Source organism: Cronobacter sp. EKM101R, assembly GCF_963888145.1.
Taxonomy (GTDB): domain Bacteria; phylum Pseudomonadota; class Gammaproteobacteria; order Enterobacterales; family Enterobacteriaceae; genus Cronobacter; species Cronobacter turicensis.
This window is the reverse complement of the sequence record NZ_CAWPHW010000001.1, coordinates 494,384-550,176: the sequence shown is the minus strand read 5'-3', so window position 1 is coordinate 550,176 and position 55,793 is coordinate 494,384. Positions and strand designations below refer to the sequence as shown.

Genomic DNA, 55,793 nt, shown 5'->3' with positions numbered 1-55,793 from the left:
TCGATTCGCTGATACATCGCCTGCTCCTCTGGTTATCAGGCAAGTATAGCGCTGCGCGCCATGCCGTATGGCACTTTACCCGGCGATCCTCTCGCTGACGTGTTGTCCCTGCGCCCATCGCACCAACCAAAAGTATGTTGTAACTAAATACCGCATGTAAAATAGCCGTTGTCTCATTAATTCGTGGCAGAACGCTTACCCGGCTACGGATGTTCTATGCTTAAGAGAAGCAACGTCGGGAGGTGTCCTGTGAACATTTTTACTCACGAAGCTATCGTCAGTTTTATCGGATGCGTGGTGGCGGCGATTTTTATGCTCTGGCTGTTTAGCTGCAAGCACGATAAATAGCCCTGCACGCGTCAGGCCGGTTTACCACAGCCCCATAACGGATGAGGCGCCGGCCAGTTCACGCAGCGCGTCGAGTGTCAGAAGCAGGCCAAAAACGTAGATAAACGGATTCATGGGATTAACTCCTTGTTTTCCTTCTCCCACTATACTCCATCCCTTAGCGTGCTACCGGTTCGCTCTCACAAATCCACCAGATTTGGTGGGCAAAAATTCTGCGCACTTAAGAAAGGATGGTCGCTTCCTTCACGAAAGAGCGGGATGACCTTATTCAACATGAATTCATGATTTAGAGATAGTTCTGGCTGATATTGAGAAGGGAGCAGAAAGTAACAAGCACAACCAGAGCGTGAATAAACGTTATGCTGAAGACTTGACGCGAAGTCATTAACTGGCGACATCCCGTTATATGATGTCGCCTCAGAAACGCAGGCGAATAATACTATGCGAGTACGCTCATTCAGAGATCGTACTTAGCAAGAATTTGTTCTACCTGATGATTTCCCTTATATTTTTTCTTTAGTTGCTCTTGTTGCTGACGCGCCGCTGTACAATATTTATCTACGCCTGCCTCAATTTCCTTTTGCCGGCTTTTAGATAACGTGCTGTCCCATTCACCAGCAAAGTGCTGGCATTCATCAGCGTTATCCTGAAAAGCTTTCACATCCGCTTGTACGGGTTCAGCCTGTACTGCGGTACATCCTTCTATCAACAAAAAAGCCATTACCATCATCATTATTTTTTTCATGTTATCTCCCATCAGATGACCAGTGAGGCTTGTCCCGAGCACCACCATGATATTTTATCACGTTATAATTTCTGCCTACCTGATGGAGTTCTGTATTCATTCCATCTCGCGGCGGTGTTCTGATAATGACAGCGTTATTATCTTTGTCGATGATATGCAGATCGCCTGACCACGAAATGTTCATATCAATCGCATTCCCCTCAGTATGACGGCTTTGTAACGCTGGAGCCACATGCAGCCCGCTCATACCATAGGCCGCCACCATCGCATTCGCTTCACGCAAACTCTTGGCGTCATTGCCATGATCCCATTCAATATCATCAAAACTTTCTTTTAAATCCATTTAAGCTCAAAACATTGTCATCTATTTGTTTCCCAGTATTCTGTGTAAGTTGAGATAGCAACCTCACCTCTCCCACATTAATATGTCATATCACTTGGTGAAAGAATCAATTTTTTTTGTAATATTCTTACCAGCCTTTATAAAAGGGCTTTCAACATACTTATATAACATTTTCGATATAAAGTATGCAGCAAAAACCGTTATCAAATACATAACACAAAAAGAAATAGCACCATTTACGTAACCTTCAATTTCCCTGGAAAGGACAGGAACAAAGAACCAGACCAGGACAAAATGAGAAATATACATGGAGTATGATACAACTCCAATATTCTCAATAAGTGAAACCCTAAGATTTAATTTACTCACTACCAGAATAATCATGAAGAAGGCCGATGAAGCTATGGAAATATTCAGCCAAATCAGTGCGCCATTTTTTTGAGCATTAAAAATACAAATAGACACAACAACTAATAAAGCCATCGCACAATATAATTTGCTGTTAATTTTAAAGTTTATTTTATACAATGTGATATACAACAGCATACCAAACGCAAACGCTGGCAGTTGAGAAAGAACGTTATAGTACCAATAACTATTTAATATATAACTCCCATGTCTGGTGCTGACATACAAAAACCAACCCAAACTTATTATGAACATACACAGTGATATTTTTAAAAGACCATTCCGCTTAAAAACTACAGTTGATGCCATCATGATAATTGGGAAAGAAAAATAGAACAAAAACTCGGCCCCAATAGACCACCCACCAGGAACAATATTATTGTTAGAGCGCTGAGATAATCCATGCAGGAAAAACATATTATCCATCACTCTTGATGGCGTATAGTTAAAGTTCCTGGCAAAATAACCTTCCATATACCTGGAATCCACCCATGACAGAGCAAAATAAAAAACGATTCCCAAATAATATAAAGGGGCAATCCTAAAAAACCTTCTTATAAAGAATTTCAACCCTTTCCTTCTCTCATTCCCCCTTGAATGCCAGCTTATGCAAAGAGTAAGAGCAGAAGCCACAAAAAATAACTGCACTCCCATTTGCCCCCATGAGGTTATTTTTTTTAAAAACCCATCGAAACCGCTAACATGCTGACCTGTATGTACCATGATAACAAGCAGGATTGCCACGCCTCGTGAAAAATCTATATAATTATAATGACCAAGCTTAATCATACCCCCTCCATTTTTGAAGAGGAATATAAACCAATAGCAGTAATTAATCTATCGCTACGAAAAGATTATTCCTCACCATTTTTATGTCCAAAAAATGTCATCCGCACTATCATGTGGCGGTTAACTAAAACTTACACCGCTTTTGAGTTCTTCCGGTATCTTTTTTCCGATGCGTTTGGCGGTATCCCCTCTATTCGTGTGGCTTCAGGATGCTGTAATACACAATGATGTAATCCGCTATTGCGTGGGCTGCATCACTGACGCTTATGCACCATATTACCGGCACCCACGCATTCTTCAGTGAGTCTTCCAATAAGCCAGAGCCCTATCTGATAGCCTCGCCAGGTTGCATGGTGGCAACGCGCCTTCTGCCGGCTGTACTCATGGCTAATGCCATGCAGCTCAGTCATCTGGCTTCGTAATACGGTCCGTCGGGTTTTCAGATCAGTTTTTTCATTGCTTGTAGCTGCCGGATGAACCCCGAAGACATAGCAGAGAATGGCTACAGGATTATACGCCTGGGTATCCCGATTAATGGGAGCTGTTCAGAGAAGCCGATAACAAGGATGCGGTAGTTTTTTTAATATTGCTTTCCGTTTCAGCACATTGCAACTTTTCCCGAAGTGCACATATTTCAGTTCGTTCCGGAGTAACAAGGAGAGGCTTAAAGTGTTTTCCCTCCCGCTCATCACTTAATTGCTTCACCTATTCCGTTATTATGGAAAGGCCTGCGGCCATAGCGCAGATTGCATCTGTATCGTTCTGAGGTGAGCCTAATACCTCTGTTCAGGCGGCCAAGCTGAGTGTGCCACCAAGGAGTCTCGCAGGCAGGCGAGATGAAGTTGAGTATGGGAAGGAATTTGCACAGAGGTTGCTCGGCCATAAGAATTTAACAATGACCAAAAAATACCTGGACGCGCGCGGTGCTGAGTATGTTATGGTTTAGACAGGATATGGAATGTTCGAGTAATTTTCGGGAGTTTTCGTGTTAATCGCGAAAAACACCTTTTAAAATAAGCATATAAAAAAAGACCGAATACGATTCCTGTATTCGGTCCAGGGAAATGGCTCTTGGGAGAGAGCCGTGCGCTAAAAGTTGGCATTAATGCAGGCTCAGTCGCCTTGCCTTTTAAGAATAGATGACGACACCAGCTTTTCCAGTCTGCGACCAAACTCGCAGCAAAAAGCGGTAAGAACGTCATAAAAAAGAAAAACCGCAACGCGCCTTGCTGCGCTGTTGCGGTTTTTTTATGCGTGGCAGGAAATTAGCAGAGTTTCTGCGCGCGCTCGATAAACGGCGCCAGGCTCATCTTCTGCCCAGGATGCGCCGGATCGTCAATCTGAATGACTGAAATCGGCTGGCCGGTCACTTTCCCCTGCGCCATCTGCTTTTCAGCGATGTCGTTCAGCGGATACTGCATCAGCGTGCTGGGATTGATAGCAAACAGCGCATCGCCCGGACGGCACGCGAGCATCACCTCTTCACGGTTGAACGCCCATTTGTCTTTGCCTATCTCATAGCGGCTGATCGTAATAATCTGCGGCGCGGCGAGAGCCATGCCGGAACAGGAGAGCATCAGCAGCGCAAGCAGCGATTTCTTCATTTCTTTCTCACCAGTTAAAAAGGTTCCCAGGTGGCGAACAGGCTGACGCTTAGCAGCACCAGCGCACCGAGCGCCACCTCCAGTTTTGTCATCAGGATAAACCGGCGCTGCGCCGTCGCCTGACGTGAAAATTTCGGCACCAGAACATAGCGGTTAATTAGCGCGATAGCCACCATCACCGCCACCAGCGCAATCTTAAGTGCCAGCATCCGGACATAGCCGCTCTCAAAGGGCCAGACCATGCCGAGGATCAGTATGCTGTTGATGATACCTGTCGCGATAACCCCCGCCACCGCTACGTGCCCGTAGCGTGAAAAACGCATCATGGCGGTGATGGCGTCCGCGCGCCACGGCGCATCTTTCGCAACGCGCATCAGCATCAGGAGCGGCACGAGCCCGCCAAACCACCAGGCGGCGCACAGCACATGCAGCGCATAACAGAGCCGCTGGAGCGCGCCGGTCAGCCCCTCGTACATCGCGCCATGCCCGACGCCCGCAAGCAACACGAGCTGCGCGCAAAATAAGACAAGCAGCAGTCCACTGCGCCGCGCCGCCAGCCAGACGCAAGGCAGCGTCACGATCGCCAGCAGGATTTGCCACAGCCACACCGCGCCAAAGCGCGTCGATAGCATCGCCAGCCAGATAGCCGGGCGCAGACTGTCCGCCGCGCCGTCGCCCATCAGTCCCGCCTGAACCGCGAAAATCGCTACGGCGCTGATTACCGCCGCCAGCGCGGCACTGCGCCAGAGCGCGCGCAGGCGCTGCGCGAGATGCCGTCCGAGCGCGTCAGGCGCCAGCCACGCGCAGAACAGCGCTCCGCCCGCGCCGAGCATCAGCGCGGCAACATGGACGAAACGCAGCGCGACATAAACGCTTTCCAGCACGGCGTTACTTCACGCTAAACCGGTAGCTGCCTTTGGTTTTATGACCGTCCACCGACACCACGTGCCACTGCACCTGGTACTCGCCGCTCGCGAGCGGCGCGGCAAGCGGCGCGACCAGCTGTTTATCATCATTCGGCGCGCGTTTGACCGCGCCGGTATCCGTTTTTTTGCCATCCGGTCCGGTCAGCGTCACGCCGCTGAACGCAGGCTCGATGCCTTCGGAAAAGGTTAAGGTCAGCGCCTCGGGCGATGCCTCAACCGTCGCGTTCGCGGCGGGCTGTTGCGTTTTAAGGTGCGCATGCGCCAGTACGGCGGGCGTGGTCATGACGGCGGCGACAAGCGCCAGCGCACGGCAAAAACGTGCGGCAAAAGGTGCCATATTATTCATTCCTTTTTATTATAAATCAGTCGCAAGAATACCCTCGCGCTAATGGCAAGTCGAGCCGGGAAGGCACATCCCGCCACATAAGGCTTGTCATCCGGCGCGCGGCGCAGTACCTTCACGGCGATTAAGAGGAGCACACCATGAACCAGAACCTTGCCCTACTTCCGCAGGAAGAGATGGATAAAGTGAACGTCGATCTGGCGGCTTCCGGCGTGGCGTTTAAAGAGCGCTACAATATGCCGGTCATCGCCGAAGCCGTAGAGCGCGAACAGCCTGAGCATTTGCGCGACTGGTTTCGCGAGCGTCTTATCGCGCATCGCCTGGCGTCGGTGAACCTCTCCCGCCTGCCTTACGAGCCTAAAATGAAATAATGGCTTTCTGCCTCGCCCGCGGTCATCACTGATGACGGCGGGCGTCTGTTTTCCCTTCCGGCGGAGCGCATATGCTACGGATTATTGATACCGAAACCTGCGGACTGCAGGGCGGCGTTGTCGAAGTGGCGTCGGTGGACATCATCGACGGCGCGATAGTCAACCCGATGAGCGATCTGGTGCGCCCGGACCGCCCTATCAGCCATCAGGCGATGGCGATACATAAGATTACCGAGGCGATGGTCGCGGATAAGCCGTATATCGAAGACGTTATCCCGCGCTACCACGGCAGCCCGTGGTATGTGGCGCATAACGCCAACTTTGACCGTAAAGTTCTGCCCGAAATGCCGGGCGAGTGGATTTGTACCGTCAAGCTGGCGCGCCGCCTGTGGCCAGGCATTCGCTACAGCAATATGGGGCTGTATAAATCCCTCAAGCTACAGGTTGAAACGCCTGCGGACCTGCATCATCACCGCGCGCTGTTTGACTGCTACATTACGGCGGCGCTGCTGCTGGAAATCATGAAAGTCTCCGGCTGGACGCCGGAAGAGATGGTCAATATTACCGGGCGTCCGCAGCTTATCGCCACGCTGCCATTTGGCAAATACCGCGGCGAGCCGGTAGCCGACATCGCCGGGCGCGATCCGGGGTATCTGCGCTGGATGCTAAATAACGTCAAACAGCTCAACCCGGATTTACGTCTGACGTTAAAGCACTACCTCGATAACGATTAATCCGCGAGCGGGTCCGGCGGCAACGTGCCCTGGGCCAGCCCAATCAGAAACGCATATTCCATCGCCACGCCCTCGTAAGATTTAAATCGCCCCGATTTCCCGCCGTGCCCGGAATCCATATCGGTACACAGCAGCAGCAGATTGTCATCGGTTTTCAGTTCACGCAGCTTCGCCACCCATTTTGCCGGCTCCCAGTACTGCACCTGCGAATCGTGCAGGCCGGTCGTCACCAGCAAATGCGGATAGCGCTGCGCGCTCACGCAGTCATAAGGGCTGTAACTCTTCATGTAGAAGTAATATTCCTTATCCGCCGGATTGCCCCACTCTTCAAATTCACCGGTGGTCAGCGGAATGGATTCGTCGAGCATAGTGGTGACGACATCGACGAACGGCACCTGCGCAATCACGCCACGGAAGAGTTCCGGGCGCTCGTTAATCGCCGTGCCCATCAGCATACCGCCCGCGCTGCCGCCCATGCCGAAGAGATAATCCGGGTCGCCATAGCCCTGCGCCAGCAGCGCGTCGCACACGTCGAGATAATCGTTGAAGGTATTTTTCTTCTTCAGAAATTTCCCTTCTTCATACCACTGCTGGCCGAGCTCGCCGCCGCCGCGCACATGGGCGATAGCGTAGACGAAGCCGCGATCCAGCAGGCTCAACCGGCTGGCGCTGAAATCGGCGTCGATACAGGTGCCGTAAGAGCCGTAGCCGTAGACCAGCAGCGGGTTTTTCCCTTCGCGGAAATGGTCTTTATGCCAGACGAGCGACACCGGCACCTCGACGCCGTCGCGTGCGGTGATCCAGAGGTGCTCGCTCTGGTAGTTGGCGGCGTCAAACCCTGCCACTTCGGTCTGTTTCAGCACGCGGCGCTCGCCGGTTTCCATGTTCAGCTCAAAGAGCGTGTCCGGCATGGTCATCGACGAGTAGCCATAACGCAGCTTGCAGGTTTCCGGCTCCGGGTTAAAGGCAACCCAGGTGACATACGCCGGATCGTCAAAGGCGATGCCTGTTGATTCATGCGTTTTGCGGTTGATTTGCCGCAGGCTGGTGAGGCCGCGCTGGCGCTCCTCTACAACCAGCCAGTCGGCAAACAGCGTAAAGCCCTCCAGCATCACGTGCTCGCGCGCCGGGATTATCTCTTCCCAGCGCGCTTCATCACGCACGCGGCTGCGGTACAGCCCGAAGTTTTTCCCGGCGCGGTTAGAGCGGATATAAAACATATGCTGGAAGTGATCGACGCTATATTCGTGATCTTTACGGCGCGGCAGGAAGCTTAACGGCGGCGCGTCCGGGAGATCGGCGTTCACCAGCAGCACTTCCGTCGTGGTGGCGCTGCCGAGGAAAATCAGAATGAAATTCTGCGACGTGGTTTTATAGAGGCTGACGTAAAACGTCTCGTCTTTTTCTTCATAGACCAGCTCATCCTGATCGGCGGCGGTATCGAGGGTATGACGCCAGATCTGGTACGGCAGCAGCGTCACCGGATGTTTACGCACGTAATAGAGCGTGCGCGAGTCGTTGACCCAGACAAAGCTCGCCGAAACATTTTCCAGCACCTCCGGGTACCACTGCCCGGTGTCCAGATTACGAAAGCGCAGCCCATACTGTCGGCGCGAAAGAAAATCTTCCGCCACCGCCATCACGGTGTTATCCGGCGCGATATCCATACCGCCGAGCGTATAAAATTCGCTGCGCGCGGCGCGCTTATTGCCATCCAGCAGAACGTCCCACTCTTCCCACTCGCTGTGTATCACCGACTGGCGCTGATAAATCGCATATTCGCAGCCGGTTTCGTAAATCTGCCGGTAGCGATAGCCGTTTTTGACGTAGGGCGCCGAGACATCGCGCGGCGGAATACGGCTGACCATTTCAGAGAGCAACCGCTCTTCCAGCGCGCTTTGCGTGGACATCACGCGTCGCCCGTAGTCGTTCTCCTGATGCAGGTAATCCAGCACATCCGGCTGCGCGCGCGTGTCGTCCCGCAGCCAGTAGTAGTTGTCGATGCGGGTGTCGCCATGCTGTGTAATGGCGTAGGGGATCTGTTTCGCTTTCGGTGGCATGTCGCTGTTCTTTTTGTTTAACACACTGTAAGGGTGGCAAAACCCACGCGCGTTGCAAGCGAAACATGCCTGTTTATGGCATTATCTGCTTATCCAGGCAGCGCTTTTTTCTCCTGCTGGATGTCGCGTTCAATCTCGTCACGCACGTCCTGCGGGATTTTCAGAGCGTCGCCGAGCGCCTGCAGATAGCTGCGCTCCATAAAGTGGTCGATGTCGATTGCCGCACAGCTCAGGAAGTAAAGCTCCAGCGCCTCTTCTTCGTTTTTCACGTCGGCGGCAAGACGCATCGGGTCGAGCGGCTGATTAATCGCCTGCTCCACCAGCACGCGCCCCTGCGCTTCAATACCGGCTTCGCGCAGCTGACGCTCAATGGCCGCGCGCTCGCTGTCATCAATGTGCCCGTCGCTTTTAGCGGCGAACACCAGCGCCAGCACGAGACGCTCTGCGCGGCGATCCAGCGGCGTCTGCTGCTGGCCGTACTGCGGCTCGTCCTGATGCGCGGCGCGAATTCTGTCTTTGTACTTGTTCCACAACACCGTCCCGGCGACAGCACCGCCGCCCACCAGCAATGCGCCGCCGCCATATTTCGCCAGCAGTTTGCGCGACGATTTGCTGGCCACCAATAAACCCGCGAGACCGCCGAGCGCGCCGGGGGCGATCAGATTACTGAGTCCTTTGGAGCGCAATGCGTCCTGAATGCCGGACTTGCCGGATGCGGCTGCGCCGCTTTGCCCCAGCATTGACTGAAGCTGTGTTAACCAGTTGCTCATTATGTTCCTCTGCGCTGATGAGTGATAACCCAAGCGTAAGCGAGCGGACGTCAAGATGTGTCGGGGAACCGCAAGGAAGGGAAAAGACGCGGCCCCGGTAAGGGCCGCTGAGGATCAGTGCTGATAGTGCGCCTGGCCTGCGGCGCAGTCGACCATTACCTGGTAGTGAATATCGGTGTTTTTACCGCGCACAGTCAGCGGCACTTTCCATTTATCGTTTTTGCCCACGATCTCTTTGCTGTTGATCCAGGCGACCGGATCGGCCTGCCCCAGCGTTTTCTGATCGTCAGCCCATTTCACAATACGGTTTTGCAGATAGTCGCGCTTGACGCTCGCCGCGATACCTTCCGCCGTCATGCCTTCGCATTTCGGGAAATGCACCTGGCGCGGGTCATCCGCGTGCGCGGCGCTTGCCGCGGTGAGTAATGCAAAAGAAATCAGGGCTCCTGCGATTTTTTTCATCGTACTTCTCCGAAGACGGGTGATGAAAAAAGCCTGGTACAAAAACAGCGAAGCGCAAGGGAACCCCACAAAATGAGGGGATAAAACTGAGGGGGGAACTTGAGAGGGGATAGCGGATAGCGAACAATGAACAGCAGACAGCAGACAGCAGACAGCAGACAATGTAACCGTAGTCACACCCGCCACACCCGCTAACGTGAAAATGGTGCTCACGTTGAGCTAACGCGAACGATCAGCCGCAAGAACCCGGCGCGCGAGAAACCGCGCCGCTGACGCGATAATGCCGCCAGCGGCACAGGGAGAAGACGATCAGGCCGCTTTGGTGCGTTTACGCGCGCTGTGCAGCGCGACGGCGCCCTCTTCACCTTCAGCCGTCTCTTCCGGGGCAGCTTCTGCCGCGCCGTCAGTGTGCTCGCTGGTTTCCTGCGGCAGACGACCGGTGCGCACGATAGTGCTGAGGTTGTCTTTCTGCTCGGCCATCCACAGCGCCAGCTGCTCGACCTGACCTTCCGCGAAACCGACAGGCGCCTGTCCCAGCCAGCCTTCCAGGGCTTCGGCTAAGTCCAGCATTTTGTCCCAGGCGTCGGCTTCCTTCTTACTGGCAAATGACATTTTTTCCACACCCTCACGGATAACGACGTATTTAATTTCTACCGCCATGATGCAACTCCCGTTACTGTATTTATATACAGTATAAGCCTGTAAAAACCGAAATGCAACCTGCGCGCAATGCGCAAGGCAAACGTTTTCGTTATACTGCCGCCAGAATTTCACACAGCAGGAATACCGCTATGGCTATGTTAGGAACCGCACTGCGCCCGTCAGCAACCCGCGTGATGCTGCTTGGCTCAGGAGAACTCGGAAAAGAAGTGGCGCTTGAATGCCAGCGTCTGGGCATTGAGGTGATCGCCGTCGATCGCTACGCCGATGCGCCCGCCATGCAGGTGGCGCACCGCAGTCACGTTATCAATATGCTCGACGGCGCGGCGCTGAAAAAACTGGTGGCGCAGGAGATGCCGGATTTTATCGTGCCGGAAATCGAAGCTATCGCCACCGACGCGCTCGTTGAGCTTGAACAGCAGGGCCAGCGCGTGGTGCCCACCGCCCGCGCCGCGCGTCTGACCATGAACCGCGAAGGCATCCGTCGCCTCGCCGCCGAAGAGCTTGGCCTGCCAACCTCAATTTATCGCTTCGCCGAAAACGAGGCGGAATTTCGCGAGGCGGTGGCGGAAATCGGCCTGCCGTGCATCGTCAAACCGGTCATGAGCTCCTCCGGCAAGGGCCAGAGCTTTGTTCGTAGCAGCGATGCGCTGGACGGTGCCTGGCAGTATGCGCAGCAGGGCGGACGCGCCGGTGCGGGGAAAGTCATCGTCGAAGGCGTGGTGCAGTTCGATTTTGAAATCACGCTACTCACTGTCAGCGCCGTGGACGGCGTGCATTTCTGCGCGCCTGTCGGTCATCGTCAGGAAGATGGCGATTACCGCGAGTCCTGGCAGCCACAGCAGATGAGCGAGGCGGCGCTGGCGCGGGCCCAGGAGATTGCACAGAAGGTGGTGCAGGCGCTAGGCGGGTACGGCCTGTTTGGCGTCGAGCTGTTTGTCTGCGGCGACGAGGTGATATTCAGCGAAGTGTCGCCGCGCCCGCACGACACCGGGATGGTGACGCTTATCTCTCAGGATCTCTCAGAGTTCGCGCTGCACGTGCGCGCGTTTCTCGGTCTGCCGATCGGCGGTATTTGCCAGTACGGCCCGGCCGCCTCAGCGGTGATCCTGCCGACGCTGAAAAGTGATGATGTGAAGTTTGGCGAGCTCTCCGGAGCGCTGGGCGCGGGTCTGCAACTGCGCCTCTTCGGCAAGCCGGAAATCGACGGTTCACGCCGCCTCGGCGTGGCGCTCGCCACCGGCGAGACGGTCGATGACGCCATCGTGCGCGCGAAGACCTCCGCCGCCGCCGTGACCGTAAAAGGCTAAAAAAAACGCGCCGCCCGTGAAGGCGGCGCGCTGCATTTCAGGTCGCGTAAAAAGTTACTGCGCGCCTTCCACCGCTTCGCGGGCAAGTTTCGTAATGCGATCCCAGTCGCCCGCTTCCATCGCATCCGCCGGCACCAGCCAGGAGCCGCCGATGCACAGCACGCTTTTCAGCGCCAGGTAGTCACGGTAGTTGGCAGGCGAGATGCCGCCCGTCGGGCAGAAACGCACCTGGGAGAACGGGCCTGCGATAGCCTGCAGCGCTTTGGTGCCGCCGTTGGCTTCCGCCGGGAAGAATTTAAACTCTTTCAGGCCGTAATCCATGCCCAGCATCAGTTCGGAAACGGTGCTGATGCCAGGGATCAGCGGGATGGTGCCTTCGGTCGCGGCTTTCAGCAGCGGCTCGGTGAGGCCCGGGCTGATGGCGAACTGCGCGCCAGCCTCAGTCACTTCTTTGAGCTGCTGCGCGTTCAGCACGGTGCCCGCGCCGATGATGGCGTCCGGCACTTCTTTGGCGATAGCGCGGATAGCGTCCATCGCGCACGCGGTGCGCAGGGTCACTTCCAGCACGCGCACGCCGCCTGCCAGCAGCGCCTTCGCCATCGGGACCGCGTGCTCCAGCTTGTTAATCACAATCACCGGCACGACCGGACCGCTTTTCAGGATCTGTTCGGCACTCGTTTTCCAGTTTTTCATCTGTGGATCTCTCCCGCCATTTTTAAAGAATGTGGCGCGCGCCTGCGCACCTGATAGTTAAAAGTCGATGCAGGTCGCGCCCTGCTCCGCCCCGGACAGTTTTTCACGCAGCGCACCGAACAGCTCGCGCCCCGTTCCCACCCGCTGGGCGCTGAGATCCGGGTGGTAAGGCTCACGCCGCGCCAGCTCGTCTTCATCCACCAGCAGCGTCAGTTCGCCGGTCTGTCCGTTGACGCGGATGATATCGCCGTCGCGCACTTTCGCGAGCAGCCCGCCGTCGTAAGCTTCGGGCGTCACGTGGATGGCCGAAGGCACTTTCCCCGACGCGCCGGAGAGGCGACCGTCCGTGACCAATGCAATTTTGAAACAGCGGTCCAATAATACACCAAGCGGCGGCATAAGTTTATGTAATTCTGGCATCCCGTTCGCTTTTGGCCCCTGATGACGCACCACCACGACGCAGTCGCGGTCCAGCAGGCCGGCCTCAAAGGCAGGCAAAACGTCGTGCTGGCTTTCGAACACCACGGCGGGCGCTTCGACGACCTGGTTTTCCACCGGCACGGCAGACGTTTTCATCACCGCGCGGCCAAGATTGCCGCTCAGCACTTTGGTGCCGCCATGCTTCGAGAACGGGTTGTCGAGGGTCGCGATAGTGGCGTTATCCAGCGAGGCTGGCGCCCCGTCGCGCCAGGAAAGTTCGCCGTTGTCGAGCCACGGCTCCTGGGTATAGCGCGCAAGACCAAAGCCCGCCACCGTGTTGACATCTTCATGCAGCAACCCGCCTTTCAGCAGCTCGCGCATCAGCACCGGTACGCCGCCCGCGGCCTGGAAGTGGTTGATATCCGCCGGGCCGTTCGGGTAGAGACGCGCCAGCAGCGGCACAATGTCGGAGATCGCGGAGAAATCATCCCAGTTAATGATGATGCCCGCTGCACGCGCCATCGCCACCAGATGCATGGTGTGGTTGGTGGAGCCGCCGGTGGCGAGCAGCGCCACAATGCCGTTCACCACCACTTTTTCATCCACCAGTTTGCCAAGCGGCATCCAGTCGTTGCCGTTGCCGGTAAGGCGCGTGACCTGACGCGCGGCGGCGGCGGTCAGCGCGTGGCGCAGCGGCGCGTCCGGGTGAACAAAGGAGGAGCCTGGCAGTTGCATCCCCATAAATTCAATGACCATCTGGTTGGTGTTGGCGGTGCCGTAGAAGGTGCAGGTGCCGGGCTCGTGATAAGACGCGGCTTCGGATTCCAGCAGCGCCGCGCGATCCACTTTGCCTTCGGCGTAGAGCTGGCGAATGCGTACTTTTTCTTTGTTCGGCAGGCCGCTCGACATCGGGCCGGATGGGATAAATACGGCGGGCAGATGCCCGAAAGAGAGCGCCGCCATCACCAACCCCGGCACGATTTTGTCGCACACGCCGAGGTAGAGCGCGCCGTCAAACATGTTGTGCGACAGCCCCACCGCCGCCGACATGGCTATCACTTCGCGGCTCAGCAGCGACAGTTCCATACCGTCCTGCCCCTGCGTCACGCCGTCGCACATGGCAGGCACGCCGCCGGCGACCTGCGCCACCGCGCCGACGCTGTGCAGCGCCTCGCGGATCTGCTGCGGATAGTTTTCGTAAGGCTGGTGCGCGGAGAGCATGTCGTTATAGGAAGTAATGATGCCGATATTGTTACGCAGCATACTTTTCAGCGCCGCTTTGTCATCCGGCTGGCAGGCGGCGAAGCCGTGGGCCAGATTGCCGCAGGCGAGGCTGGCGCGATGCACGGTCTGGCTTTTCGCCTCTTCGATGCGGGCCAGGTAAGCGTCACGCGTGGCGCGGGAGCGTTCGGTAATACGTTTTGTTACCCGTAACAATTCAGGATGCATAAAAAGTCCTCTCTGGTTTTCTGCCTGAGGCCGCCTTTCCAGACGTTGCGCAACATACCGGAGTTGTCACGTATACGCGCCAGCCGCGCCTCGCAAGAGCAAAATCGCTTCAGCCAGTGTAATGAAAAAAGCCCCGCTGGTGAATCCAGTCGGGGCTTTAAAACAGAATTTTTTACACAACCACTGTTCCGGATCATGTTACCGGTAAAGTAACACACTTCCGTGACGGTCGATTATTCGAACTCGTTCCAGGAGCGACCATCGCGTGTGATCATCGCTACCGAGGCGACAGGGCCCCAGGTACCGGCCTGATACGGTTTCGGCGCATCGTTGTCCGCCGCCCAGGCTTCGGTGATGGAATCGACCCACTTCCAGGCCTCTTCCACTTCATCACGACGCACGAACAGCGCCTGGATGCCGCGCATGGTTTCCAGCAGCAGACGCTCGTAGGCATCGGCCAGATGGCTTTCATTGAAGGTTTCGGAATAGCTCAGATCGAGTTTGGTGATTTGCAGGTTGTGCTTGTGATCCAGCCCCGGCACTTTGTTCAGCACCTGGATATCCACGCCTTCGTCCGGCTGCAGACGAATTGTCAGCTTGTTCTGCGGCAGATCCTGCCAGGAATCTTTAAACAGGTTCAGCTCCGGCGTTTTGAAATAGACCACGACTTCAGAGCATTTGGTCGGCAGACGCTTACCGGTACGCAGGTAGAACGGCACGCCCGCCCAGCGCCAGTTGTCGATATCCACACGGATAGCCACAAAGGTTTCCGTATGGCTGGTCTTGTTGGCGCCCTCTTCTTCCAGGTAGCCCGGCACTTTTTTGCCCTGGGCAAAACCGGCGGTGTACTGGCCGCGCACGGTTTTCTCACGCACGTTGGAGCGGTCGATACGGCGCAGCGAGCGCAGCACTTTCACTTTTTCGTCGCGAATGCTGTCGGCGGTCAGATCAGACGGCGGCGACATCGCAATCATGCAGAGAATTTGCAGCAGGTGGTTCTGGATCATGTCGCGCATCTGGCCCGCCTGATCGAAATAGCCCCAGCGGCCTTCGATGCCCACTTCTTCGGCCACGGTGATTTCCACGTGATCGATAGTGCGGTTGTCCCAGTTATTGACGAACAGCGAGTTCGCAAAACGCAGCGCCAGCAGGTTCAGCACCGTCTCTTTACCGAGGTAGTGGTCGATACGGTAGACCTGGCACTCTTCGAAGAATTTACCCACCTGATCGTTGATCTCGCGGGAGGTTTCAAGCGAGGTGCCGAGCGGTTTTTCCATGACCACGCGCGCTGGTTTAGCGTTAAGCTTCGCCGCGCCGAGGCCTTCGCAAATCGCGCCAAAGGTGCTTGGCGGCATCGCGAAATAGTTAATGGTGACGCGGTTTTTCTGATCCAGCATTTTGCCGAGACGAGTAAACGCGGCGGTGTCATTGACGTCCAGATTACAGAAATCGAGACGGCCGCTGAGGGTATCCCACAGGGCTTCGTCGATTTTCTCTTTCATGAAGGTTTCAAGCGCTTCACGGACGACTTTGGTATAGGCTTCTTTATCCCAGTCCGCGCGGCCTACCCCCAGAATGCGGGTATCCGGATGGATTTGGCCCGCTTTTTCCAGCTGATACAGGGAAGGCAACAGTTTTCGGCGCGCCAGATCGCCTTTGGCGCCGAAAATCACTAAGTCGCACGCCTGCGCTGTTTGCGTTACCGCCATGTCTTTCTCCTCGTTTCGGAATACCTGTCGGGACAGGTCATCATTGTAATTTTCTTACACTGCACTCTACTGCTTTTAGGTCTTTCAGGATACTCCTAAGCGTCCGGCGTCGGTCACTAAAGCGCCACGCGCCGCGGTGATCGCTGAGAAATTGGGCCGTCGCGCCCGGCTGGCGCTTTTTACGCCATGGCCGCCATAACAAAATCAGACAGCGATCATGTTATGAAAAAAAACAACAACATTGTCTTTCGACGCCAGCCCGCACCTGTACTATCAGGAGTATATTCTTGATAAAACTAATCGTCGTTTCCCAATCGTGTGAAATGACTCTTTCTGCGGGTCTCATGTTAGCAATGAACATGCTGGAAAAGATCCAGTCGCAACTGGAACATCTGAGTAAATCTGAACGTAAAGTCGCCGAAGTGATACTGGAATCGCCTTCACAGGCCATTCATTCGAGCATCGCGACGCTGGCAAGCGAGGCGGGCGTCAGCGAGCCGACCGTTAACCGCTTCTGCCGGAGCCTTGAGACCAAAGGCTTTCCCGATTTCAAACTGCATCTCGCCCAGAGCCTCGCCAACGGCACGCCGTATGTGAATCGCAACGTCGATGAAGATGACAGCGTCGAAGCCTACACCACCAAAATTTTCGAATCGGCGATGGCGAGCCTCGATCACGTGCGCCAGTCGCTTGATATGGCGACGGTGAACCGGGCCGTGGATATGCTCACTCAGGCGAAGAAAATCGCGTTTTTCGGCCTGGGCTCCTCCGCGGCCGTGGCGCATGACGCCATGAATAAATTCTTTCGCTTTAACGTCCCGGTCGTCTACTCCGACGATATCGTGGTGCAGCGCATGAGCTGCATGAACGGCGGCCCCGATGACGTCGTGGTCCTGATTTCGCACACCGGGCGCACCAAAAGCCTGGTGGAGCTGGCGCGACTCGCCCGCGACAACGACGCGCTGGTGCTGGCGATCACCTCGCGCGGTTCGCCGCTCGCCCGCGAAGCAAGCCTCGCCCTGCTGCTGGACGTGCCGGAAGATACCGACATCTATATGCCCATGGTATCGCGGCTTGCGCAACTGACGGTTATTGATGTGCTGGCGACCGGGTTTACGCTGCGCCGCGGGGCAAAATTCCGGGATAACTTGAAGCGAGTCAAAGAAGCGCTCAAGGAATCGCGTTTTGATAAGAGCTTACTGGTTTCTGACGACCAGTAAGCATTTCTATAACAAAGTTGTAACTTATAAAGCCATTCGGTTATGGTTTGTGTCTCTATTCGAAACAGGCCACCGTGCCGAATTTATGTTCACGCAACACCAAAGTTGTTTCAGTCAACGGAGTAATACATGTCCAGACGGCTTCGCAGAACCAAAATCGTTACCACGTTAGGCCCGGCTACCGACCGCGATAATAACCTGGAAAAAATTATCGCCGCCGGCGCGAACGTTGTACGTATGAACTTCTCGCACGGGACGCCGGAAGATCATCAGCTTCGCGCTGATAAAGTCCGCGAGATCGCGGCCAAACTGGGACGTCACGTCGCTATTCTTGGCGACCTTCAGGGACCGAAAATTCGCGTCTCCACCTTTAAAGAAGGCAAAGTTTTCCTCAACATTGGCGATAAATTCCTGCTCGACGCCAACCTCGGCAAAGGCGAAGGCGATAAAGAAAAAGTCGGTATCGACTACAAAGGCCTGCCGGCGGACGTGGTGCCTGGCGACATCCTGCTGCTGGATGATGGCCGTGTGCAGCTGAAAGTGCTGGAAGTCCAGGGCATGAAGGTCTTCACCGAAGTGACCGTGGGCGGCCCGCTGTCGAATAACAAAGGCATTAACAAGCTGGGCGGCGGTCTTTCCGCTGAAGCGCTGACCGAAAAAGACAAAGCTGACATCATCACCGCGGCGAAAATCGGCGTGGATTACCTGGCCGTTTCATTCCCGCGCTGCGGCGAAGATCTGAACTATGCCCGCCGCCTGGCGCGCGATGCAGGTTGCGACGCGAAAATTTGCGCCAAAGTCGAGCGCGCCGAAGCGGTGTGCAGCAACGAAGCGATGGATGACATCATTCTGGCGTCTGACGTGGTGATGGTCGCGCGCGGCGATCTGGGCGTTGAAATCGGCGACCCGGAGCTGGTCGGCATCCAGAAAACCCTCATTCGTCGTGCCCGTAAGCTGAATCGTGCCGTCATTACCGCGACGCAGATGATGGAGTCGATGATAACCAACCCGATGCCGACCCGTGCGGAAGTGATGGACGTGGCGAACGCCGTGCTGGACGGCACCGACGCCGTCATGCTGTCGGCTGAAACCGCCGCGGGCCAGTACCCGGCAGAAACCGTTTCCGCTATGGCGCGCGTCTGCCTGGGCGCGGAGAAAATCCCGAGCATCAACGTGTCCAAACACCGTCTGGACGTGGAGTTTGATAACGTCGAAGAAGCAATTGCAATGTCGGCCATGTACGCCGCCAACCACCTGAAAGGCGTGAGCGCGATTATCACCATGACCGAATCGGGCCGTACGGCGCTGATGACGTCCCGTATCAGCTCCGGCCTGCCGATTTTCGCGATGTCCCGCCATGAGCGCACCCTGAACCTCACCGCGCTCTATCGCGGCGTGACGCCGGTCTATTTCGACAGCGCCAACGACGGCGTGGCGGCGGCGCAGGATGCCGTTAATCTGCTGCGTGACAAAGGCTATCTGGTGACCGGCGATCTGGTTATCGTAACCCAGGGCGATATGATGGGCACCACCGGCAGCACCAACACCACGCGCGTGCTGACCGTCGAGTAAACCTCATAAAAAAGGGGCCTGCGCCCCTTTTCGTAATGCATAAGCCGCTCGCCTTGAGCGGCTTTTTTATTTCGGATAGAGATCCTTGCGGCGGTACGGCTCAGTCTCGCCCTCTTTACGCGTTTTCAGAAGCTTGAGGATCCAGGCGTACTGCTCCGGATGCGGGCCGACGAAATGCTCCACCTCTTCGTTCATGCGGCGAGCCAGCGTCACGTCATCGGCGTCCATCAGGTCATCCATCGGCGGGCGCACCAGCACGTCCAGACGGTGTGTTGTGCCGTTATAGACCGGGAAAAGCGGGATCACGCGCGCGCGGCAGACTTTCATCAGGCGGCCCACCGCAGGCAGCGTCGCTTTGTAGGTCGCGAAGAAATCGACAAATTCGCTCTGCTCCGGCCCGTGGTCTTCATCCGGCAGGTAGTAGCCCCAGAAACCGTCTCGTACCGATTTGATAAACGGCTTAATGCCGTCCTGGCGGGCATGCAGACGACCGCCAAAACGCAGGCGGACTTTATTCCAGACATAATCCAGCAGCCGGTTGCCCTGATGATGGAACATCGCCGCGACGTGTACGCCGCGCGAGGCCAGCAGCATCGCCGGAATATCCACGCCCCAGCCGTGCGGGACAAGCAGGATAACGCTCTCTTTGCTTTCCAGCATCTCGTTGAGAATGGCTTCGCCGTGCCAGTCGACGCGGCTGAGCACTTTTTCCGGGCCGCGCAGCGCCAGCTCGGCCATGAAGACCATCGACTGCGGCGCCGTGGCGAACATATCGTCGATAATCGCTTCGCGCTGCGCCTCGGAGAGCGCCGGGAAGCAATAAAACAGGTTGATGCGCGCGCGGCGGCGAGCGCTCTTGCCAAACTTCCCTGCCAGCCGCCCGACTTTACCGAGCAGCGGATCGCGAAACGACGGCGGCATCAGAGCCAGCGCCGCGCAGGCGCCAATCCCAAGCCAGGAGCCCCAGTAGCGCGGATGCAGGAACGCGCGCTCAAAGGTGGGTATGTATTCACTTTTTGTTTTTTTTGTGTCCATGACGGTTCTCAGGCCAGAGCCAGGTAATCAAAAGAGAAAATAATGAAGGAGTTTAGCGGCGCGAAGGCCGTCAGACAAAATAAAAAGCCGGCGCGCGAAGGCACCGGCTGTTAATTGCCGCGCTTTTAATCAAGCGTCAGTTGCGGCACCACTTGTTTAACCTGCGCCAGATAATCGCTGCGATCCGAACCGGTAAGCCCTTCAGAGCGCGGCAGTTTGGCGGTTAGCGGGTTAACGGCCTGCTGGTTGATCCACATTTCATAGTGCAGGTGCGGGCCGGTAGAGCGGCCGGTGTTGCCGGAAAGCGCGATGCGATCGCCGCGTTTCACTTTCTGGCCCGGTTTCACCAGCAGCTTCTTCAGGTGCATATAGCGTGTGGTATAGGTGCGACCATGACGGATAGCGACATAATAGCCTGCCGCCCCGCTACGCTTCGCCATGACCACCTCGCCATCGCCCACGGCCAGTACCGGCGTACCTTGCGGCATCGCGAAATCGACGCCTCTATGCGGCGCAACACGCCCGGTCACCGGATTCAGACGGCGCGGGTTGAAGTTAGAGGAGACGCGGAACTGGCGCGACGTCGGGAAACGCATAAAGCCTTTGGCAAGGCCGGAGCCGTTGCGGTCATAGAATTTGCCGTCTTCCGCGCGGATCGCATAGTAATCTTTACCGGACGAACGCAGACGCACGCCAAGCAGCTGGCTCTGTTCGCGTTTGCCGTCGAGCATTTCACGCGACATCAGCACTGAGAACTCGTCGCCCTTTTTCAGCTTGCGGAAGTCCATCTGCCACTGCATCGCTTTGATAACCGCGCTGATCTCCGCGCTGGTGAGCCCCGCCTCTTTGGCGCTGGCGACAAAGCTGCCGCCGACGGTGCCTTTCATAACGTTATTGACCCAGTCGCCCTGCTGCACTTCGCTGCTCATTTTAAAGCCGCCGGCAGGCGTGCGGTCATAGGTGCGGGTTTCGCGGCGCGACATCTCCCAGGTCAGGCGCTGTAACTCGCCGCTGTCGGTGAGCGTCCAGGAGATCTGCTGGCCGATTTTAAGGTTACGCAGGTCTTTATCGACCGACGCGAGCTGGCTGATATCCCCCATGTCGATACCGTACTGGTTCAGCACGCTGCTTAAGGTATCGCCGGTGGAGACTACATATTCATGCACCCCGGCTTCGCCGGCGGTTTTATCGTCAAGCTCATCCTGCGGGATAGCTTCGTCATCTTCTGGTGCTGCCTGATCGATAGGCTCGCTCGCCTCCGGCAGCAGAGAGCGGATCTCGCTCTTACGCAGCTCGATGGTTTTAACGACAGGCGCCGATTCAGATTCGGGGTGGTAAATGTACGGCCGCCAGACGGCGACCGCGAGTGTGAGAACTGTAAGAGACCCCAGCATAACGCGATGGGGTCGTGGCAGGTTGTTAAATGCCAGGGCGACAGAGCGGGCTATCTGTTGCACGTATCCACTTCCTCGTTAATCTCCTTTCAGGCAGCTGGCATATTGGTTAGATAACTGAGTCAGGAACTGCATGTAGCTGTCCTTACCCAGGCTGACAGACGTTCCCAGCGGGTCGAGCGTTCCCATTCGAACTTTCGTGCCCCTGGCAACGGCTTCAATCACCGCTGGCCTGAACTGTGGCTCAGCAAAAACGCATTGCGCTTTTTGCTCAACCAACTGTGTTCTTATTTCATGTAAACGCTGCGCACCAGGCTGGATTTCGGGATTCACGGTAAAATGGCCGAGCGATGTCAGGCCGTAATGTTTTTCGTAATAGCCATAAGCGTCATGAAAAACGAAGTATCCTTTCCCTTTCAGCGGTGCCAGCTCGTTCGCCACCTGTTTGTCTGTTCGGGCCAGTTCGGCCTCGAAGCGCTGGAGGTTGGCGTCCAGTTTGGCTTTGCTTTGCGGCATAAGTTCCACTAATTTTTCGTGGATTGCAACCGCCGACGCCCGGGCGATTTCCGGCGACAGCCAGATGTGCATGTTATAATCGCCATGATGGTGATGTTCGTCACTTTCTGCGCCATGATGAGCGTGATCTTCATGCTCGTCATCGTCATCATCAACGCCTTTCATCAGCAGCGGTTTCACAGAAGCGAGCTCGGCCAGCGCCAGATTTTTTTGTGCGGGTAGCGCCTTCACGGATTTATCCATAAAGGCTTCCATGTCAGGACCGATCCAGACCACTAAATCCGCTTTCTGTAAGCGTTTAACATCGGAAGGGCGCAGCGCATAGTCATGCTCTGACGCGCCGTCTGGCAGGAGAACTTCGGTGGGGGTAACGCCATCGGCGATAGCCGCGGCGATAAAGCCTACCGGCTTAAGCGAAGCGACCACGGCGGCCTGAGCACTGGTGGCTGCGCCACCCAGGATTGCTGCACTGAGTGCAGCGCAAAGAAGCGTATTTTTATGTAACATAATGCGACTTATCATCGTTATGAATGTTGGAAGTGTGATATTATAACATTCGAAAACTTCTGCAATCACTAAATTGCCATGACTAATCTTGTATCGCTTCAGAATGTTAGCGTCTCCTTCGGGCAACGCCGCGTTTTATCTGACATTTCTTTAACACTGACGGGGGGCCGCATCCTGACATTGCTGGGCCCCAACGGCGCCGGAAAATCGACGCTGGTAAAAGTGGTTCTTGGGCTGGTAGCACCCGATGAAGGGGTTATCAAGCGTGAACCGCAGTTGCGCATCGGCTATGTGCCGCAAAAGTTGCACCTCGACGCCACCCTGCCGCTCACGGTCAGTCGTTTTTTACGTCTGCGCCCCGGCACCCGCAAAGCGGATATCCTGCCTGCGCTCAAGCGCGTCCAGGCCGGGCACCTCATCGACGCCCCGATGCAGAAACTCTCGGGCGGCGAAACCCAGCGCGTGCTGCTGGCGCGCGCCCTGCTCAACCAACCGCAGCTGCTGGTGCTCGACGAACCGACTCAGGGCGTGGACGTCAACGGCCAGGTGGCGCTGTATGATTTAATCAACCAGTTGCGTAATGAACTCAACTGCGGCGTGCTGATGGTGTCGCACGACTTGCATCTGGTGATGGCTAAAACCGACGAAGTGCTGTGTCTGAACCATCATATTTGCTGCTCCGGCGCGCCGGAAGTTATCTCCACTCACCCCGAATTTATCTCTATGTTTGGCCCGCGCGGCGCAGAGCAGCTGGGGATTTATCGTCATCACCATAACCACCGTCACGATTTGCAGGGACGGATTATTCTGCGCAAGGGAAATGGCTCGTTATGATTGAACTTCTGCTTCCCGGCTGGATGGCCGGTATGCTGCTGGCCTGCGCCGCAGGCCCGCTGGGCTCATTCGTGGTCTGGCGCCGGATGTCTTATTTTGGCGATACGCTGGCGCACGCTTCGCTCCTCGGTGTGGCGTTCGGGCTGCTGTTTGACGTCAATCCGTTTTATGCGGTGATTGTCGTCACGCTGATGCTGGCGGGCGGGCTGGTGTGGCTTGAGAAGCGCCCGCATCTGGCGATCGACACGCTGCTTGGCATTATGGCGCACAGCGCGCTGTCGCTGGGCCTGGTGGTAGTGAGCCTAATGGGCAATATCCGTGTCGATTTAATGGCCTACCTGTTTGGCGATCTGCTGGCGGTGACGCCTGCCGATCTGATCTCCGTGGGGCTCGGCGTCGCGGTTGTCCTCGGCGTGCTGTGCTGGCAGTGGCGCAATTTGCTCTCCATGACCATTAGCCCCGATCTGGCGTTTGTGGATGGCGTACCCTTACAGCGCGTTAAAATTTTGCTGATGATGGTGACGGCCCTGACGATTGGCGTGGCAATGAAATTTGTCGGCGCGCTGATTATTACGTCGCTGCTGATTATCCCTGCGGCAACGGCACGTCGTTTTGCCCGCACGCCGGAGCAGATGGCTGGTATTGCCGTCGTGCTTGGCATGGTGGCGGTGACCGGCGGCCTGACATTCTCCGCGTTCTACGACACGCCCGCCGGCCCGTCGGTGGTGCTGTGCGCGGCGCTGCTGTTTATTCTCAGCATGACGAAGCGCCCGCCTGCCTGACGCGGGTTGCCCGGTGAACGGGTTAACAAAAAAGCGCCCTGAGGGCGCTTTTTTTATGCATGGCTTTCACTCGCACCAGTGATGTCACGGCATCTGCGGCGGCGTGATGCCAAAATGGTTCCAGGCGCGGTTCGTCGCCATTCTTCCGCGCGGCGTGCGCTGCAAAAAACCCTGCTGGATGAGGAACGGCTCCAGCACATCTTCGATGGTTTCACGCTCTTCGCCGATGGCCGCCGCCAGGTTGTCGAGCCCGACCGGGCCGCCGAAGAATTTATCGATCACCGCCAGCAGCAGTTTGCGGTCCATATAGTCAAAACCTTCGGCATCGACATTGAGCATATCCAGCGCCAGAGATGCCACATGCTGGTTGATAACGCCATCGTGACGTACCTCGGCGAAATCGCGCACGCGACGCAGCAGGCGGTTGGCGATACGCGGCGTGCCGCGCGAGCGTTTCGCCACTTCGAAAGACGCCTCGTCATTCATCTCAAGCCCCATATGGCGCGCGCTTCGGCTGACGATATGTTGCAAATCGGCGACCTGATAGAACTCCAGACGCTGCACGATGCCGAAGCGGTCACGCAGCGGCGAAGTGAGCGACCCGGCGCGGGTCGTGGCGCCAATCAGGGTAAACGGCGGCAAATCGATTTTGATCGAGCGCGCCGCCGGGCCTTCGCCAATCATGATATCGAGCTGGTAATCTTCCATCGCCGGATAGAGCACCTCTTCCACGACGGGCGAGAGGCGATGGATTTCATCGATAAACAGGACGTCGTGCGGCTCAAGGTTGGTAAGCATTGCCGCCAGATCGCCCGCCTTTTCCAGTACCGGACCGGAGGTGGTGCGCAGATTGACGCCCATTTCGTTGGCGACAATATTGGCGAGCGTGGTTTTCCCAAGCCCCGGCGGGCCGAAAATCAGCAGATGATCGAGCGCATCGCCGCGCAGCTTCGCCGCCTGGATAAAAATCTCCATCTGGGAACGCACCTGCGGCTGGCCGATGTACTCGTCGAGTAATTTGGGGCGCATGGCGCGATCGGCCACCTCTTCCGCCACGATGCTGCCCGGCGCCACCAGGCGGTCTGCTTCAATCATCCTCTACCTCACAATGCCGCGCGCAGCGCTTCGCGAATCAGCGTTTCGCTGCTCGCATCCGGCTGGGCGACTTTACTGACCATACGACTGGCTTCCTGAGGTTTATAACCCAGTGACACCAGCGCGGCAACGGCTTCCGCCTCGGCATCATCCACCGCTGGGCTTGCAGGCGACGTCAGTACCAGATCCGCCGCTGGCGTGAAGAGATCGCCATGCAGGCCCTTGAAGCGGTCTTTCATCTCCACCACCAGACGCTCGGCGGTTTTCTTGCCGATGCCCGGCAGCTTCACCAGCGCGGCTGGCTCTTCGCGCTCGACCGCATTAACGAACTGCTGGGCGGACATGCCGGAGAGAATAGCCAGCGCCAGTTTCGGCCCGACGCCGTTCACTTTGATCAGTTCGCGAAACAGCGTGCGCTCTTGTTTGTTATTAAAGCCGAACAGTAAATGCGCGTCTTCACGCACCACAAAATGGGTGAAGACCACCGCTTCTTTGCCGGTTTCCGGCAATTCATAGAAACAGGTCATCGGCATATGGATTTCATAACCGACGCCGCCCGCCTCCAGTAACACCTGCGGGGGCTGTTTTTCCAGTACGATGCCTCTGAGTCTGCCTATCACGTTGCGCTCCTGCGTAGGGCTTATAAAGTTGCTGGCTATAATATAAAAAAAGCTGGACAGATATCCAGTCAAGAAATCGCGGCGCCGGTAAGGGATGTGACAGTTGCGAGGCGTCTCGCAAAGGAACGGTAACGCTGGTTACCGTTAGCGTAAACGTCCGCGCGCCAGATTCAGGCGCGATTCGCTGACCTGCATCGCGTTCTGGCTGACGTGGCAATGGGTAATGGCGATGGCGAGCGCATCCGCCGCATCCGCCTGCGGGTTAGCGGAGAGTTTCAGCAGCGTGCGCACCATATGCTGCACCTGGCTTTTTTCCGCGCTGCCGATGCCCACCACCGTTTGCTTCACCTGACGCGCCGCATATTCAAACACGGGCAGATCCTGGTTCACCGCCGCGACAATCGCCGCGCCGCGCGCCTGCCCAAGCTTGAGCGCCGAATCGGCGTTTTTCGCCATAAAGACCTGTTCGATAGCGAAATAGTCGGGGTGGAACTGGGTGATGATTTCGCTGACGCCCGCGTAGATAAGCTTCAGACGTGAAGGCAAATCCGTGACGCTGGTACGGATACAGCCGCTGCCGAGATAGGTCAGCTGGCGCCCGGTCTGGCGGATAACGCCGTAACCGGTGACGCGCGACCCCGGGTCGATGCCCAGAATAATGCTCATTGCGCGTCTCCTGAAGAAAAGCCTGTGGGAACAAGAGAAGAGATCAGACTGCGGACGTCGCCGCCCGCAGCCTGAAAGATGACGGGTATCACAGGGTCGCCGCAACCTCGTCGGAGATCTCACCGTTGTGGTAAACCTCCTGCACGTCGTCGCAGTCTTCCAGCATATCGATAAGACGCAGCAGCTTCGGCGCGGTTTCCGCATCCATATCCGCTTTGGTGGACGGGATCATGGACACTTCCGCGTTATCGGCTTTCAGGCCCGCCGCTTCCAGCGCGTCACGTACCGCGCCCATCTCTTCCCAGGCGGTGTAGACGTCGATAGCGCCGTCGTCATACGTCACCACATCTTCAGCGCCCGCTTCAAGCGCGGCTTCCATAATGGTGTCTTCGTCGCCCGCGTCGAAGGAGATAACGCCTTTCTTGCTGAACAGGTACGCCACGGAGCCATCGGTGCCGAGGTTGCCGCCGCACTTGCTGAAGGCGTGACGCACTTCGGCAACGGTACGGTTACGGTTGTCGGAGAGGCATTCCACCATGACCGCGGTGCCGCCAGGGCCGTAACCTTCATAAATGATGGTTTCCATGTTCGCGTCTTCGTCACCGCCGACGCCGCGCGCGATGGCGCGGTTCAGGGTGTCGCGCGTCATGTTATTGGCCAGCGCTTTATCGATAGCCGCGCGCAGACGCGGGTTAGAGCCCGGATCGCCGCCGCCCAGACGCGCCGCGGTGACCAGCTCGCGAATAATTTTAGTGAAGATTTTACCGCGCTTGGCATCCTGTGCCGCTTTGCGGTGTTTGGTGTTGGCCCATTTACTATGACCTGCCATAAAAATATCTCCAGAAAGCGCGCCTTTTCAGGCGGCGTTAATAACAAATTCTTCAATCGCCTGCCGGTTGCTCCAGGACTTGGTCAGCGTGGCCGCCTCGGCGGCGTCCACCCAGCGGTACGTCAGGTGCTCGGTAAATACGATCTCCCGCTCTGTCGGCAGCGCCAGACAGAACCAGGACTCCGTATTACGCGTGACCCCCGGCGCATAGCGATGACGTAAATGACTGAAAATTTCAAACTCCACCGTGCGCTGACAGTCCATCAAGGTCAGTTGCTCAGAAGCAACGTCAATGGAGACCTCTTCCTTTACTTCGCGCGCGGCGGCCTGCGGCGCGGTTTCCCCCGCTTCCAGGCTGCCGGTGACCGACTGCCAGAAATCGGGATCGTCGCGCCGCTGCAACATGAGCACCCGTTTCGTGTCCTGGGCGTAGATAACCACCAGCACAGAAACAGGGTGCTTATAGTGCATATTACTTATTCTCCGGCGACGCTTTTTTCACGACTTCGATGCCCAGCTCAGCCAGCGCCGTCGGGTTCCCGAAGCTCGGCGCTTCGGTCATCAGACAGGCGGCCGCGGTGGTTTTCGGGAAGGCGATGACATCGCGGATGTTATCCGTGCCGGTCAGCAACATGGTCAGACGGTCAAGACCGAACGCCAGGCCCGCGTGCGGCGGCGTACCGAATTTCAGCGCGTCCAGCAGGAAGCCGAACTTCTCGCGCTGCTCTTGCTCATTGATGCCCAGAATGCCGAACACGGTCTGCTGCATTTCGCCACGGTGGATACGCACCGAGCCGCCGCCCACCTCATAACCGTTGATAACCATGTCGTAGGCGTTCGCCACAGCCTCTTCCGGCGCCGCTTTCAGCTCGTCGGCGCTCATGTCTTTCGGCGCGGTAAACGGATGGTGCATCGCGCTCAGGCCGCCTTCGCCGTCGTCTTCAAACATCGGGAAGTCGATAACCCACAGCGGCGCCCATTTGGCTTCGTCGGTCAGGCTCAGGTCTTTGCCGAGCTTCAGGCGCAGCGCGCCCAGCGCGTCGGCGACCACTTTTTTGTTGTCGGCGCCGAAGAAAATCATGTCGCCGTCCTGCGCGCCGGTGCGCTCAAGGATAGCCTCGACGATTTCCGCGTTCAGGAATTTGGCCACCGGGCTGTTAATGCCCTCCAGGCCCTTCGCGCGCTCGTTGACTTTGATATACGCAAGCCCTTTAGCGCCGTAAATTTTGACGAAGTTGCCGTAGTCGTCAATCTGCTTACGGCTCAGCTGGGCACCGCCCGGCACGCGCAGCGCGGCGACGCGGCCTTTCGGATCGTTAGCCGGGCCCGCGAAGACCGCGAACTCTACGTTTTTCAGGAGATCGGCAACGTCCACCAGCTCCATCGGGTTACGCAGGTCCGGTTTATCGGAGCCGTAACGACGCTCGGCTTCGGCGAAGGTCATGACCGGGAAATCGCCCAAATCCACGCCTTTCACGTCAAGCCACAGCTGACGGATCAGTTTTTCCATCACTTCACGCACCTGCGGCGCGGTCATGAAGGAGGTTTCGACGTCGATCTGGGTAAATTCAGGCTGACGGTCAGCGCGCAGGTCTTCGTCGCGGAAGCATTTTACAATCTGATAGTAGCGATCGAAGCCGGACATCATCAGCAGCTGTTTAAAAAGCTGCGGAGACTGCGGCAGCGCGTAGAACTTGCCTTTATGCACGCGGGACGGCACGAGGTAGTCGCGTGCGCCTTCCGGCGTGGCTTTGGTCAGCATCGGGGTTTCGATGTCGAGGAAGCCGTGGTCATCCATAAAGCGGCGCACGAAGCTGGTGATTTTCGCGCGGGTTTTCAGGCGCTGGGCCATCTCCGGGCGACGCAGGTCGAGATAGCGGTATTTCAGACGCGCTTCTTCGCTGTTGACCTGATTGGAGTCGAGCGGCAGCGGCTCGGCGCGGTTGATGATGGTTAGTTCGGTGGCGAACACTTCCACTTCGCCGGTCGCCATATCGCGGTTGACGTTTTTCTCATCGCGCGCGCGCACGGTCCCGGTGATTTGAATGCAGAACTCATTACGCAGTTCAGAGGCGAGGCTGAAGGCGTCGGCACGATCCGGGTCGAAGAACACCTGAACGATGCCTTCACGATCGCGCATGTCGATAAAAATCAGACTGCCGAGATCGCGACGACGGTTGACCCAACCACACAGAGTCACTTGCTGTCCGACGTGGGACAGATTGAGCTGCCCGCAATATTCTGTACGCATGAGATTTCCCTTAATTTAGCCGCAGGCCGTTTGTCACCTGCCCTGCAGGCACCACTGTCGCAGCTTTGGCTGAATGTCACTACTGGGTGAAAAAAGGGGGCTATTATACTGGAAATTCCGCGCCGCGATAAGCCCGAAGCCGCGCGCTCGCGCGATTGCTGCGCGTAAATTGTCGCTTCTCACAAAATTTAACAAAAATAGACAACCGCCCGGCGCGTGACGCCAGTAAGGTACTCATCCAAAACCTACTTTCAAAGGGAGTCTCTATGTTAACGCTTAATCCCGCCACCACCGCGCTGGTGGTTATCGATTTACAGGAAGGGATCCTGCCCTTTGCCGGCGGCCCGCACAGCGCCGACGACGTCGTGGCACGCGCCGCAAGGCTTGCCGAGAAATGCCGCGCCGCAGGCGCGCCGGTGGTGATGGTGCGTGTCGGCTGGTCGAAGGATTTCAGCGAAGCGTTGAAACAGCCCGTAGATGCGCCGATTGCCGGTCATACGCTGCCCGAAGAGTGGTGGCGCTACCCGGTCGCGCTCGGCAAACGCGACAGCGACATCGAAGTAACCAAACGCCAGTGGGGCGCCTTCTACGGCACCGATCTGGAGCTACAATTACGTCGTCGCGGCATCACGACGATCATTCTGTGCGGCATCTCGACCAACATTGGCGTGGAATCCACCGCGCGCAACGCCTGGGAGATGGGTTTTGAACTGGTCGTCGCCGAAGACGCCTGCTCGGCCGCCGACGCCGATCAGCACAACGGCAGCATGACGCATATTTTCCCGCGCATCGGGCGGGTTCGTTCCACAGAGGAGATCCTCGCAGCCCTATGATTTATCTCGGTCTGCCGCAGTGGTCGCACCCGAAATGGGTGCGGCTTGGCATTACATCGCTTGAAGATTACGCCCGCCACTTTAACTGCGTGGAAGGCAACACCACGCTATACGCGCTGCCGAAGGCGGAGATCGTTGAGCGCTGGCACGCGCAGACCCATGACGATTTCCGCTTCTGCTTTAAATTCCCGGCCACCATTTCGCATAACGCCGCGCTGCGTCACTGCGACGATTTAACCGCCGAGTTTTTCGCGCGGATGGCGCCGCTCGAAGCCCGCATTGGCCAGTACTGGCTGCAGCTGCCCGCCGCGTTCGGCCCGCGCGATCTGCCTGCGCTGTGGGCGTTTCTCGACGCCCTGCCGGGCAGCTTTACGTATGGCGTTGAAGTGCGCCACCCCGATTTCTTCGCCAAAGGCGAGGCGGAGCTTTCGCTCAACCGCGGACTTATCGCGCGCGGCGTCAACCGCGTGATGCTCGACAGCCGCCCGGTGCATGCCGCCCTGCCTCACAGCCCGGCGGTGATCGACGCCCAGCGCAAAAAGCCTAAAGTGCCGGTTCATGCGCTCATCACGGCGCAGCATCCAATGGTGCGGTTTATCGGCAGCGACGATATGGCGCAAAACGCGGACTTTTTCGCGGTCTGGCTTGCCAAACTCGCGCTGTGGCAGCAGACCACCACGCCTTATCTCTTTCTCCACACGCCGGATATCGAGCATGCGCCGGAGCTGGTGCACACGCTGTGGCCCGCGCTTCGCGAGGCGCTGCCGACCCTTGGCGACGAGCCCGCCATCCCCCATCAGGACACCCTCTTTTAGGGCAGCGACAATATGGCCGCGCCACGCTATCATAAAGGCGCCATTAACAGCGTTAAACGGAGTTTCTATGGTAAGCGCGCTTTATGCGGTTCTGGGTGCGTTGTTGTTGATGAAGTTCTCTTTCGATGTGGTTCGTCTGCGGATGCAGTACCGCGTCGCCTATGGCGATGGAGGTTTTAGCGAACTGCAAAGCGCTATCCGCATACATGGCAACGCGGTGGAGTATCTGCCCATCGGCCTGTTGCTGCTGCTGTTTATGGAGATGAACGGCGCGCAGAACTGGATGCTGCACGTCTGCGGCCTGCTGCTGCTTGTCGGTCGTCTGATGCACTATTACGGCTTCCATCACCGGCTGTTGCGCTGGCGGCGCAGCGGCATGAGCGCCACCTATACCGCGCTGCTGCTGATGGTGCTGGCCAACATCTGGTATATGCCCTGGGAGTTGGTTTTCTCGTTTCATTAGCGCAAAATACGCCCCTTTCGTTTTCCCCAGGATTTACGCTATGTCAAATCGCGACACGCTGTTCTCCGCGCCTATCGCCCGTCTGGGCGACTGGACTTTCGATGAGCGGGTGGCTGAAGTCTTCCCCGATATGATCCAGCGTTCCGTGCCGGGCTATTCCAATATCATCTCTATGATTGGCATGCTGGCGGAGCGCTTTGTCCAGCCCGCAAGCCAGGTTTACGATCTTGGCTGTTCGCTCGGCGCCGCCACGCTCTCGGTGCGCCGCAACGTGCATCATGACGGCTGTAAAATCATCGCGGTGGATAACTCGCCCGCCATGGTGGAGCGCTGCCGTCGCCATCTTGATGCCTTCAAAGCGCAGACCCCGGTCGAGGTGATTGAGGACGATATCCGCAATATCACCATTGAGAACGCCTCTATGGTGGTGCTGAACTTCACGCTCCAGTTCCTGAACCCGGACGACCGCCAGCTGCTGCTCAATAAAATCTGTCAGGGGCTGAATCCTGGCGGCGCGCTGGTGCTGTCGGAAAAATTCAGTTTTGAAGACAGCGTGGTGGGCGAACTGCTGTTCAATATGCATCACGACTTCAAGCGCGCGAATGGCTATAGCGAGCTGGAAATCAGCCAGAAACGCAGCATGCTGGAAAACGTGATGCTTACCGACTCCGTGGAAACCCACAAAGCGCGCCTGCGCAAGGCGGGGTTTGAGCACAGCGAACTCTGGTTCCAGTGCTTTAACTTCGGCTCGCTGGTGGCGGTGAAAGGCGGGAGCGCGGCATGATCGATTTCGGCAAATTTTATCAGCAGATCGCCTGCGGCCCGCTCGCCCACTGGCTGGAAACCCTGCCCGCCCAGGTCGCGGCCTGGCAACGCGACGCCCTGCACGGCCAGTTTAAACAGTGGTACAACTCTCTCGACAATCTGCCTGCCCTTGTGCCAGACCAGCTTGATTTGCTGCACAGCGTCAGCGCGCAGAGCGCCGAACCATTGAGCGATGGCCAACGCAAGCGCATCGAACAGCTGCTGCGCACGCTGATGCCGTGGCGTAAAGGGCCGTTCTCGCTCTACGGTATCGATATCGACACCGAATGGCGATCCGATCTCAAATGGGATCGCGTGCTGCCGCATATTACGCCGCTGGCCGGGCGCACCATTCTGGATGTCGGCTGCGGGAGCGGCTATCACCTGTGGCGTATGGTCGGCGCGGGCGCGCAGCTCGCGGTCGGTATCGATCCGACGCAGCTCTTCCTGTGTCAGTTCGAGGCGGTGCGTAAGCTTTTAGGCGGTGACAACCGCGCGCATGTGCTGCCGCTCGGCATTGAGCAGATGCCCGCGCTGAACGCGTTCGATACCGTCTTTTCGATGGGCGTGCTCTATCACCGCCGCTCGCCGCTGGATCATCTCTGGCAGCTTAAAGATCAGCTGGTGAAAGAAGGCGAGCTGGTGCTGGAAACGCTGGTGGTGGAAGGCGATGAAAACACCGTGCTGGTGCCGGGCGAACGCTACGCGCAGATGCGTAACGTCTATTTTATTCCGTCCGCGCCTGCGCTGAAAAACTGGCTGGAGAAGTGCGGTTTTGTGGATGTGAAAATCGCTGATTTCTCGGTCACCACCGTAGAAGAGCAGCGCCGCACCGCCTGGATGGAAACGGAATCGCTGGCGGATTTCCTCGATCCCGATGACGCCACCAAAACCCGCGAAGGCTACCCCGCCCCGCTGCGCGCCGTCCTGGTCGCACGCAAGCCCTGATGGGTTCTCCCGCACCGGCGTGCGGGAGAGGCGTTTTTATTTCGGAATACGCAGCACCTGGCCTGGATAAATTTTTTCCGGGCTGGTCAGCATCGGTTTATTGGCTTCAAAGATTTTGGGATATTGATTCGCGTCGCCATAAACCTCTTTCGAGATAGCGCTGAGCGTGTCGCCTTTTTTCACCGTATAGTACTGGCTTTCCGGCGCCGGGGTGGTCACCGCGACATTGTCATCGACATGCCCGATCCCCGCGATATTGCCGACGGCCACCAGGATTTTCTCTTTCGCTTCCTGGCTCAGGCCTTGCCCGGTTACGGTCGCTTTGCCGTCATCCACCTGCACCTGCACTTTATCCGCATCCGGGATGCCGGTTTTTTTGAGGTGCTCCTGCACTTTGGCGTTCTGCGCCGCCGCATCGTTATGTCCGGAAACGCTGTCCCAGATTTTCTCGCCCGCTTCTTTCACAAAATTCAGTAATCCCATAACTCCTCCTCAAAAAAAATTCACCCTGAGAAGTCTGGCAAACAAATCGAGGAATAAACCAGGCGGCAACGTGCTGGTTGCGTTAAAAGCGACCAGCCTGGCGGGGAAACCGTCAGCGGGCGCGGAGAAACAACAAGCCCGGCGATGCCGGGCTGATAAGCGCTAGTTGTCGCAGCGCGCGTGCCATTCATGATTAACCCGCTCGCTGCATGCCTGCGGATCGTTGAGGTTACGGCACAGCGGCGGCATGGGCGGCGGCGTGCCGCAATCCGTCGGCGCAGGCCCGACGCGCCCGGGCCTTGCCTCGCCGCGCGTGACGACAGGCTGCGTGTCCTGCGGCGGCGTGGCCTGCGGTTTGCCCGGCAGCAGCGCGCGCACGCCGGTGATGATGGCGAAAAACAGCAATGCCAGCAGCACCTGTTTCTTCAAACCGCTGCGTTTCGGCGCCGATGGTTTGCGATACCGCCGCAGCGCGCCGGGATAGCGCCAGAGATCGGTCCAGGCCAGCAATAGCGTCACAATGACAAACACCCACATCGCCAGCCGGCCGCAGCTCGCCGCGATAACGAGGCTGACCACGCAGAACGGGATTACATGCGCGAACAGCCGCCAGCGTTTGCGCCGCCGGGAGTAGATAAACCGCGGCAGCAGCCGCTCGCTCAGCGCAGCGTCATTGGCGGAAAAGGGTCGGGTTAATCCCTGCCATAAGACCAGCGGGAAGATACCCACCACCATCGCCACGACAGGCGCCACCAGTACACGCAGTACCACGCCCCAGGGGGTAATGGTGCCGTTATATAACGCGGGCAGCATCCAGCTGAAAGTCGCCATCATCAGACCGACAAACCAGATGCTGCGCAGCATTGGACCGTGCGCCTTGTTTAGCTTGTGGTACGTCTGTTGCCACGCGTGGATATCCGCGCCCGCAAAACGCGGGATAAGCGCCGGATGGCCGAGCGCCAGCAGGTCGTTCAGCCTGGCGCAGGCCTGCCAGTCTTCATCGGTGTAGTCGAGCCCGGCCAGCATGCGGGCGTCTTCATCCTGCACGCGCAATACCATTTGCGCCGCCCGGTGCGCCGGGCTGTCGCCTGGGGCGTCGCGCTGCGCCGCAAGCTGCGCATACAGCCGTTCATCCTCGTCGCGGGCGATGACCTGCGCCCACAGTTCCGGCAAATCCGGCCGCTCGCCGCGCGTCTCATACCAGTGAAAGAGCGTGCAGAGCGCCGCGAAGCGCTCTGGCAACCAGTCAGGCTGCGCGTCCAGCAGCGTCAGCGCCAGCTGTTGCAACTGGCGTTGCCCGTCGTAGCTTTGCAGCCAGGGCGTATTCGCCAGCGCGCGCAGGCAGGCGATATAACGGGCGTCGTGCCCTTCCTCCAGCGCCGTCTGCATCTGTTCGGCATAAGGTGCGAGCAGCACGGTGCGCAGCCGGTTCTGCTGCGCGTCGTCAGGGGTCAGGCGTTGCCCTGGCGTCAGCCACTGAAAGAGCGCCTGCGCGCGGGCGGCAAAAGCGTGCTCATCAGGGGCGAGATGCCACAGACAGCGCGTCAGCACCGCCTCTTCGAAGATACGCGCCTCTCCCGCCTCCTGGGCCGTCAGCCAGCGCGCGTTGAGGTTTTCTTCATTTAACCCGTCGATCAAGGCCGCCGTGCGCGGCGGCGCATATACCGGCGCCCGGCGAACAGGCTCGCTTTGTGGCGGCTCAGGATCGCTGAAGTGCGGCGTCAGCGGCGTGGCATCGGCCTCCCTGCGCGCGTCGGCTTCGCTGTCGTCATCGTGCTCTTCGTCGGCATCGTCACAGACGTCGTCTTCGTCGTAGTCGTCTTCGTCGTCCGCGACGCCGCGACGCGCCTGCTCCAGCGCCTCTTCATAGGCGTCGCGCAGTTGCTGAAAGCCTTGCGGATCGTCATCCGGTCGGCACCCTTTCAGTAATCTGGCGTAGGCACGTTTAATGGCGCGCTCGTCCGCGCCGGGCGCAAGCCCGAGGATCTCCAGCGCGCGCATCAGAAGAGCCACATCCCGGCTTCGATAGCGTCCGCCTGCTGCGTTATCTCGTGACGGGCTTTATCAATGCGCGCGTCATCCTGGCTCTCCAGCGCCTGCTGGAAGCGCACCCCGAGATAGCTTATCTCCTCGCGCAGTTCGCCGGTGTTTTCCTGGTACAGGCGGTCGAGCCGGGCCAGCAGATGCGTATTGGGCTGACGTTCGCGCGGATGAATTTTCAGCGCGCTCAGCTGTGCAAGGCGTTCGGCAATCTCTTGCGTCGTCAGCACGCCGGGATTATTTTCGATAATCAGCTGATGGCGCTCGCCGGTCAGCGGCACCGTGACCTCCGCCTCCAGAATGCCGTTGACGTCGTAAGTAAAGCGCACGTCCAGCGACACCTCGCCCGCCGGTTTCGGCGGCACCGACACGCGCATCCTGCCAAGCTCAATGTTGTCCTTCACCAGACGGCTCTCGCCCTGGTAAATGGTAAACTCCACCACCGTCTGGTTATCCGCCAGCGTGCAGACCCTTTTCATCCGGCTCACCGGCACCACGACGTTGCGCTCAATCACCGGCAGATAGTGGCCCTCGTCAAGGTGACGGCCGAAAGCTTTGACGGTTTCAATACCCAGCGTATAGGGGCAGACATCGGTCAGCACCACCTCTTCCAGCGCCGCGTCGCGTTTTTTCAGCGCGGCCTGAACAGCGGCGCCAAGCGCCACCGTCTCGTCAGGGTTTATCGACACCGACGGAAAACGGCCAAACAGGCTGGCCGCCAGACGGCGCACCAGCGGCATGCGGGTCGCGCCGCCCACCAGCAGAATGTCGTCGAGATCCGCCACGCGAATGCGGGCGTCGCGCAGCGCGCGCTCAATCGGCTGGCGCAGCCGGGTCAATAGCGGCGCGAAAATATCATTCAGATCGCCCTGATGAATCGTCTGGCTCCAGGTCTGGTCTTCGGCGTGCAGCGTAAAGGTGGCGGCATGACTCTCGCCAAGCGCATGGCGCACCCGTTCGGCCTCGCGGCGCAGGGCGTGAGTGTGCGCCGCCGGGTCCGGCAGGCCGCCCGCCGCCCTCTGGCGCGCCACGAAAACCTCAATCAGCGCCTGGTCGAAATCTTCGCCGCCGAGAAAGTTGTCCCCGGCGCTGGCGCGCACTTCCATCACGCCTTCGAACAACTCCAGCACCGAGACGTCAAAGGTGCCGCCGCCGAGATCGAACACCAGAAACGTGCCCTCTTCTTCCCGCCGATGCAGGCCGTAGGCCAGCGCCGCCGCGGTTGGTTCGTTAATCAGTTTTTCAACCTTCAGCCCGGCCAGTTCGCCCGCGATGCGCGTGGCTTTACGCTGGGCATCGCTGAAGTACGCCGGTACGCTGATGACCGCTTCGGTAACCGGCTCGCCGCAGGCGCGCTCAATATCTTCTTTCAGGCTGCGCAGCACCAGCGCCGACAGCTCTTCGGCGCGGAACAGTTTATCCCCGAGCCGGACGGTCCAGGCGGTGCCCATATGGCGTTTGAAAAGCGCGGTGGTGAGGTGTGGGTGCGTGTACAGGCGCTCGCGGGCGGCTTTGCCCACCAGCACGCGCCCCTCGTCGTCGAGGCCGACGACGCTTGGCGTGAGCAATTCTCCCAGCGCGTTAGCGATAAGCCGTGGATGGCCTTCCTGCCAGATGGCGGCGAGGCTATTGGTGGTGCCGAGATCGATGCCGACGATCATCCTGTTCTCCCTTTGCAGGTCTGCGACAGACATTGACAATGCGAGGCATCTTCCCTGAGCGGCCCGGTAAAGACAAGACGACCACCAGATCTGGTAGGCGGGCGCGGGCGCGCATAAAAAAAGCCCCGGCAAAAGACCGGGGCCTGGTACGAGCAAGCATCATATTGGGCGACATGATGTGCGGTAAAAACTGAGGGCAAAAATCAGTGCGCTGACGAAAGCACCGCCTTCATGGCGGCTACCGCGTCGCCATCCACCTGGTAACGTGAGTATTCGTCGGCGCTGGCGTCCGATGACATCGAGACGCCGGTATTGCGATAACGCATGGGAGAGGCAACGTGGATGCCCGCTGAGCTGTGAAGCTCGTCTATCCCCTGCGCCAGGAACAGGTTAAGGTTGCTAAGCCGTACCCCTGCACCGGCCATAATGATTGGAGCACGGGTTCTGCGCTTTAGTTCCGTAATTAATAAAATTCCTTTTTCCGCGCTCGCCTGCTGGCCGGAAGTCAGGATGCGCGCCACGCCGAGATCGGTTAATTCTTCCAGCGCTTTCAACGGGCTGGCACACATATCAAAGGCGCGATGAAACGTCACCGCCATCCCTTCGGCGGCGCGCATTATCTTGCGCATCCGCGCCAGATCCACCTCGCCGTCTTCATTCAGCACGCCGGTCACGAGGCCGGGAAAGCCCAGCTCGCGGATAAACGCGATATCGTCCAGCATCGCCGCGAACTCACTCTCGCTGTAGCAAAAATCGCCGCCGCGCGGGCGCACGATAGGATGAACGGGGATCGTTATCTGCGCCCGCACGCCGTTGAGCACGCCCGCAGAGGGCGTCAGGCCGCCCTCATTAATGGCTGAACAAAGCTCGATCCGATCAGCGCCCGCCGCCTCTGCGGTCTTCGCGCAGGCCTGGCTGTAACAGCAGATTTCCAGTACCGCCATGGGTAACTCCCTGTAAATTAAAGTAGTGGTCAGCGCCCGGTAAACGGCTTAGTCTGAAAGCCCCTTTGGCGCAGGACAACGTATCATGGCATTCAATTTCGACGAAGAGATCAACCGCCGTCACAGCGACAGCATTAAGTGGAACGCCCATGAGGAATCGGTGCTGCCGATGTGGGTGGCCGACACCGATTTCCGTTCGCCCGCCTGCATTACCGACGCGCTGATGGCGCGTGTGCAGCACGGCGTGTTTGGCTACGGCGCGCATCCGCAGGGGCTGGCCGGGGCCTTCGTTGAATGGTGCCAGCGCCGCTATCAGTGGCGCGTCGACCCGCAGTGGCTGGTCTTTATGCCAGGAATTGTCGCGGGACTGAATATCTCGGTGCGCGCGTTTACTTCGCCTGAGGAAACTACGGTTGCGCCGACGCCGATTTACCCGCCGTTTCGCAAATCCGCCGCGCTCGCCGGACGCGCCCAGCTTAACGCGCCGTTACAGGCGCGCGGCGAGCGGCTGGTGATGGATCCTGAAAGCCTGCGCCCGCAACTCACCGGGCGCGAAAAACTGCTGATGCTCTGTAATCCGCAAAACCCCGGCGGCACCGCGTATCGACGCGACGAGCTGGAGGCGCAGCTCGCGTTCGCGCAGGAGCATGACCTTATCGTCTGCTCCGATGAAATACACTGCGATCTGATCCTCACGCCCGGCGTGCAGCATATTCCGTTCGCCTCGCTGAGCGAAGACGCGGCGCGGCGCTCCATCACGCTGATGTCGCCCTCGAAAACGTTTAATATCGCGGGGCTTGGCGCCTCGGTGGCGGTTATCCCTGATGCCGCGCTGCGTCAGCGTTTTTGCGCCGCGCGCGAAGGTATTGTGCCGCATGTGGATGTACTGGCGCTGACCGCCGCTGAAGCGGCCTGGCGCGGCGGCGAGCCGTGGCTTGCCGAACAGCTTTCATATTTACGTCGCAACCGCGACCGCTTATACGCGGCTATCAATGCGCTGCCGGGGCTTGAAATGGTGCGCCCGGAGGCGACCTATCTGGCGTGGGTGGATGCAGCCGGGCTTAGCGTGGAAAATCCGACGCGCTTCTTTAAGCGCCAGGGGCTCGGTTTCTCCCCCGGCGCGGATTTCGGCGCGCCGCAACACGTGCGGATTAACTTCGGCTGTACGGCCGCCACGCTGGAGACCGCCATTACGCGCCTGCAACGTGCGGTCGAAGCCGCGAACGTCAGGGCTTAAACACTGCCCGCACGCAGCCGTCCTCTTTATTTTTGAACATTTCATAGCCGCGCGGCGCGTCTTCCAGCGAGAAGCGGTGCGTGGCGAGGAAATCGGTGCGCAGCTCGCCCCGCGCGGCGTGGTCCAGCAGGCGTTTCATGTAGGTCTGTCCGTGCTGCTGGGCGGTGCGAATGGTTAATCCTTTATTCATCGCCACGCCGAGCGGGAATTTATCCATCATCCCGTAGACGCCCAGAATGGCGAGCGTGCCGCCTTTACGGCAGGCGCGGATCGCCTGACGCAGCGCGGCGCCGATGTCGGTATGCATTTTGAGCGCCTGTTTGGTGCGGTCATACGCGTACTCCAGCCCTTCGCCGTGCGCTTCCATCCCTACCGCGTCGATGCAGCTGTCCGGGCCGCGACCGCCGGTTATCTCAAGCAACGCTTCGTAGATATCCACTTTGGTGTAATCCAGCGGGATCGCGCCGACGATATCGCGCGCCATCGCCAGGCGTTCCGGGAAACGGTCGATGGCGATCACTTTCTCGGCGCCCATCAGATACGCGCTCTGGGCCGCCATCAGCCCGACGCCGCCGCAGCCCCACACCGCGACCGTATCGCCGGGGTGGATATTGCAGAAATCCGCGCCCATGTAGCCCGTCGGCGCGGCGTCGGACAGAAACAGCGCCTGCTCGTCAGAGACGGTTTCCGGCACGATAAAGCAGTCGTTATCGGCGAACGGCACGCGCACATATTCGGCGTGCGAGCCGGCGTAGCCGCCGAACGCATGGCTGTAGGCATAAATGCCTGCCGTCGGGTAGCCCAGGATTTTTTCCTGCATGTGCGCGTTCGGGTTGGTGTTATCGCAGCAGGAGGTCAGCCCGTGGCTACAGTACCAGCAGGAGCCGCACGAGATAAACGACGGCACCACGACGCGGTCGCCGCGGCGGATATTTTTGACCTCCGGGCCCACTTCCACTACTTCGCCCATAAATTCATGGCCAAGAATATCGCCCTCTTCCATGCTCGGGATAAGCCCGTCGATGACGTGCAAATCGGAGCCGCAGGTCGTGGTCAGCCCCACTTTAAGGATCACATCATGCGGGTTGACGATAGTCGGATCGCCCACGGTCTCCACACGCAGATCGTTGACGCCGTTCCAGCAGAGTGCTCGCATCGGTTATTCCTCCACCTTATCCATACCCTCGTGACGCCCCGCCGGTTGCGGTTTATTGGTCGCGATTTCGCCCGTCTCGGCAAGGCTTTTAAAGCGCCGCAGCGCCTGGCTTAGCATCGCCTCCGGCACCAGATCGATTTTCTTCGACAGCCACTCGCCTAAAAAGCCGCCCGGCGGATCGAAGTGCAGCGCCAGCGTCACTTCTGTGCCGCGCTCGTCCGATATATGACGAAACGTCAGCCTGCCGGCATTTGGTACGGTGGCTTTTTTCTCAGACGCCCAGCTGATGTAGTGGCCGCGCTCTTCATCGACGATATGCGCATCCCACTCGACCGTTTTGCCAAGCGGCATCCGCACGGCCCAGTGGGACGCGGTATTGCTGAGAATGGTGATGCGGGCGAAGTGTTCCATGATGCGCGGCAGGGTTGAGGGGGCGCGCCACAAATCAAACAGCTCCTCGGCGGAGCGGTGGATAAGCAGGGAGCGGCGCAGCCCAGGCTCATCACGGTTAATCCACAGATCGGTACGTTTTACGGTTTGTTGCATGAGTCTCTCCCATCGGTCGAAAACAGGCGTCGGGTCTCTCCTTACTCTTTTCATGCGGGGGCGTGCGGGAAAAGGTCCCCTGAATACTATAGACAAAAAACGGGGCCAGACTTTGCGCCAGTCGGGCCCCGTGCGTTATCGCGAGCGATTACTGCTGTTCGCTTGCGACGATCTCTTCTATGGAATAGGGATGGAATTTGATGGTGACGATACGGTCGGTGACGGCAAGCGTCGGGTTCGGCAGCCGCTCATGCTCGCCCGCAGGCGTACTGGTTTTCACCGAAATGTCCGGCGCCATCAGGCCTTCGTCGCCCAGCAGCGCCAGCGCGCGCTGGTTGAGCGTTTCCGGCGCGCCGGGCAGGACGATTTCAACATGCTCCCAGCCTTCGTGCGGGTAGCGTTTCTCGCCAGGCCACGGCAACTCGACGACCGTAAAGCGCCACGGTCCGACGCAGACCGGCTCATCAAGACGAAAAAGACAAATCGGGCGGCCATTAATGATGTTTTCGCTAAGCAGCGTGCCGCACTGCTCAAACCCTTTACGCCAGCGCTCGGCAGTCGCGTTCTGGTGGCAGCGCAGGGAGATGTGATCGGCGTGCAGCCCGTTAATATCGAGCGCAAGACGCCCGGCGAGCGTCTGTAACGCCGCTTCAAAGCGCGGCAGATCCGCGCGGATATCCTGGAGTGCTTCTGGTGTGTGCCAGTGGGTCATCGGCTTTTCCCATACGGTGACAAAGGCGCTAATCTACCCTGTTTGACGCTCGCGCTCCAGCGCGCGCCGCCCTGCCCGACGGTGCTGACGCCGCCGCCTAAATGCAGTATACTTTTGCCCTCTTTTTTCTTAAGTCCGCACGCTGCCGCCTTCGACAGGCAGCGTTATTAACGTAAGGTATCCCGGTGAATATTCAGGCTCTTCTCTCAGAAAAAGTCAGTCAGGCGCTGATTGCCGCAGGTGCGCCTGCGGATTGCGAACCGCAGGTTCGTCAGTCAGCCAGAGCGCAGTTCGGCGACTATCAGGCTAATGGCGTGATGGCTATCGCGAAAAAACTGGGCATGCCGCCGCGACAATTCGCCGAGCAGGCTCTGGCCCATCTGGATCTCACCGGGATCGCCGCGAAGACCGAAATCGCGGGCCCTGGCTTTATCAATATTTTCCTCGACCCGGCTTTCCTTGCGAAAAACGTTGAAGCGGCGGTCGCCTCCGATCGCGCGGGCGTTGAGAAAGTGAGCGCGCCGCAGACTATCGTTGTCGATTACTCCGCGCCGAACGTCGCGAAAGAGATGCACGTGGGCCACGTTCGCTCCACCATCATCGGCGACGCCTCCGTTCGCACGCTGGAATTCCTGGGCCATAAGGTCATTCGCGCCAACCACGTCGGCGACTGGGGCACCCAGTTCGGTATGCTGATCGCTTACCTTGAGAAGCAGCAGAAAGAAAACGCCGGCGAGATGGCGCTCTCTGACCTCGAAGGGTTCTACCGCGAAGCCAAGAAGCATTATGACGAAGATGAAGCCTTCGCCGAGCGCGCGCGCAGCTACGTGGTGAAACTGCAGGGCGGCGACGACTATTGCCGTGAGATGTGGCGCAAGCTCGTGGACATCACCATGACGCAGAACCAGATTACCTATCAGCGTCTTAACGTTACCCTGACGCGCGATGACGTTATGGGCGAAAGCCTCTATAACCCGATGCTGCCAGGCATCGTCGCCGATCTGAAAGCTAAAGGGCTGGCGGTGGAGAGCGAAGGCGCCACCGTGGTGTTCCTGGACGAGTTCAAAAATAAAGAAGGCGAGCCGATGGGCGTCATCATCCAGAAAAAGGATGGCGGCTACCTCTACACCACGACGGATATCGCCTGCGCGAAATATCGCTACGAAACGCTGCACGCCGATCGCGTGCTTTACTACATCGACTCCCGTCAGCACCAGCATCTGATGCAGGCGTGGACCATCGTGCGTAAAGCAGGCTACGTGCCGGAATCCGTCCCGCTGGAGCACCACATGTTTGGCATGATGCTCGGTAAAGACGGCAAACCGTTTAAAACCCGCGCAGGCGGCACTATCAAGCTCTCCGAGCTGCTGGACGAGGCGCTGGATCGCGCGCGTCGTCTGGTCGCCGAGAAAAACCCGGATATGCCTGCCGACGAGCTGGAAAAACTGGCCAACGCCGTGGGCATCGGCGCAGTGAAATATGCCGATCTCTCAAAGAGCCGCACCACCGACTACATTTTCGACTGGGATAACATGCTGGCCTTTGAGGGCAACACCGCGCCGTATATGCAATACGCCTATACCCGCGTGCTGTCAGTGTTCCGCAAAGCGGGCGTGTCGGAGAGCGAACTGACCGCGCCGGTTGTCATTCAGGACGATCGCGAAGCGCAGCTCGCCGCGCGCCTGCTGCAGTTCGAAGAGACGCTGGGCGTGGTGGCCCGCGACGGTACGCCGCATGTCATGTGCGCTTATCTCTACGATCTGGCGGGCCTGTTCTCCGGTTTCTATGAGCACTGCCCTATTCTCAGCGCGGAAACCGACGCGCTGCGCCAGAGCCGTCTGAAGCTCGCGCTGCTGACCGCGAAAACCCTGAAGCTGGGTCTGGATACGCTCGGTATCGAAACTGTCGAACGGATGTAACCTCCCGTTCAGCGGTAAAAAAAGGCCCGTCACTGACGGGCCTTTTTATGGGTACTCTCCAGCGGCTTAATATTTTTGCGGCAGCTTGCCGAGGGAAATCAGACGACCGCGCTGAATTTCGATATACCCGCCTTTGCGTAACTCCTGAATCACTTTCATTACGTAGCTTTTCGATAAATTAGTCGTGCTGGTAATGTACTGGCTGGCGTTTATATTCATGCGCGCTTCCGGCGTCATTTCACCGAGCGTAATGAGCGATTTCCTCACTAATACGTAAGAATCGGCCGCATAAAAATGATAGCTTTTCCACAACAGTACATGGTAATAAAAAGAGATGACGTGGCTCGTTTCCTGCCACAGTTTTTGCTCTTCGATAACTTTAAAAAAATCCGTCCGACTTATCTTTTTGACCAGACTGTCTTCTTTTATTATTAAACGAAAACGTTCAAACCGCGGGTTATGGGGTTCCAGAGAAATACCAATAATATTGGGCCGGTGAATTTCAAAGAAAATGAGGTTATCCCAATCCCGCGTCATTGCGAGACTGCCTGACAGTAAAATATTTACAGACTCTTCATTCTGCGTCAGACAGGAGCCGCGCGGATATTCTTTAATGGTGCCATGCCCCTGCAGAGCGTTAATCAGCGCGTTTATCTGGGCGTCCGGCCGTTGAGGTAAAGGATAGTGGTTCATTTATATGATCCATCAGGATTAACGGCTTCGCAAACCCGTACTGTGATTCCGGCGACTATCCGGGATTCAGGCCGGCAGGCGAATGCGTTATTAGTTATGCCATCGCGTAGCCAGACGAAAACAGTATCCTTAAGTCTGCTTAATGCCGTAACGGTCATTAACGCGACATAAAGACACCGAGCGAAATGTATCCATGAACAGCATTTAAAGAGAATATTCTTCGCATAATGCAAAGAATCACAGGCGTCATAGCAACGAAATTACGAAAATTACCTGATTATTGTTTCTGATAAAATGAATCAACAATAATGGCAGTGCGGCTGGCATTTTAAGGAATGACTACAAAGAAACAAGCCACAATAAATTACTTTTTTGGAAAAAGTTAATATTGAAAATATAATAATAGCCGAATAAGTGCATTATAAATATCATCAGAGCCATAAGAAGAGGCGTACTGTATAAATAAGCTAATACTGATGATTTAAATGCCTTAATGGTAATGAGGGTAGCCGGACAGGTGGCGCAGCACGACAGTGAACATTAAAAGCCGTGTAAGGATAATCAAATCGCCGCCGCGCGACGGGGGTGGCGCGCGGCGGACAGCGTTAGAGGTAAGTACGCAGATATTCCGTCAGACAAAGAATAGCCATCGCCTGACCGTAAGGCATCGAGGTGAGCGGGATCTGGCGATAAAAGTCGAGATCGCTCCCCATGCCGGTGCCAAACGAGACCTGCAACAGCTCACCCTGCGGCGAGACGTTCGCCACCACGCCTTTGATGGCTTTCTCCGCTACCGCGGCGTACGCCTTGCCGATATAGCGTTTGCGCACCGCTTTCAGCAGGCCGCAGGCGAACCCGGCGGTGGCGGACGCCTCAAGGTAGGAATCGGGATCGTCCAGAAGCGTATGCCACAGGCCGCTTTCATCCTGACACGCCGCCAGCGCCGCCGCCTGGCGCTCCAGCACCTGCGTCAGGTAGCGGCGCACCGGGTGACGTTCGGGCCAGTCCATCAGCTCCAGGAAATCGGGGATAACGATAGTCACCCAACTATTACCGCGCGCCCAGCGGGCGTTAGCGAAATTATGGCAGCCCTCATAATTCCAGCCGTGGAACCACAGCCCGGTTTCCCTGTCCATCAGGTTCTCAACGTGCAGCAGGAACTGATAAACCGCCTCATCGACATACGCCTGACGCCCGAGCAGCTTGCCGATTTTCGCAAGCGGCAGCACGGTCATCATCAGCGTGTCGTCCCACATCTGCTGATGATTCTCCTCGGCGAGCGTAATATGCTGCATCCCGCCGTGGTCGGTGCGCGGCATCTCATACATCGCCCACTCCGCCCAGGTTTCAAGCCAGGGCAACAGCGCGGCGTCGCGCGTCTCTTCATAGCGGTACGCCAGCGTCAGGAACGGGGCCATCGTATTGACGTTTTTGGTGGTGGCGCCTTCGGAAAAGCGCGCCGCGAACCAGTCGTCAATCACCGCGCGCATCCGATCGTCGCCGGTCTGGCGGTAATATTGATAAATACCGTACAGCCCCACGCCGTGCGTCCACTCCCAGCCTGCCCAGCCTTTGGTGTCAATGACGCGCCCGTCGTCCAGGCGCAGCAGGAACTGTCCGGTTTCATCCTTAATGTTGATCAGGTTGTCGGTAATTTTGTGGATCATTGCCTTGAGTTCGTCACGGGCAATGAAGCGCTCCGGCTGACGCAGCAGCGGGCTGTGTTTTACAGGCCAGACAATCATTAACTTAACCTCTGTGTCGTATCGAATTCGGGAGTGACGGTTTTAAGCTGTGGCGCCGCGGGCTTGTTGCGATTCAGATAACCGATATTGTTGTTGCCCCACAGGTTTTCATAAGGCATCCCCGCCAGCATTTCGACCGTCGCGCGGTTTGCCGGGCTGATGCTCTCCGGCATCACGCGGCCGCTGGCGCGCATCTTCGCGGTTTCTTCACGCAGAATGCTGTGGGTTTTCAGGTTGAGCTTAAAGCGCAGGGAAATCAGGAAACCGCAGGCCAGTACAATTAACGTGCCGACGCTCAAAATCATCAGAATGGTATGACTCACCGCGGGTGCCTGGGTGCTCTGACCCGAGACGAAACCGGACATCTGCATCACGATCCCGACCAGCATCACTGCGCCTGCCTGGGAGGCCTTACGGGTCAGCGTCATAATGCCCGCGAATATCCCTTCACGGCGCTGCCCGGTCACCACTTCATCGACATCGGCGATATAGGTGTAGGTGTTCCACGGTACATAGTTAATGCCGCCGCGCCCGAGGCCCGCCAGCGCGGAGACCAGCAACAGCAGCGAGTAAATATCGCTCATGCCGGTGTAATAGAGCAGCGCGTAGGAGAGCGAGCTCAGACCAAACAGCACCACCACCATGCGGTAAGACGGCGCAGGCCCGAAGCGGATACACAGCGGGATCATCGCGATGACGGCGATAAACTGGAAAATCGCCATCGTACCGAGCAGGTTAGACGCGACTGACGCCTCCTGCATCAGCACAAACACGACGTAATAGGTAAACACGGCATTGAACACATCCTGCGCGATATAGCCGCCAAGATACATACCGAGATGCTGACGGAAAATGCGGATGCGCAGCGTGGAGGAGAGCTCGACCACCAGGCGGCGCAGGCTCTGACTGAGCGTCAGGGTTTTCTTCTCTTCTTCGGCGCGCAGCGCGGCTTCTGACCAGTCTTCACGCGGGCGCTCCCAGGTGAAAATCCACACCAGCGTCAGCATAATCGCGCAGAGTACCGCAAAGACCAGGCTTGCGTAGAAGAACGACACCGCATTGTCTTTCCCGAAGTGCGTCAGCAGCACGCCAGGCAGGAACGAGGCCAGAATGGCGGACATCTGCGCCATGGAAATGCGCGCGCCGGAGAATTTGGTTTTCTGTTTGAAATCGTCGGTCATCTCCGGCACCAGGGTTTCGTATGGCACCAGGATCATGGTGTAGACAATATCAAACAGCAAATAGGTCAGCAGGTAGTACCAGAAACCCATATCCCCCACCCACATCAGCGAATAGCTGAACACGCAGGGAATGCCGAGCAGAATAAAGAACTTACGACGCCCGAAACGGCGACCCAGCCAGGTGGTGCCGAAGTTATCGGTCAGAAAGCCCATTAGCGGGCTGACCACGGCGTCGGCGACTCTCGCCGTCGCGAAAATAAAGGTCGCCTCAATCGGGCTTAAGCCGCAGAAGGTCGTGTAGAAATACAGAAGCCATGCTGCCGTCAGGGCGGTCGTTCCTGCGCCGAGGAAGTCTCCTGACCCGTAGGCAAGGTAATTTGCCAGTCCTGGTTTACGCGTTTTCATCGCCGTCACCCTGTGTTTTTTATTGGGGGCCCCTCGGGGCACTGGGGAGCTATCAGGGCTAAAGTAAAAGTATGGCGGGTGGGAAACCTTTCCTTTTCTGCCACCTGAAACGGAAAACTGGCAAAAATACAAAGAGCGCTGCCACCAGCTTCACTGATTTATAAAACAGCGTTTCGAAGTGTTCAAAGCGGGAGTTCAGAATTGCGAGCCAGCCGCCAAAAAAACGTGGCGGCTGAAGGAGTAAACGCGCATGGCGCGTTTTACAGAAGAGGATTAACGGTAGTTGACGATGACCTGGCTGCGGCGCACTTCCAGCGCCGGGAACAGCCTGCCGCCGCCCGGCACTTCAAAGATAAAGCGCAGCGGCTCGGCGGCGGAGACATTGGTAAAAGCGCGCGTGGTGCCCGTCTGGTCTTCCACTTCCACGCAGCGGGTTTGAGAACAGAGCCGCGCCACCATACCGGCAGGCGTCGGGCCTGCCAGTTCATAGCGCCAGACCACCACGGTCATGACGCCCTGCGGCGGCGGAGAGTTCGGCGCCAGCACCGGCGACGAGGCCGCCATGCCGCGCTGGCTTAATACCGGCCCCATTGCGCTCGCCTCCCAGGCGCCTTCGCCCGCGGCGTTCGCCAGTACCGGCAGCGTCAGTAATGCCATCAGCCAGAGCGCGCGCATTATTTACCTCCGATGCTGGACGTCATGCGGATATTGCGGTTATCGGACAGCTCGAGGTTCGAGAGCACCACCAGCTGCGGCAGATTGCGGCGCAGGAAGCGCGCCAGCAACGGACGCAGCGCATGGTTAACCAGCAGAACCGGCGGCGCGCCGAGCATCTCCTGGCGCGACAGCGCCTCTTGCGCCTGCTCAAGCAGACGATCGGCCAGACCCGGCTCCAGACCGCCGCCGCCCTGCAGGGCCTGCAGCAGCAGACGCTCAAGCGACGTATCCAGCCCGATGACCTGAACTTCATCATTACCCGGGAACCACTGCTGGGTAATGGCGCGGCCCAGCGCCACACGGACCACAGTAGTGAGTTCGTTCGGATCGTTCTGTACCGGCGCGTGCTCGGCGAGCGTCTCCAGAATGGTGCGCATATCGCGGATGGGCACTTTCTCGGCAAGCAGGTTTTGCAGCACTTTATGCAGCGTAGTCAGCGTCACCACGCCCGGCACCAGATCTTCGGTCAGTTTCGGCAGCTCTTTGCTGACGCGCTCAAGCAACTGTTGCGCCTCCTGGCGGCCAAACAGTTCTGCGGAGTATTGCGCGATCAGATGGTTCAGGTGCGTCGCCACCACGGTACTGGCCTCAACCACCGTAAAGCCCTGGATCTGCGCCTGCTCTTTGAGCGCGCTTTCAATCCAGATAGCCGCCAGGCCAAAGGCCGGATCGATGGTCGGCTCGCCCGGCAGAGAGCCTGCGGCCGTGCCCGGGTTAATCGCCAGCCAGCGGCCCGGATAGGCTTCGCCGCTGCCGATTTCGACACCTTTCATCAGAATGCGATAGCGGGCCGGCGGCAGATCCATATTGTCACGGATATGCACCACCGGCGGCAGGAAGCCGAGATCCTGCGCGAATTTCTTACGAATACTGCGGATACGGCCTAACAGTTCGCCGTCCTGCTGCATATCCACCATCGGGATCAGGCGGTAGCCCACTTCCATCCCGAGCGAATCTTCCAGCTGTACGTCGTTCCAGGTCGCCTCCACCGCCTGCGGGTTATCCTGCTGGATAACCGGCGCGGGCGCGGCAGGCGCCTGCATATCGCGGCCGCGCATCCACCAGGCGAGGCCCAGCAGCGCGGCGGTAAACAGCAGGAACACAAAGTTAGGCATCCCCGGCACCATACCGAGCAGGCCGAGAACGGCGGCGCTCAACACCATCACGCGCGGGTTATTGAACAGTTGGCCGACCATCTGCTCGCCGACATCCTGATCGGTGGCGACGCGGGTCACGATAACGCCCGCCGCGGTCGAAATCACCAGCGCCGGGATCTGTGCGACCAGGCCGTCACCGATGGTCAACAGCGTATAGCTTTCCGCCGCCTGACCGACCGGCATACCGTGCTGTACGACACCCACCAGCAGGCCGCCGATGATATTGATAGCCATAATGAGCAGACCGGCGACGGCGTCGCCGCGCACGAATTTACTCGCACCGTCCATCGAGCCGTAAAAGTCCGCTTCCTGGGTGACTTCGGTACGACGTTTTTTCGCTTCCTCTTCGCCGATAAGCCCGGCGTTAAGGTCGGCGTCGATAGCCATCTGCTTGCCTGGCATCCCGTCAAGCACGAAGCGCGCGCCCACTTCCGCGATACGCCCCGCACCCTTGGTGATAACCATGAAGTTGATGATGACGAGAATGATGAACACCACGATACCGATGGCGAAGTTGCCGCCGACCAGGAAGTGGCCGAACGCTTCCACCACTTTACCCGCCGCCGCCGCGCCGGTATGACCGTCCATCAGAATGATACGCGTGGACGCAATGTTCAGCGCCAGACGCAGCAAGGTGGTAAACAGAAGAATGGTCGGGAACGCCGCGAACTCCAGCGTGCGCTGGGTGAACATCGCCACCAGCAGCACCATAATGGAAAGCGCGATGTTAAAGGTGAAGAGCAAATCCAGGATGAAGGCCGGCAATGGCAGCACCATCATCGACAGGATCATCAGGATGATAACCGGCCCGGCGAGGATCTGCCATTGGGTCGATTTCAAATTGCCAGGCAGGCGCAGCATTGCCACCAGATTAGCCATCAGTGTCCTTCTCGTTCAAGAAATCCAGTGCCTCAGGCACCGGAAGGTTTTCAGGTTTCTTCGGAATCAAACCGCCAGCCAGACGCCAGCGCTTGAGTTGCCATACCCATGCCAGCACTTCCGCCACGGCGGCGTACAGCTGCCCTGGGATCTGCTGGCCGATCTCCGCATGCCGGTATAACGCACGCGCCAGCGGCGGTGCTTCCAGCATCGGAATTCGGTGTTCATTACCAATCTCACGAATACGCAGGGCCACCAGCCCTGCGCCTTTGGCCACCACTTTCGGGGCGCTCATTTTGTTTTCGTCATATTGCAACGCCACCGAGTAGTGCGTCGGGTTGGTGACGATAACGTCGGCTTTCGGCACGTCCGCCATCATGCGACGACGGGCCGCTTCGCGCTGCTGCTGGCGAATACGCCCTTTAACGTGCGGGTCGCCTTCCTGGTTTTTAAATTCGTCGCGAATATCCTGGCGCGACATGCGTAATTTTTTGGTGTGGCTGACTATCTGCCAGAACACGTCGAAGCCAACCATCGGCACCAGACCCATCACGATCAAAATGCAGCAAAGCGCGACCAGATTCATCGCGTTGCGCATCGCGGAGATGGGCGATTCGCTGATAAGGCGCATCATGTCCGGCCAGTTGTACCAGAGGAAACACCCGGTCACGATACCCACCAGTACCGACTTCAGCACCGCTTTCAACAGCTCCGCCAGCGACTGCGATGAGAAAATACGCTTGATGCCCGGCAGCGGGTTCAGTTTTTCAGGCTTAAACGCCACGGCTTTGGTGTTAAACAGCAGGCCGCCCAGCAGCATCGGGGCGAACAGCGCCACAATCACCACGCCCATAATCAGCGGTACCAGCGCCACCAGCGCCTGCTTTATCAAAAAGCTGATCTGTCCGACCACGAGTTTCGGGTCGTTAATAATGCTGTGATCAAAATGGAGGCCGTGCGAGAGCATTGCCGCCAGCTGACGTGCTAACAACGAACCGCCCATCCAAATCACCGCGACGCCGACCAGCAGCATCAGCATGGAGGTCAGTTCACGGGAACGGGGGATCTGCCCTTCTTCTCGCGCCTTTTCTCGTCGGTGGGGTGTGGGGGCTTCTGTTTTGTCGTCGCTATCGTCTGACACGATTCGATTCTCGCAGCTACTATTACGCAGCTAGCATGCCAGAGGGCGTCCGCGCTAATAGGCGAATTAACGCTAAGAAATGATGGGGTTTCTGCCGTTAAGTGGAATTGACTCGCAAACACATACGCAACCGTTGCACCGTTTTTGCGCCCTGCCTCGTGAAATAAAGATATATTCTTCAGATGCTTATCCTTTGGCGGTGAGGTTTGATAGCGTAGCCAAACACACACAACCAGAAGGGTTAAATATGGATATGCAGTGGGAAAAGCTGCTCAGTAGCGTGCGTCGTAAGGATAAATATAAGAACACGGCGCAGCAGGACGCGTCATCGGCGTCTGGTGTCACGCCCCCTATCAGTACTGGCCGTCAGGAACTGGAACGCGATTACGATCGCATTCTCTTTGCTGCCCCCACCCGCCGGCTTGCCGATAAAACGCAGGTGTTTCCTCTTGATCGCAACGACAGCGTGCGCACCCGGTTGACGCACTCTCACGAGGTCGCGAACTTTGCCCGTGGCATCGGCATGCGCCTCGCTTTTGAGATGAAGCCCGAGATTTTCGGGGAATTGCCCGCGTGCATTTGCGTCGAGCGAGATGTTCCCGCCCTGCTCGCCGCCATTGGTCTCGCGCATGACTTAGGCAATCCGCCCTTTGGGCATCAGGGCGAGGCGTCGATGCGTACCTGGTTTGCACGTAGTCTGGCGCCGTTGATAAACGATGCGGCGCCAGCTGATATCCGCAATAGCACTATTTTCAATGATTTCCTGGCGTTTGATGGCAACTCGCAAACTTTTCGTTTGCTGACAAAGCTGCAGATCATTAATGATGAATTCGGGCTTAATCTGACTTATGCCACGCTTGCCGCCTTAATCAAATACCCGCGTTCGTCCTTTACCACCGACGCTCTGCACTGGAAAAAGCACGGTTTCTTTTACTCAGAACGGGAAGTCGTTGCTGATATCTGGCAGGAAACAGGTTTACGGGAAGGCGTTCGGCATCCGTTTACCTGGCTGATGGAAGCCTGTGATGACATCGCTTATTCCGTACTGGATGCAGAAGACACCGTTAAAAAGGGGCTCGCCTCGTATCACGATCTGATTAATTTTCTGCAATGCTGGGAATCGCATAGCGAGAATTCGCCTGACGGTAAAGACCCGCTCATCACCGCTGTGATTGAGAAGACCGAAGAGAAGAACGCGGCGTATCGCGATAAGCTCAAAGAACTCTCTCCTGCTGAACTCAACGATCTTCATATGCAGATGTTTCGCGTGTATGCAGTCAGCGCGTTAATCAACAGCGTGGTCGAGGCTTTTGCGCAACATAAAAACATTTTAATGCAGCATAACTGTCTGTGGACCGACCTCATCAGTCAAAGTAGCGGGGCGCAACTCTGTAAAGCGTTGAAAGAATTCGACCGCACGCGCGGCTATCGTCATCGCAGCGTGCTGGAACTTGAGCTACGCGGGTCGAATCATATTCAGGGCGTTATGGATATGCTGTGGGTCGGTATTCACGGCCATAAGACAAAAGCCGAGCAAAAGCGGGAAAAAATTCGCAAAGAATCGGATGCGACGTACCTTGCGCGGCCGTCTTATGATTCTGACACGCCTTTTGGGCGCTTTGCTTACGGACGGATTTCGGAAAACTATCGCCGCCTCTTTGAAGATCCAAATAACACGTTGCCGGTGTTGTATAAAGAGGCCCAGTTGTTGGCGGATGCCGTCTCTGGCATGACGGATAGTTATTTGATGGCCCTTCACGATGAGCTAAAATCGCTCTATGAATACCAACATCGCCTACAGGCGAGATCTGCTGAAGCGTCGCATTGAAGCGTATTTCAAATCCTGCGACGAACGCATTGCCGCGAGAGAGATGATGACGCGTCTCGCGGCGCATTCGCACGCCTGGATTTTTGGCGGCATGATCCGTGATATTGGCCTTTACGGCACAAAAGGGTTTTCGTCGGATATTGATGTTGTCGTCAACAGTAATCGTAACGAATTACTTTGCAGCCTGCGTCATCTGGCTATTGATGATTACTGCTTCAATAAATACGGCGGCGTGCGCTTTCGCTATCAAAACATCGATTTTGACATTTGGTGTCTGAAGGATACCTGGGCATTTCGTGAAAATCTGATCCCGCTTGAAAGCGAAGAGAGCTTGTTCAAAACGACGCTCATGTCCTGGGATGCCGTGCTGTATGGGTTACATAATCGCACGCTGATAAGCCCGGAGAATTACCTTGATGAGTTACAACAGAAACGGCTGGAGCTGGTGCTTGGTTACACGCCCAACGAAACCGGCGCGCTGATCAGAGTGTTACGTACTATCTACGGAAAGCAGGTAGGGATAATTGGCCCGCGGCTGGGCGCGTATCTCCAGTCGCAACTGTCACGATATAACGATGAGGCGCTCATACATTATGAGCATACTCACTACGCTATACGCGTTATTAACGGATTACGGCTTGAAAAACTGCGTCAGCGTCTAACGTCTTTCGACGCATACACCGATCTGTGTCTCGATTTTCAACAGCCTTTGCAGCAATTGCCGCTTGGCCTGACGTCTTTATAAAACCGCCGCCATCATGGCGGCGGTTTTCACTCAGAAGCCCAGACTGTCGAGCAGGTCGTCGACCTGATCCTGGCTTGCCACGACGCCGGCGGCGGTGGTGTCCAGTTGCGGACCATTGAGCAGGCTGTCGTTCGGGCGCTTGGCGCGCGCGTTCGGCTCCGGCATGTTCTCCAGCAGCACCATCAGAAGCTGGCGCTCAATCTCCTGGATAACATCCATCATGCGCTTGATCACCTGACCGGTCAGATCCTGGAAATCCTGCGCCATCATGATTTCCAGAAGCTGGGCGTTGGTGAAGCTCGTGTGATCCGGAACCTCTGCCAGATACTGGCGGGTGTCGGTCACGAGTTCGCGCGCGTCGCTCAGTTCGATCGGGTTCTCGAACCACTCGTCCCAGCGGCCGCTCAGCGCTTTCGCGTCGTTTTCCAGTTTGTTCTGGTGAGGCTGCGAGGCCTCGACACAGTTCAGGGCGCGTTCTGCGGCCTGCGCCGTCATCTGCACCACGTAATCCAGACGGTCGCGCGCGTCCGGGATAGCTTCCGCCGCTTCCGCAATCGCCTGATCAAGCCCCAGTTCGCGCAGGCTGTCACGCAGCATGCGGGTCAGACTGCCGATACGGACAATAATGTCGCCAGTCGAATGCTCGTCAGTCGGTTTTATCGATGCCGTCATCTGCCTGTCCTCACATGCCGAGTTTTTCGAAAATCTTGCTCAGTTTTTCTTCAAGCGTCGCCGCCGTGAACGGTTTCACCACGTAGCCGCTGGCGCCTGCCTGCGCTGCCGCGATGATGTTCTCTTTCTTGGCTTCCGCTGTCACCATCAGTACCGGCATGGAAGCCATGCCACCGTCGGCGCGAATGGTTTTGAGCAATTCAAGACCATCCATATTGGGCATGTTCCAGTCGGAGATGACAAAACCGAAACCGCCGGTCTGCAGTTTGTTGAGTGCATCCACACCATCTTCCGCTTCTTCTACGTTGTTAAAACCCAGCTCTTTGAGCAGGTTACGTACAATGCGGCGCATGGTGGAGAAGTCATCCACAACCAGAAACTTGAGATCTTTATCCGCCATAAAAACTGTACTCCTCGTTAAATACGTATTGCCTGTCCGGCACTGATTTTCGCCAGCATCTGCTGGCTGACCTGGCTTAGATCGACGACTTCGCTGACGCCACCCATATTGATGGCCTCACGCGGCATGCCGAACACCACACAACTCGCTTCGTTTTGGGCGATGGTCCAGGCGCCCGCCTGGTGCATCGCCAGCATTCCCGCC

The 55,793-nt window shown here is 57.6% G+C and carries 56 protein-coding genes and 1 pseudogene (2 of these 57 running past the window's edge); 17 read left to right on the top strand and 40 right to left on the bottom strand.

Annotated elements, in window-relative coordinates; genetic code table 11:
* From AACV31_RS02700 to AACV31_RS02680, 5 genes are all read right to left on the bottom strand, one after another.
* On the bottom strand, positions 1-17 hold the beginning of the coding sequence (locus tag AACV31_RS02700; protein ID WP_165154504.1) for a metallophosphoesterase. Its footprint begins 628 nt before the window's first position; 17 of the gene's 645 nt are visible here — the first part of the coding sequence; its start codon is at positions 15-17; the stop codon falls past the left edge of the window.
* A 352-nt stretch (positions 18-369) separates the two neighbouring features.
* Positions 370-462 (bottom strand): KPN_01571 family protein, encoded by a 93-nt coding sequence (locus tag AACV31_RS02695; RefSeq protein ID WP_004386672.1) that lies wholly within the window; start codon positions 460-462, stop codon positions 370-372.
* Between the two features lie 343 nt (positions 463-805).
* The gene (locus AACV31_RS02690) at positions 806-1,141 is read right to left on the bottom strand and encodes a hypothetical protein (RefSeq protein ID WP_075199254.1); all 336 of its coding nucleotides are present in this window, start codon (positions 1,139-1,141) and stop codon (positions 806-808) included.
* Positions 1,095-1,436 (bottom strand): hypothetical protein, encoded by a 342-nt coding sequence (locus AACV31_RS02685; protein WP_165154505.1) that lies wholly within the window; start codon positions 1,434-1,436, stop codon positions 1,095-1,097. Before AACV31_RS02685 ends, AACV31_RS02690 begins: the two co-directional genes overlap by 47 nt.
* A 90-nt stretch (positions 1,437-1,526) precedes the next feature.
* The gene (locus tag AACV31_RS02680; protein WP_165154506.1) at positions 1,527-2,633 is read right to left on the bottom strand and encodes an acyltransferase family protein; all 1,107 of its coding nucleotides are present in this window, start codon (positions 2,631-2,633) and stop codon (positions 1,527-1,529) included.
* 814 nt (positions 2,634-3,447) lie between these two features.
* On the opposite strand from AACV31_RS02680, the pseudogene AACV31_RS02675 reads away from it, so the two are divergent.
* Positions 3,448-3,579: pseudogene (locus AACV31_RS02675) on the top strand (tyrosine-type recombinase/integrase); the annotation flags it as partial.
* Between the two features lie 319 nt (positions 3,580-3,898).
* Here the strand turns inward: AACV31_RS02675 and AACV31_RS02670 are convergent.
* The 3 genes from AACV31_RS02670 to yobA are packed head-to-tail and all read right to left on the bottom strand — an operon-like array spanning position 3,899 to position 5,500.
* Positions 3,899-4,237, bottom strand: coding sequence for a YebY family protein (locus AACV31_RS02670; RefSeq protein ID WP_165154507.1), 339 nt, complete (start codon positions 4,235-4,237; stop codon positions 3,899-3,901).
* A 14-nt stretch (positions 4,238-4,251) separates the two neighbouring features.
* Positions 4,252-5,121: a copper homeostasis membrane protein CopD gene (gene copD / locus AACV31_RS02665; RefSeq protein ID WP_165154508.1), complete on the bottom strand. Its 870-nt coding sequence runs from the start codon at positions 5,119-5,121 to the stop codon at positions 4,252-4,254.
* Between the two features lie 4 nt (positions 5,122-5,125).
* Positions 5,126-5,500 carry a CopC domain-containing protein YobA gene (yobA, locus tag AACV31_RS02660; RefSeq protein ID WP_105537862.1) on the bottom strand — a complete coding sequence of 125 codons (375 nt, stop codon included), beginning with the start codon at positions 5,498-5,500 and terminating at the stop codon, positions 5,126-5,128.
* Between the two features lie 146 nt (positions 5,501-5,646).
* On the opposite strand from yobA, the gene AACV31_RS02655 reads away from it, so the two are divergent.
* Together AACV31_RS02655 and exoX are read left to right on the top strand one after the other, a co-directional pair.
* On the top strand, positions 5,647-5,877 hold the full coding sequence (locus AACV31_RS02655; protein WP_007698883.1) for a DNA polymerase III subunit theta: 231 nt from the start codon (positions 5,647-5,649) through the stop codon (positions 5,875-5,877).
* Between the two features lie 71 nt (positions 5,878-5,948).
* Positions 5,949-6,611, top strand: a complete 663-nt coding sequence (exoX, locus tag AACV31_RS02650; protein ID WP_165154509.1) for an exodeoxyribonuclease X — start codon at positions 5,949-5,951, stop codon at positions 6,609-6,611.
* On the opposite strand, the gene ptrB is transcribed toward exoX, so the two are convergent.
* The 4 genes from ptrB to AACV31_RS02630 form a co-directional block, all read right to left on the bottom strand.
* Positions 6,608-8,671, bottom strand: coding sequence for an oligopeptidase B (ptrB, locus tag AACV31_RS02645; RefSeq protein WP_165154510.1), 2,064 nt, complete (start codon positions 8,669-8,671; stop codon positions 6,608-6,610). The genes exoX and ptrB overlap by 4 nt on opposite strands.
* Before the next feature lie 89 nt (positions 8,672-8,760).
* The gene (locus tag AACV31_RS02640; protein WP_161588622.1) at positions 8,761-9,441 is read right to left on the bottom strand and encodes a tellurite resistance TerB family protein; all 681 of its coding nucleotides are present in this window, start codon (positions 9,439-9,441) and stop codon (positions 8,761-8,763) included.
* 114 nt (positions 9,442-9,555) lie between these two features.
* Positions 9,556-9,903, bottom strand: coding sequence for a protein YebF (yebF, locus tag AACV31_RS02635; protein ID WP_007762360.1), 348 nt, complete (start codon positions 9,901-9,903; stop codon positions 9,556-9,558).
* A gap of 309 nt (positions 9,904-10,212) precedes the next feature.
* A complete protein-coding gene (locus AACV31_RS02630) occupies positions 10,213-10,563 on the bottom strand; it encodes a YebG family protein (protein WP_075199246.1) in 351 nt (116 codons plus the stop codon).
* Between the two features lie 131 nt (positions 10,564-10,694).
* Between AACV31_RS02630 and purT the strand changes: the two genes are divergently transcribed.
* Positions 10,695-11,873: a formate-dependent phosphoribosylglycinamide formyltransferase gene (purT, locus tag AACV31_RS02625; RefSeq protein WP_165154511.1), complete on the top strand. Its 1,179-nt coding sequence runs from the start codon at positions 10,695-10,697 to the stop codon at positions 11,871-11,873.
* Between the two features lie 54 nt (positions 11,874-11,927).
* On the opposite strand, the gene AACV31_RS02620 is transcribed toward purT, so the two are convergent.
* The 3 genes from AACV31_RS02620 to zwf form a co-directional block, all read right to left on the bottom strand.
* Positions 11,928-12,566 carry a bifunctional 4-hydroxy-2-oxoglutarate aldolase/2-dehydro-3-deoxy-phosphogluconate aldolase gene (locus AACV31_RS02620; protein ID WP_007762363.1) on the bottom strand — a complete coding sequence of 213 codons (639 nt, stop codon included), beginning with the start codon at positions 12,564-12,566 and terminating at the stop codon, positions 11,928-11,930.
* A gap of 57 nt (positions 12,567-12,623) precedes the next feature.
* Positions 12,624-14,435 carry a phosphogluconate dehydratase gene (gene edd / locus AACV31_RS02615; RefSeq protein WP_165154512.1) on the bottom strand — a complete coding sequence of 604 codons (1,812 nt, stop codon included), beginning with the start codon at positions 14,433-14,435 and terminating at the stop codon, positions 12,624-12,626.
* Positions 14,436-14,668: 233 nt separating this feature from the next.
* Entirely contained in the window at positions 14,669-16,144 is a 1,476-nt protein-coding gene (gene zwf, locus AACV31_RS02610) for a glucose-6-phosphate dehydrogenase (protein ID WP_007762369.1), read from the bottom strand.
* A 353-nt stretch (positions 16,145-16,497) separates the two neighbouring features.
* Between zwf and AACV31_RS02605 the strand changes: the two genes are divergently transcribed.
* Positions 16,498-17,364 (top strand): MurR/RpiR family transcriptional regulator, encoded by an 867-nt coding sequence (locus tag AACV31_RS02605; RefSeq protein WP_007762372.1) that lies wholly within the window; start codon positions 16,498-16,500, stop codon positions 17,362-17,364.
* A 129-nt stretch (positions 17,365-17,493) separates the two neighbouring features.
* On the top strand, positions 17,494-18,936 hold the full coding sequence (gene pyk, locus AACV31_RS02600) for a pyruvate kinase (RefSeq protein ID WP_007762376.1): 1,443 nt from the start codon (positions 17,494-17,496) through the stop codon (positions 18,934-18,936).
* A 66-nt stretch (positions 18,937-19,002) separates the two neighbouring features.
* Here the strand turns inward: pyk and lpxM are convergent, their stop codons facing one another.
* From lpxM to znuA, 3 genes are all read right to left on the bottom strand, one after another.
* Positions 19,003-19,971 (bottom strand): lauroyl-Kdo(2)-lipid IV(A) myristoyltransferase, encoded by a 969-nt coding sequence (gene lpxM, locus AACV31_RS02595; protein ID WP_165154513.1) that lies wholly within the window; start codon positions 19,969-19,971, stop codon positions 19,003-19,005.
* Between the two features lie 125 nt (positions 19,972-20,096).
* Entirely contained in the window at positions 20,097-21,428 is a 1,332-nt protein-coding gene (gene mepM, locus AACV31_RS02590; RefSeq protein ID WP_075199242.1) for a murein DD-endopeptidase MepM, read from the bottom strand.
* Positions 21,429-21,443: 15 nt separating this feature from the next.
* The gene (znuA, locus tag AACV31_RS02585; RefSeq protein ID WP_158683918.1) at positions 21,444-22,388 is read right to left on the bottom strand and encodes a zinc ABC transporter substrate-binding protein ZnuA; all 945 of its coding nucleotides are present in this window, start codon (positions 22,386-22,388) and stop codon (positions 21,444-21,446) included.
* A gap of 78 nt (positions 22,389-22,466) precedes the next feature.
* Here znuA and znuC point away from each other — a divergent pair, with 78 nt between their 5' ends.
* A complete protein-coding gene (gene znuC / locus AACV31_RS02580) occupies positions 22,467-23,222 on the top strand; it encodes a zinc ABC transporter ATP-binding protein ZnuC (RefSeq protein ID WP_161576914.1) in 756 nt (251 codons plus the stop codon).
* On the top strand, positions 23,219-24,004 hold the full coding sequence (gene znuB, locus AACV31_RS02575) for a zinc ABC transporter permease subunit ZnuB (protein WP_015741613.1): 786 nt from the start codon (positions 23,219-23,221) through the stop codon (positions 24,002-24,004). Before znuC ends, znuB begins: the two co-directional genes overlap by 4 nt.
* A gap of 84 nt (positions 24,005-24,088) precedes the next feature.
* Here znuB and ruvB read toward each other — a convergent pair whose 3' ends face one another.
* From ruvB to aspS, 6 genes are all read right to left on the bottom strand, one after another.
* Positions 24,089-25,099: a Holliday junction branch migration DNA helicase RuvB gene (gene ruvB / locus AACV31_RS02570; protein WP_165154514.1), complete on the bottom strand. Its 1,011-nt coding sequence runs from the start codon at positions 25,097-25,099 to the stop codon at positions 24,089-24,091.
* 8 nt (positions 25,100-25,107) lie between these two features.
* Positions 25,108-25,719, bottom strand: a complete 612-nt coding sequence (ruvA, locus tag AACV31_RS02565) for a Holliday junction branch migration protein RuvA (protein ID WP_165154516.1) — start codon at positions 25,717-25,719, stop codon at positions 25,108-25,110.
* A gap of 144 nt (positions 25,720-25,863) precedes the next feature.
* On the bottom strand, positions 25,864-26,385 hold the full coding sequence (gene ruvC / locus AACV31_RS02560; RefSeq protein ID WP_007698955.1) for a crossover junction endodeoxyribonuclease RuvC: 522 nt from the start codon (positions 26,383-26,385) through the stop codon (positions 25,864-25,866).
* A gap of 88 nt (positions 26,386-26,473) precedes the next feature.
* Positions 26,474-27,214: a YebC/PmpR family DNA-binding transcriptional regulator gene (locus AACV31_RS02555; RefSeq protein WP_007762401.1), complete on the bottom strand. Its 741-nt coding sequence runs from the start codon at positions 27,212-27,214 to the stop codon at positions 26,474-26,476.
* Positions 27,215-27,241: 27 nt separating this feature from the next.
* Positions 27,242-27,685, bottom strand: coding sequence for a dihydroneopterin triphosphate diphosphatase (nudB, locus tag AACV31_RS02550; RefSeq protein WP_161588617.1), 444 nt, complete (start codon positions 27,683-27,685; stop codon positions 27,242-27,244).
* 1 nt (position 27,686) lies between these two features.
* Complete coding sequence (gene aspS / locus AACV31_RS02545) at positions 27,687-29,465, bottom strand: aspartate--tRNA ligase (protein ID WP_007762407.1); 1,779 nt, start codon at positions 29,463-29,465, stop codon at positions 27,687-27,689.
* A 266-nt stretch (positions 29,466-29,731) separates the two neighbouring features.
* Here aspS and AACV31_RS02540 point away from each other — a divergent pair, with 266 nt between their 5' ends.
* From AACV31_RS02540 to cmoB, 5 genes are all read left to right on the top strand, one after another.
* Positions 29,732-30,298, top strand: coding sequence for a hydrolase (locus AACV31_RS02540; protein WP_007762418.1), 567 nt, complete (start codon positions 29,732-29,734; stop codon positions 30,296-30,298).
* The gene (locus AACV31_RS02535; RefSeq protein ID WP_165154518.1) at positions 30,295-31,113 is read left to right on the top strand and encodes a DUF72 domain-containing protein; all 819 of its coding nucleotides are present in this window, start codon (positions 30,295-30,297) and stop codon (positions 31,111-31,113) included. Before AACV31_RS02540 ends, AACV31_RS02535 begins: the two co-directional genes overlap by 4 nt.
* A gap of 67 nt (positions 31,114-31,180) precedes the next feature.
* Positions 31,181-31,576: an MAPEG family protein gene (locus tag AACV31_RS02530; protein WP_007762436.1), complete on the top strand. Its 396-nt coding sequence runs from the start codon at positions 31,181-31,183 to the stop codon at positions 31,574-31,576.
* Between the two features lie 40 nt (positions 31,577-31,616).
* Positions 31,617-32,360 (top strand): carboxy-S-adenosyl-L-methionine synthase CmoA, encoded by a 744-nt coding sequence (cmoA, locus tag AACV31_RS02525; protein ID WP_007762439.1) that lies wholly within the window; start codon positions 31,617-31,619, stop codon positions 32,358-32,360.
* Positions 32,357-33,328, top strand: coding sequence for a tRNA 5-methoxyuridine(34)/uridine 5-oxyacetic acid(34) synthase CmoB (cmoB, locus tag AACV31_RS02520; RefSeq protein ID WP_015741622.1), 972 nt, complete (start codon positions 32,357-32,359; stop codon positions 33,326-33,328). Before cmoA ends, cmoB begins: the two co-directional genes overlap by 4 nt.
* A 36-nt stretch (positions 33,329-33,364) precedes the next feature.
* Here cmoB and lysM read toward each other — a convergent pair whose 3' ends face one another.
* The 4 genes from lysM to cutC all read right to left on the bottom strand — a co-directional run bounded on the left by lysM (position 33,365) and on the right by cutC (position 38,456).
* Positions 33,365-33,811: a peptidoglycan-binding protein LysM gene (gene lysM, locus AACV31_RS02515; protein ID WP_007762447.1), complete on the bottom strand. Its 447-nt coding sequence runs from the start codon at positions 33,809-33,811 to the stop codon at positions 33,365-33,367.
* Positions 33,812-33,973: 162 nt separating this feature from the next.
* A complete protein-coding gene (locus tag AACV31_RS02510) occupies positions 33,974-35,812 on the bottom strand; it encodes a J domain-containing protein (protein ID WP_165154635.1) in 1,839 nt (612 codons plus the stop codon).
* Complete coding sequence (locus AACV31_RS02505) at positions 35,812-37,512, bottom strand: molecular chaperone HscC (RefSeq protein WP_165154521.1); 1,701 nt, start codon at positions 37,510-37,512, stop codon at positions 35,812-35,814. Before AACV31_RS02505 ends, AACV31_RS02510 begins: the two co-directional genes overlap by 1 nt.
* A 203-nt stretch (positions 37,513-37,715) precedes the next feature.
* A complete protein-coding gene (cutC, locus tag AACV31_RS02500; protein WP_165154524.1) occupies positions 37,716-38,456 on the bottom strand; it encodes a copper homeostasis protein CutC in 741 nt (246 codons plus the stop codon).
* Positions 38,457-38,541: 85 nt separating this feature from the next.
* Between cutC and AACV31_RS02495 the strand changes: the two genes are divergently transcribed.
* Positions 38,542-39,693 (top strand): MalY/PatB family protein, encoded by a 1,152-nt coding sequence (locus tag AACV31_RS02495; RefSeq protein ID WP_165154526.1) that lies wholly within the window; start codon positions 38,542-38,544, stop codon positions 39,691-39,693.
* Here the strand turns inward: AACV31_RS02495 and AACV31_RS02490 are convergent.
* From AACV31_RS02490 to AACV31_RS02480, 3 genes are all read right to left on the bottom strand, one after another.
* A complete protein-coding gene (locus tag AACV31_RS02490) occupies positions 39,683-40,849 on the bottom strand; it encodes a zinc-dependent alcohol dehydrogenase (protein ID WP_075199232.1) in 1,167 nt (388 codons plus the stop codon). The two genes, AACV31_RS02495 and AACV31_RS02490, sit on opposite strands and share 11 nt — an antisense overlap.
* A 3-nt stretch (positions 40,850-40,852) precedes the next feature.
* Entirely contained in the window at positions 40,853-41,395 is a 543-nt protein-coding gene (locus tag AACV31_RS02485) for an SRPBCC family protein (RefSeq protein ID WP_007760000.1), read from the bottom strand.
* A 148-nt stretch (positions 41,396-41,543) separates the two neighbouring features.
* On the bottom strand, positions 41,544-42,107 hold the full coding sequence (locus AACV31_RS02480; protein WP_165154529.1) for a VOC family protein: 564 nt from the start codon (positions 42,105-42,107) through the stop codon (positions 41,544-41,546).
* 185 nt (positions 42,108-42,292) lie between these two features.
* Here AACV31_RS02480 and argS point away from each other — a divergent pair, with 185 nt between their 5' ends.
* Positions 42,293-44,026, top strand: coding sequence for an arginine--tRNA ligase (argS, locus tag AACV31_RS02475; protein WP_105539194.1), 1,734 nt, complete (start codon positions 42,293-42,295; stop codon positions 44,024-44,026).
* A gap of 66 nt (positions 44,027-44,092) precedes the next feature.
* Here argS and AACV31_RS02470 read toward each other — a convergent pair whose 3' ends face one another.
* The 6 genes from AACV31_RS02470 to flhB form a co-directional block, all read right to left on the bottom strand.
* Positions 44,093-44,719, bottom strand: a complete 627-nt coding sequence (locus tag AACV31_RS02470; RefSeq protein WP_165154531.1) for a helix-turn-helix domain-containing protein — start codon at positions 44,717-44,719, stop codon at positions 44,093-44,095.
* A 605-nt stretch (positions 44,720-45,324) separates the two neighbouring features.
* Positions 45,325-46,464 carry a beta-galactosidase BglB gene (gene bglB, locus AACV31_RS02465; RefSeq protein WP_007759992.1) on the bottom strand — a complete coding sequence of 380 codons (1,140 nt, stop codon included), beginning with the start codon at positions 46,462-46,464 and terminating at the stop codon, positions 45,325-45,327.
* Positions 46,464-48,050 (bottom strand): MFS transporter, encoded by a 1,587-nt coding sequence (locus AACV31_RS02460; protein ID WP_075199227.1) that lies wholly within the window; start codon positions 48,048-48,050, stop codon positions 46,464-46,466. The genes bglB and AACV31_RS02460 overlap by 1 nt, the downstream gene beginning before the upstream one ends.
* A gap of 273 nt (positions 48,051-48,323) precedes the next feature.
* Positions 48,324-48,725: a flagellar protein FlhE gene (flhE, locus tag AACV31_RS02455; protein WP_007759988.1), complete on the bottom strand. Its 402-nt coding sequence runs from the start codon at positions 48,723-48,725 to the stop codon at positions 48,324-48,326.
* The gene (gene flhA, locus AACV31_RS02450) at positions 48,725-50,803 is read right to left on the bottom strand and encodes a flagellar biosynthesis protein FlhA (RefSeq protein WP_075199226.1); all 2,079 of its coding nucleotides are present in this window, start codon (positions 50,801-50,803) and stop codon (positions 48,725-48,727) included. Before flhA ends, flhE begins: the two co-directional genes overlap by 1 nt.
* On the bottom strand, positions 50,796-51,944 hold the full coding sequence (gene flhB, locus AACV31_RS02445) for a flagellar biosynthesis protein FlhB (protein WP_041923682.1): 1,149 nt from the start codon (positions 51,942-51,944) through the stop codon (positions 50,796-50,798). The genes flhA and flhB overlap by 8 nt, the downstream gene beginning before the upstream one ends.
* A 247-nt stretch (positions 51,945-52,191) precedes the next feature.
* On the opposite strand from flhB, the gene dgt reads away from it, so the two are divergent.
* Positions 52,192-53,772: a dGTP triphosphohydrolase gene (gene dgt / locus AACV31_RS02440; protein ID WP_255491243.1), complete on the top strand. Its 1,581-nt coding sequence runs from the start codon at positions 52,192-52,194 to the stop codon at positions 53,770-53,772.
* Positions 53,723-54,517 (top strand): hypothetical protein, encoded by a 795-nt coding sequence (locus tag AACV31_RS02435; protein WP_075199225.1) that lies wholly within the window; start codon positions 53,723-53,725, stop codon positions 54,515-54,517. The genes dgt and AACV31_RS02435 overlap by 50 nt, the downstream gene beginning before the upstream one ends.
* 30 nt (positions 54,518-54,547) lie before the next feature.
* On the opposite strand, the gene cheZ is transcribed toward AACV31_RS02435, so the two are convergent.
* The 3 genes in view from cheZ to AACV31_RS02420 are tightly spaced (at most 17 nt apart) and all read right to left on the bottom strand, a layout consistent with a single transcriptional unit that may run on beyond the window.
* Positions 54,548-55,189: a protein phosphatase CheZ gene (gene cheZ / locus AACV31_RS02430; protein WP_007759983.1), complete on the bottom strand. Its 642-nt coding sequence runs from the start codon at positions 55,187-55,189 to the stop codon at positions 54,548-54,550.
* Positions 55,190-55,199: 10 nt separating this feature from the next.
* Positions 55,200-55,589 carry a chemotaxis response regulator CheY gene (gene cheY / locus AACV31_RS02425; protein WP_007759979.1) on the bottom strand — a complete coding sequence of 130 codons (390 nt, stop codon included), beginning with the start codon at positions 55,587-55,589 and terminating at the stop codon, positions 55,200-55,202.
* 17 nt (positions 55,590-55,606) lie between these two features.
* A protein-coding gene (locus tag AACV31_RS02420) for a protein-glutamate methylesterase/protein-glutamine glutaminase (protein ID WP_007759975.1) crosses the window boundary here: on the bottom strand, positions 55,607-55,793 show its 3' portion. It continues 863 nt past the right edge of the window; 187 of the gene's 1,050 nt are visible here — the last part of the coding sequence; the start codon falls outside the window, past its right edge — the gene reads right to left on this strand; its stop codon occupies positions 55,607-55,609.

Excerpts from the sequence above, each read along its gene's own strand:
- AACV31_RS02695 (WP_004386672.1), bottom strand. The coding sequence starts at position 462 with ATGAATCCGTTTATCTACGTTTTTGGCCTGCTTCTGACACTCGACGCG.
- AACV31_RS02690 (WP_075199254.1), bottom strand. The coding sequence starts at position 1,141 with ATGGTGGTGCTCGGGACAAGCCTCACTGGTCATCTGATGGGAGATAAC.
- AACV31_RS02685 (WP_165154505.1), bottom strand. The coding sequence starts at position 1,436 with ATGGATTTAAAAGAAAGTTTTGATGATATTGAATGGGATCATGGCAAT.
- AACV31_RS02680 (WP_165154506.1), bottom strand. The coding sequence starts at position 2,633 with ATGATTAAGCTTGGTCATTATAATTATATAGATTTTTCACGAGGCGTG.
- AACV31_RS02670 (WP_165154507.1), bottom strand. The coding sequence starts at position 4,237 with ATGAAGAAATCGCTGCTTGCGCTGCTGATGCTCTCCTGTTCCGGCATG.
- yobA (WP_105537862.1), bottom strand. The coding sequence starts at position 5,500 with ATGGCACCTTTTGCCGCACGTTTTTGCCGTGCGCTGGCGCTTGTCGCC.
- AACV31_RS02655 (WP_007698883.1), top strand. The coding sequence starts at position 5,647 with ATGAACCAGAACCTTGCCCTACTTCCGCAGGAAGAGATGGATAAAGTG.
- exoX (WP_165154509.1), top strand. The coding sequence starts at position 5,949 with ATGCTACGGATTATTGATACCGAAACCTGCGGACTGCAGGGCGGCGTT.
- ptrB (WP_165154510.1), bottom strand. The coding sequence starts at position 8,671 with ATGCCACCGAAAGCGAAACAGATCCCCTACGCCATTACACAGCATGGC.
- AACV31_RS02640 (WP_161588622.1), bottom strand. The coding sequence starts at position 9,441 with ATGAGCAACTGGTTAACACAGCTTCAGTCAATGCTGGGGCAAAGCGGC.
- yebF (WP_007762360.1), bottom strand. The coding sequence starts at position 9,903 with ATGAAAAAAATCGCAGGAGCCCTGATTTCTTTTGCATTACTCACCGCG.
- AACV31_RS02630 (WP_075199246.1), bottom strand. The coding sequence starts at position 10,563 with ATGGCGGTAGAAATTAAATACGTCGTTATCCGTGAGGGTGTGGAAAAA.
- purT (WP_165154511.1), top strand. The coding sequence starts at position 10,695 with ATGGCTATGTTAGGAACCGCACTGCGCCCGTCAGCAACCCGCGTGATG.
- AACV31_RS02620 (WP_007762363.1), bottom strand. The coding sequence starts at position 12,566 with ATGAAAAACTGGAAAACGAGTGCCGAACAGATCCTGAAAAGCGGTCCG.
- edd (WP_165154512.1), bottom strand. The coding sequence starts at position 14,435 with ATGCATCCTGAATTGTTACGGGTAACAAAACGTATTACCGAACGCTCC.
- zwf (WP_007762369.1), bottom strand. The coding sequence starts at position 16,144 with ATGGCGGTAACGCAAACAGCGCAGGCGTGCGACTTAGTGATTTTCGGC.
- AACV31_RS02605 (WP_007762372.1), top strand. The coding sequence starts at position 16,498 with ATGAACATGCTGGAAAAGATCCAGTCGCAACTGGAACATCTGAGTAAA.
- pyk (WP_007762376.1), top strand. The coding sequence starts at position 17,494 with ATGTCCAGACGGCTTCGCAGAACCAAAATCGTTACCACGTTAGGCCCG.
- lpxM (WP_165154513.1), bottom strand. The coding sequence starts at position 19,971 with ATGGACACAAAAAAAACAAAAAGTGAATACATACCCACCTTTGAGCGC.
- znuA (WP_158683918.1), bottom strand. The coding sequence starts at position 22,388 with ATGTTACATAAAAATACGCTTCTTTGCGCTGCACTCAGTGCAGCAATC.
- znuC (WP_161576914.1), top strand. The coding sequence starts at position 22,467 with ATGACTAATCTTGTATCGCTTCAGAATGTTAGCGTCTCCTTCGGGCAA.
- znuB (WP_015741613.1), top strand. The coding sequence starts at position 23,219 with ATGATTGAACTTCTGCTTCCCGGCTGGATGGCCGGTATGCTGCTGGCC.
- ruvB (WP_165154514.1), bottom strand. The coding sequence starts at position 25,099 with ATGATTGAAGCAGACCGCCTGGTGGCGCCGGGCAGCATCGTGGCGGAA.
- ruvC (WP_007698955.1), bottom strand. The coding sequence starts at position 26,385 with ATGAGCATTATTCTGGGCATCGACCCGGGGTCGCGCGTCACCGGTTAC.
- AACV31_RS02555 (WP_007762401.1), bottom strand. The coding sequence starts at position 27,214 with ATGGCAGGTCATAGTAAATGGGCCAACACCAAACACCGCAAAGCGGCA.
- nudB (WP_161588617.1), bottom strand. The coding sequence starts at position 27,685 with ATGCACTATAAGCACCCTGTTTCTGTGCTGGTGGTTATCTACGCCCAG.
- aspS (WP_007762407.1), bottom strand. The coding sequence starts at position 29,465 with ATGCGTACAGAATATTGCGGGCAGCTCAATCTGTCCCACGTCGGACAG.
- AACV31_RS02540 (WP_007762418.1), top strand. The coding sequence starts at position 29,732 with ATGTTAACGCTTAATCCCGCCACCACCGCGCTGGTGGTTATCGATTTA.
- AACV31_RS02535 (WP_165154518.1), top strand. The coding sequence starts at position 30,295 with ATGATTTATCTCGGTCTGCCGCAGTGGTCGCACCCGAAATGGGTGCGG.
- AACV31_RS02530 (WP_007762436.1), top strand. The coding sequence starts at position 31,181 with ATGGTAAGCGCGCTTTATGCGGTTCTGGGTGCGTTGTTGTTGATGAAG.
- cmoA (WP_007762439.1), top strand. The coding sequence starts at position 31,617 with ATGTCAAATCGCGACACGCTGTTCTCCGCGCCTATCGCCCGTCTGGGC.
- cmoB (WP_015741622.1), top strand. The coding sequence starts at position 32,357 with ATGATCGATTTCGGCAAATTTTATCAGCAGATCGCCTGCGGCCCGCTC.
- lysM (WP_007762447.1), bottom strand. The coding sequence starts at position 33,811 with ATGGGATTACTGAATTTTGTGAAAGAAGCGGGCGAGAAAATCTGGGAC.
- AACV31_RS02510 (WP_165154635.1), bottom strand. The coding sequence starts at position 35,812 with ATGCGCGCGCTGGAGATCCTCGGGCTTGCGCCCGGCGCGGACGAGCGC.
- AACV31_RS02505 (WP_165154521.1), bottom strand. The coding sequence starts at position 37,512 with ATGATCGTCGGCATCGATCTCGGCACCACCAATAGCCTCGCCGCCATC.
- cutC (WP_165154524.1), bottom strand. The coding sequence starts at position 38,456 with ATGGCGGTACTGGAAATCTGCTGTTACAGCCAGGCCTGCGCGAAGACC.
- AACV31_RS02495 (WP_165154526.1), top strand. The coding sequence starts at position 38,542 with ATGGCATTCAATTTCGACGAAGAGATCAACCGCCGTCACAGCGACAGC.
- AACV31_RS02490 (WP_075199232.1), bottom strand. The coding sequence starts at position 40,849 with ATGCGAGCACTCTGCTGGAACGGCGTCAACGATCTGCGTGTGGAGACC.
- AACV31_RS02485 (WP_007760000.1), bottom strand. The coding sequence starts at position 41,395 with ATGCAACAAACCGTAAAACGTACCGATCTGTGGATTAACCGTGATGAG.
- AACV31_RS02480 (WP_165154529.1), bottom strand. The coding sequence starts at position 42,107 with ATGACCCACTGGCACACACCAGAAGCACTCCAGGATATCCGCGCGGAT.
- AACV31_RS02470 (WP_165154531.1), bottom strand. The coding sequence starts at position 44,719 with ATGAACCACTATCCTTTACCTCAACGGCCGGACGCCCAGATAAACGCG.
- bglB (WP_007759992.1), bottom strand. The coding sequence starts at position 46,464 with ATGATTGTCTGGCCTGTAAAACACAGCCCGCTGCTGCGTCAGCCGGAG.
- AACV31_RS02460 (WP_075199227.1), bottom strand. The coding sequence starts at position 48,050 with ATGAAAACGCGTAAACCAGGACTGGCAAATTACCTTGCCTACGGGTCA.
- flhE (WP_007759988.1), bottom strand. The coding sequence starts at position 48,725 with ATGCGCGCGCTCTGGCTGATGGCATTACTGACGCTGCCGGTACTGGCG.
- flhA (WP_075199226.1), bottom strand. The coding sequence starts at position 50,803 with ATGGCTAATCTGGTGGCAATGCTGCGCCTGCCTGGCAATTTGAAATCG.
- dgt (WP_255491243.1), top strand. The coding sequence starts at position 52,192 with ATGGATATGCAGTGGGAAAAGCTGCTCAGTAGCGTGCGTCGTAAGGAT.
- AACV31_RS02435 (WP_075199225.1), top strand. The coding sequence starts at position 53,723 with ATGAATACCAACATCGCCTACAGGCGAGATCTGCTGAAGCGTCGCATT.
- cheZ (WP_007759983.1), bottom strand. The coding sequence starts at position 55,189 with ATGACGGCATCGATAAAACCGACTGACGAGCATTCGACTGGCGACATT.
- cheY (WP_007759979.1), bottom strand. The coding sequence starts at position 55,589 with ATGGCGGATAAAGATCTCAAGTTTCTGGTTGTGGATGACTTCTCCACC.